The organism is Acidimangrovimonas sediminis (genome assembly GCF_002871005.1).
Lineage (GTDB): Bacteria > Pseudomonadota > Alphaproteobacteria > Rhodobacterales > Rhodobacteraceae > Acidimangrovimonas > Acidimangrovimonas sediminis.
In genome coordinates this window covers 1-56181 of the sequence record NZ_PHSN01000021.1, presented here as the reverse complement: position 1 = coordinate 56181, position 56181 = coordinate 1, and the positions used below count along the sequence as shown (strand labels likewise).

Annotated in this window: 56 protein-coding genes and 1 riboswitch (1 of these 57 only partly in view); of the genes, 33 read left to right on the top strand and 23 right to left on the bottom strand. The window is 68.0% G+C overall.

Annotation, left to right across the window (positions count from 1 at the left end):
• From CVV76_RS18485 to CVV76_RS18455, 7 genes are all read left to right on the top strand, one after another.
• Positions 1-370, top strand: the final stretch of a protein-coding gene (locus CVV76_RS18485; protein WP_102226169.1) for an SPFH domain-containing protein. The gene continues 776 nt to the left of window position 1, outside the view; 370 of the gene's 1146 nt are visible here — the last part of the coding sequence; its start codon lies off the left edge, out of view; its stop codon occupies positions 368-370.
• 141 nt (positions 371-511) lie between these two features.
• Positions 512-1678 (top strand): TFIIB-type zinc finger domain-containing protein, encoded by a 1167-nt coding sequence (locus CVV76_RS18480; protein WP_102226168.1) that lies wholly within the window; start codon positions 512-514, stop codon positions 1676-1678.
• Positions 1679-2926, top strand: coding sequence for an MFS transporter (locus tag CVV76_RS18475; RefSeq protein WP_102226167.1), 1248 nt, complete (start codon positions 1679-1681; stop codon positions 2924-2926).
• A 198-nt stretch (positions 2927-3124) separates the two neighbouring features.
• The gene (locus CVV76_RS18470) at positions 3125-4072 is read left to right on the top strand and encodes a phosphoribosylaminoimidazolesuccinocarboxamide synthase (RefSeq protein ID WP_102226166.1); all 948 of its coding nucleotides are present in this window, start codon (positions 3125-3127) and stop codon (positions 4070-4072) included.
• 188 nt (positions 4073-4260) lie between these two features.
• Positions 4261-5436, top strand: a complete 1176-nt coding sequence (doeA, locus tag CVV76_RS18465; protein WP_102226165.1) for an ectoine hydrolase DoeA — start codon at positions 4261-4263, stop codon at positions 5434-5436.
• Positions 5437-5668: 232 nt separating this feature from the next.
• Positions 5669-6160, top strand: a complete 492-nt coding sequence (locus CVV76_RS18460) for a YcgN family cysteine cluster protein (RefSeq protein ID WP_102226164.1) — start codon at positions 5669-5671, stop codon at positions 6158-6160.
• A complete protein-coding gene (locus CVV76_RS18455; protein WP_102226163.1) occupies positions 6160-7203 on the top strand; it encodes a threonine aldolase family protein in 1044 nt (347 codons plus the stop codon). Before CVV76_RS18460 ends, CVV76_RS18455 begins: the two co-directional genes overlap by 1 nt.
• A gap of 63 nt (positions 7204-7266) precedes the next feature.
• Here the strand turns inward: CVV76_RS18455 and CVV76_RS18450 are convergent, their stop codons facing one another.
• Both CVV76_RS18450 and CVV76_RS18445 read right to left on the bottom strand, forming a co-directional pair.
• Positions 7267-8136: an alpha/beta fold hydrolase gene (locus CVV76_RS18450; RefSeq protein WP_233193018.1), complete on the bottom strand. Its 870-nt coding sequence runs from the start codon at positions 8134-8136 to the stop codon at positions 7267-7269.
• Positions 8133-8744: a 2-hydroxychromene-2-carboxylate isomerase gene (locus CVV76_RS18445; protein WP_102226162.1), complete on the bottom strand. Its 612-nt coding sequence runs from the start codon at positions 8742-8744 to the stop codon at positions 8133-8135. Before CVV76_RS18445 ends, CVV76_RS18450 begins: the two co-directional genes overlap by 4 nt.
• A 165-nt stretch (positions 8745-8909) precedes the next feature.
• Between CVV76_RS18445 and CVV76_RS18440 the strand changes: the two genes are divergently transcribed.
• Complete coding sequence (locus CVV76_RS18440) at positions 8910-9926, top strand: ribose-phosphate pyrophosphokinase (protein ID WP_102226161.1); 1017 nt, start codon at positions 8910-8912, stop codon at positions 9924-9926.
• A gap of 57 nt (positions 9927-9983) precedes the next feature.
• Here CVV76_RS18440 and CVV76_RS18435 read toward each other — a convergent pair whose 3' ends face one another.
• The 7 genes from CVV76_RS18435 to CVV76_RS18400 all read right to left on the bottom strand — a co-directional run bounded on the left by CVV76_RS18435 (position 9984) and on the right by CVV76_RS18400 (position 16563).
• Complete coding sequence (locus tag CVV76_RS18435; protein ID WP_102226160.1) at positions 9984-10334, bottom strand: H-type lectin domain-containing protein; 351 nt, start codon at positions 10332-10334, stop codon at positions 9984-9986.
• Between the two features lie 226 nt (positions 10335-10560).
• Positions 10561-10953 (bottom strand): F0F1 ATP synthase subunit epsilon, encoded by a 393-nt coding sequence (locus CVV76_RS18430; RefSeq protein ID WP_102226159.1) that lies wholly within the window; start codon positions 10951-10953, stop codon positions 10561-10563.
• Positions 10954-10964: 11 nt separating this feature from the next.
• Positions 10965-12386, bottom strand: coding sequence for a F0F1 ATP synthase subunit beta (gene atpD / locus CVV76_RS18425; RefSeq protein ID WP_102226158.1), 1422 nt, complete (start codon positions 12384-12386; stop codon positions 10965-10967).
• 19 nt (positions 12387-12405) lie between these two features.
• Entirely contained in the window at positions 12406-13287 is an 882-nt protein-coding gene (locus tag CVV76_RS18420; RefSeq protein WP_102226157.1) for a F0F1 ATP synthase subunit gamma, read from the bottom strand.
• Between the two features lie 24 nt (positions 13288-13311).
• Positions 13312-14850: a F0F1 ATP synthase subunit alpha gene (gene atpA / locus CVV76_RS18415; RefSeq protein WP_102226156.1), complete on the bottom strand. Its 1539-nt coding sequence runs from the start codon at positions 14848-14850 to the stop codon at positions 13312-13314.
• Positions 14851-15417: a F0F1 ATP synthase subunit delta gene (locus tag CVV76_RS18410; protein WP_102226155.1), complete on the bottom strand. Its 567-nt coding sequence runs from the start codon at positions 15415-15417 to the stop codon at positions 14851-14853.
• A gap of 402 nt (positions 15418-15819) precedes the next feature.
• Positions 15820-16563, bottom strand: a complete 744-nt coding sequence (locus tag CVV76_RS18400; RefSeq protein WP_102226153.1) for a class I SAM-dependent methyltransferase — start codon at positions 16561-16563, stop codon at positions 15820-15822.
• Positions 16564-16713: 150 nt separating this feature from the next.
• Between CVV76_RS18400 and gloB the strand changes: the two genes are divergently transcribed.
• The 3 genes from gloB to CVV76_RS18385 all read left to right on the top strand — a co-directional run bounded on the left by gloB (position 16714) and on the right by CVV76_RS18385 (position 20607).
• A complete protein-coding gene (gene gloB / locus CVV76_RS18395; protein ID WP_102226152.1) occupies positions 16714-17475 on the top strand; it encodes a hydroxyacylglutathione hydrolase in 762 nt (253 codons plus the stop codon).
• 178 nt (positions 17476-17653) lie between these two features.
• Positions 17654-19978 carry an ATP-dependent Clp protease ATP-binding subunit ClpA gene (clpA, locus tag CVV76_RS18390; protein WP_102226151.1) on the top strand — a complete coding sequence of 775 codons (2325 nt, stop codon included), beginning with the start codon at positions 17654-17656 and terminating at the stop codon, positions 19976-19978.
• A 149-nt stretch (positions 19979-20127) separates the two neighbouring features.
• On the top strand, positions 20128-20607 hold the full coding sequence (locus CVV76_RS18385) for a GNAT family N-acetyltransferase (protein WP_102226150.1): 480 nt from the start codon (positions 20128-20130) through the stop codon (positions 20605-20607).
• On the opposite strand, the gene CVV76_RS18380 is transcribed toward CVV76_RS18385, so the two are convergent.
• The 3 genes from CVV76_RS18380 to CVV76_RS18370 form a co-directional block, all read right to left on the bottom strand.
• Complete coding sequence (locus CVV76_RS18380; RefSeq protein ID WP_102226149.1) at positions 20604-22355, bottom strand: peptidoglycan -binding protein; 1752 nt, start codon at positions 22353-22355, stop codon at positions 20604-20606. The two genes, CVV76_RS18385 and CVV76_RS18380, sit on opposite strands and share 4 nt — an antisense overlap.
• Positions 22356-22359: 4 nt before the next feature.
• Positions 22360-23568 carry a biopolymer transporter ExbB gene (locus CVV76_RS18375; RefSeq protein ID WP_102226148.1) on the bottom strand — a complete coding sequence of 403 codons (1209 nt, stop codon included), beginning with the start codon at positions 23566-23568 and terminating at the stop codon, positions 22360-22362.
• A gap of 195 nt (positions 23569-23763) precedes the next feature.
• The gene (locus tag CVV76_RS18370) at positions 23764-24306 is read right to left on the bottom strand and encodes a gamma-glutamylcyclotransferase (protein ID WP_102226147.1); all 543 of its coding nucleotides are present in this window, start codon (positions 24304-24306) and stop codon (positions 23764-23766) included.
• 71 nt (positions 24307-24377) lie between these two features.
• On the opposite strand from CVV76_RS18370, the gene CVV76_RS18365 reads away from it, so the two are divergent.
• Positions 24378-25385, top strand: coding sequence for a DUF2125 domain-containing protein (locus CVV76_RS18365; protein ID WP_102226146.1), 1008 nt, complete (start codon positions 24378-24380; stop codon positions 25383-25385).
• Between the two features lie 39 nt (positions 25386-25424).
• Here the strand turns inward: CVV76_RS18365 and CVV76_RS18360 are convergent, their stop codons facing one another.
• From CVV76_RS18360 to rpsD, 5 genes are all read right to left on the bottom strand, one after another.
• Positions 25425-26132 carry an extensin-like domain-containing protein gene (locus tag CVV76_RS18360; protein ID WP_158243193.1) on the bottom strand — a complete coding sequence of 236 codons (708 nt, stop codon included), beginning with the start codon at positions 26130-26132 and terminating at the stop codon, positions 25425-25427.
• 227 nt (positions 26133-26359) lie between these two features.
• Positions 26360-27277 (bottom strand): prephenate/arogenate dehydrogenase family protein, encoded by a 918-nt coding sequence (locus CVV76_RS18355; protein ID WP_102226144.1) that lies wholly within the window; start codon positions 27275-27277, stop codon positions 26360-26362.
• Positions 27277-28362, bottom strand: coding sequence for a histidinol-phosphate transaminase (gene hisC / locus CVV76_RS18350; RefSeq protein ID WP_102226143.1), 1086 nt, complete (start codon positions 28360-28362; stop codon positions 27277-27279). Before hisC ends, CVV76_RS18355 begins: the two co-directional genes overlap by 1 nt.
• A gap of 161 nt (positions 28363-28523) precedes the next feature.
• On the bottom strand, positions 28524-28907 hold the full coding sequence (locus CVV76_RS18345) for a rhodanese-like domain-containing protein (protein WP_102226142.1): 384 nt from the start codon (positions 28905-28907) through the stop codon (positions 28524-28526).
• A gap of 272 nt (positions 28908-29179) precedes the next feature.
• Positions 29180-29800: a 30S ribosomal protein S4 gene (rpsD, locus tag CVV76_RS18340; protein ID WP_102226141.1), complete on the bottom strand. Its 621-nt coding sequence runs from the start codon at positions 29798-29800 to the stop codon at positions 29180-29182.
• 390 nt (positions 29801-30190) lie between these two features.
• Here rpsD and CVV76_RS18335 point away from each other — a divergent pair, with 390 nt between their 5' ends.
• Positions 30191-30619, top strand: coding sequence for an FKBP-type peptidyl-prolyl cis-trans isomerase (locus CVV76_RS18335; RefSeq protein WP_102226140.1), 429 nt, complete (start codon positions 30191-30193; stop codon positions 30617-30619).
• 95 nt (positions 30620-30714) lie between these two features.
• Here the strand turns inward: CVV76_RS18335 and CVV76_RS18330 are convergent, their stop codons facing one another.
• The 3 genes from CVV76_RS18330 to fabA are packed head-to-tail and all read right to left on the bottom strand — an operon-like array spanning position 30715 to position 33285.
• Entirely contained in the window at positions 30715-31503 is a 789-nt protein-coding gene (locus CVV76_RS18330) for an enoyl-ACP reductase FabI (RefSeq protein ID WP_102226139.1), read from the bottom strand.
• 14 nt (positions 31504-31517) lie between these two features.
• On the bottom strand, positions 31518-32747 hold the full coding sequence (gene fabB, locus CVV76_RS18325) for a beta-ketoacyl-ACP synthase I (protein WP_102226138.1): 1230 nt from the start codon (positions 32745-32747) through the stop codon (positions 31518-31520).
• A 28-nt stretch (positions 32748-32775) separates the two neighbouring features.
• Positions 32776-33285, bottom strand: a complete 510-nt coding sequence (fabA, locus tag CVV76_RS18320) for a bifunctional 3-hydroxydecanoyl-ACP dehydratase/trans-2-decenoyl-ACP isomerase (RefSeq protein ID WP_102226137.1) — start codon at positions 33283-33285, stop codon at positions 32776-32778.
• 485 nt (positions 33286-33770) lie between these two features.
• Here fabA and irrA point away from each other — a divergent pair, with 485 nt between their 5' ends.
• Complete coding sequence (gene irrA / locus CVV76_RS18315; RefSeq protein WP_233193017.1) at positions 33771-34229, top strand: iron response transcriptional regulator IrrA; 459 nt, start codon at positions 33771-33773, stop codon at positions 34227-34229.
• Between the two features lie 101 nt (positions 34230-34330).
• On the opposite strand, the gene CVV76_RS18310 is transcribed toward irrA, so the two are convergent.
• The gene (locus CVV76_RS18310; protein WP_233193016.1) at positions 34331-34834 is read right to left on the bottom strand and encodes a GNAT family N-acetyltransferase; all 504 of its coding nucleotides are present in this window, start codon (positions 34832-34834) and stop codon (positions 34331-34333) included.
• Positions 34825-35694, bottom strand: a complete 870-nt coding sequence (locus CVV76_RS18305) for a hypothetical protein (protein WP_102226135.1) — start codon at positions 35692-35694, stop codon at positions 34825-34827. Before CVV76_RS18305 ends, CVV76_RS18310 begins: the two co-directional genes overlap by 10 nt.
• Before the next feature lie 302 nt (positions 35695-35996).
• Here CVV76_RS18305 and miaB point away from each other — a divergent pair, with 302 nt between their 5' ends.
• The 18 genes from miaB to CVV76_RS18215 all read left to right on the top strand — a co-directional run bounded on the left by miaB (position 35997) and on the right by CVV76_RS18215 (position 53111).
• A complete protein-coding gene (gene miaB, locus CVV76_RS18300) occupies positions 35997-37331 on the top strand; it encodes a tRNA (N6-isopentenyl adenosine(37)-C2)-methylthiotransferase MiaB (protein WP_102226134.1) in 1335 nt (444 codons plus the stop codon).
• Positions 37332-37562: 231 nt separating this feature from the next.
• Positions 37563-38213, top strand: a complete 651-nt coding sequence (locus tag CVV76_RS18295) for an OmpA family protein (RefSeq protein ID WP_408607892.1) — start codon at positions 37563-37565, stop codon at positions 38211-38213.
• A gap of 11 nt (positions 38214-38224) precedes the next feature.
• Entirely contained in the window at positions 38225-38569 is a 345-nt protein-coding gene (locus CVV76_RS18290) for a hypothetical protein (RefSeq protein ID WP_102226133.1), read from the top strand.
• 378 nt (positions 38570-38947) lie between these two features.
• Positions 38948-39964, top strand: coding sequence for a PhoH family protein (locus CVV76_RS18285; protein ID WP_102226132.1), 1017 nt, complete (start codon positions 38948-38950; stop codon positions 39962-39964).
• A 186-nt stretch (positions 39965-40150) separates the two neighbouring features.
• Entirely contained in the window at positions 40151-40687 is a 537-nt protein-coding gene (gene ybeY, locus CVV76_RS18280) for an rRNA maturation RNase YbeY (RefSeq protein ID WP_233193015.1), read from the top strand.
• 125 nt (positions 40688-40812) lie between these two features.
• Entirely contained in the window at positions 40813-41775 is a 963-nt protein-coding gene (locus tag CVV76_RS18275) for a transporter associated domain-containing protein (protein WP_102226131.1), read from the top strand.
• On the top strand, positions 41776-43308 hold the full coding sequence (lnt, locus tag CVV76_RS18270; protein WP_102226130.1) for an apolipoprotein N-acyltransferase: 1533 nt from the start codon (positions 41776-41778) through the stop codon (positions 43306-43308).
• Between the two features lie 191 nt (positions 43309-43499).
• Positions 43500-43548, top strand: a riboswitch (SAM-SAH riboswitch).
• 5 nt (positions 43549-43553) lie between these two features.
• Positions 43554-44720, top strand: coding sequence for a methionine adenosyltransferase (gene metK, locus CVV76_RS18265; protein WP_102226129.1), 1167 nt, complete (start codon positions 43554-43556; stop codon positions 44718-44720).
• 4 nt (positions 44721-44724) lie between these two features.
• Positions 44725-45189, top strand: a complete 465-nt coding sequence (gene queF, locus CVV76_RS18260) for a preQ(1) synthase (RefSeq protein WP_102226128.1) — start codon at positions 44725-44727, stop codon at positions 45187-45189.
• A gap of 48 nt (positions 45190-45237) precedes the next feature.
• The gene (locus CVV76_RS18255) at positions 45238-45663 is read left to right on the top strand and encodes a GFA family protein (RefSeq protein ID WP_102226127.1); all 426 of its coding nucleotides are present in this window, start codon (positions 45238-45240) and stop codon (positions 45661-45663) included.
• Positions 45664-45724: 61 nt separating this feature from the next.
• On the top strand, positions 45725-46447 hold the full coding sequence (trmB, locus tag CVV76_RS18250) for a tRNA (guanine(46)-N(7))-methyltransferase TrmB (protein WP_102226126.1): 723 nt from the start codon (positions 45725-45727) through the stop codon (positions 46445-46447).
• Positions 46448-46600: 153 nt separating this feature from the next.
• Positions 46601-47950 carry a 3-phosphoshikimate 1-carboxyvinyltransferase gene (gene aroA, locus CVV76_RS18245; RefSeq protein WP_102226125.1) on the top strand — a complete coding sequence of 450 codons (1350 nt, stop codon included), beginning with the start codon at positions 46601-46603 and terminating at the stop codon, positions 47948-47950.
• A gap of 117 nt (positions 47951-48067) precedes the next feature.
• Positions 48068-48667: a (d)CMP kinase gene (locus CVV76_RS18240; protein WP_102226124.1), complete on the top strand. Its 600-nt coding sequence runs from the start codon at positions 48068-48070 to the stop codon at positions 48665-48667.
• Between the two features lie 351 nt (positions 48668-49018).
• Entirely contained in the window at positions 49019-49252 is a 234-nt protein-coding gene (locus CVV76_RS18235) for a hypothetical protein (protein WP_102226123.1), read from the top strand.
• Between the two features lie 119 nt (positions 49253-49371).
• Positions 49372-49992 carry a hypothetical protein gene (locus CVV76_RS18230; RefSeq protein WP_102226122.1) on the top strand — a complete coding sequence of 207 codons (621 nt, stop codon included), beginning with the start codon at positions 49372-49374 and terminating at the stop codon, positions 49990-49992.
• A 290-nt stretch (positions 49993-50282) separates the two neighbouring features.
• Positions 50283-51962, top strand: coding sequence for a 30S ribosomal protein S1 (gene rpsA / locus CVV76_RS18225; protein WP_102226121.1), 1680 nt, complete (start codon positions 50283-50285; stop codon positions 51960-51962).
• Positions 51963-52465: 503 nt separating this feature from the next.
• A complete protein-coding gene (gene ihfB, locus CVV76_RS18220; protein ID WP_102226120.1) occupies positions 52466-52756 on the top strand; it encodes an integration host factor subunit beta in 291 nt (96 codons plus the stop codon).
• A 4-nt stretch (positions 52757-52760) separates the two neighbouring features.
• Complete coding sequence (locus CVV76_RS18215) at positions 52761-53111, top strand: LapA family protein (RefSeq protein ID WP_102226119.1); 351 nt, start codon at positions 52761-52763, stop codon at positions 53109-53111.
• A gap of 87 nt (positions 53112-53198) precedes the next feature.
• Here the strand turns inward: CVV76_RS18215 and CVV76_RS18210 are convergent, their stop codons facing one another.
• Positions 53199-53630 carry a DUF1489 family protein gene (locus CVV76_RS18210; protein ID WP_102226118.1) on the bottom strand — a complete coding sequence of 144 codons (432 nt, stop codon included), beginning with the start codon at positions 53628-53630 and terminating at the stop codon, positions 53199-53201.
• A gap of 261 nt (positions 53631-53891) precedes the next feature.
• On the opposite strand from CVV76_RS18210, the gene CVV76_RS18205 reads away from it, so the two are divergent.
• Positions 53892-56156, top strand: a complete 2265-nt coding sequence (locus CVV76_RS18205; RefSeq protein WP_102226117.1) for an adenosylcobalamin-dependent ribonucleoside-diphosphate reductase — start codon at positions 53892-53894, stop codon at positions 56154-56156.
• Positions 56157-56181: the final 25 nt, after the last annotated feature.

Below are 56181 nucleotides of genomic sequence, written 5' to 3'. Positions count from 1 at the left end.
CGGCTCGCAGATGGCCGCGGGCCTCGGTGCCGGGATGGGCATGGGCATGGCCGCGCAGATGGCGCACCAGGGCCCCTGGGGCGCCGCCCCCCAGCAGGCCCCCCAGCAAGCGCCGCAAACCGCCGCTCCGCCCCCGCCTCCTCCGCCGCCGGTCGAAAAGGTCTGGCACATCGCCGAAAACGGCGCGACCCATGGCCCTTACGGCCGCGGCCACCTCGGGCGCATGGTGCAGGATGGCGCGCTGACCCGCGACACGCTGGTCTGGACCCCGGGCCAGGACGGCTGGATCAAGGCCGGCGAGATCGCCGAACTGGGCCAGCTCTTCACCATCGCGCCCCCCCCGCCGCCTCCGCCGCCCCCCGCAGGCTGACAGCGCCCCCCCGCCGGCTGACGCCGCCCCATTTCTTCTGAGCGGAAATATCCTCGGGGGGCATGGGGGGCAGACGGCCCCCCATCGCATGAAAAGGCGCGCGCGCATCGCGCGCTCCGCAAATTCCCCGGACCTCCCCGCATGACCGACGCCCAGCACCACACCCCCTGCCCGCAATGCGGCGCCGAGCTTCGCTTCGACCCCGCGAGGGGCATGCTCCATTGCGATCATTGCGGCCACGAGGAACCCGCCGCCCCCGGGGGCCTCTCTGCGGGCGGGCCCAAGCCGCCGCAAAGCCTCACCCGTGTGCCCTCGACCCGCGCGGCCCACGAGGCGCGCCAGTCCGCATTGAACGAACAGGATTACCGCGCCGCGCTGGCCAATGCCCTGCCGCCCTCGCAGATGGAGGAGCGGCGCACCGTAACCTGCCCCTCCTGCGGCGCCTCGTTCGATTTCGACCCGGCGGTCCATGCCGCCGAATGCCCGTTCTGCGCCACCCCCATCGTCACCGACACCGGCGCGCATCGCCAGATCAAGCCGCAGGCGGTCGTGCCGTTCCAGCTCGACCAGACCCAGGCGCGCGAGGCGATGACCGCCTGGCTGGGGCGCCTGTGGTTCGCGCCGAACGGCCTGGTCGACTATGCCCGCAAGGGCCGCGCGATGAACGGCATCTACGTCCCCTACTGGACCTACGACGCCACCACCCGAACCGAGTATACCGGCCAGCGCGGAGAGGCCTATTACGAGACCGAAACCGTCGTCGTGAACGTGAACGGCCGCGACGAGATGCAGACCCGCCAGGTCCGCCGCATCGCCTGGTACCCGGCGGCGGGCACCGTGGGGCGGCGCTTCGACGATGTCCTCGTGATGGCCTCGACCGGCCTGCCCCGCGACTATGTCGACGCGCTGGAACCCTGGGATCTGGGCACCCTGACCGCCTACAGCCCCGATTACCTCGCGGGCTTCCGGGCCGAGGGCTACACCGTCGGCCTGCGCGACGGTTTCGGCATCGCGCAGCAGAAGATGCAACCGGTGATCGAGGGCGACGTGCGCGCCGACATCGGCGGTGACGAGCAGATGATCGCCTCGATGGACACCGAAACCTCGGACGAGACCTTCAAGCACGTGCTGCTGCCCATATGGATGGCGGCCTACAAGTACCGCGGCAAGACCTACCGCTTCGTCGTCAACGGCCAGACCGGGCGGGTGCGCGGCGAACGCCCCTGGTCGGCCTGGAAGATCGCCTTCGCGGTGCTGCTGGCGCTGATCGCGCTTGGCATCTTCGTGATCGTCACGCAAAACCGATAGATGACCGCCGCGCCGCCAACCCTCACGCCGCCAGCCCGCAACATCGCCCTCTATCCCTGGTTCAAGGCGCTGATGAGCCTGAACTTCTGGCAGGCGGTGTGGTTTCTCTACTTCCAGTCGCACCTCTCGGCGGCCGAGGCGGTGCTGCTCTACGCGATCTACGACGTGGCCACGACATTGCTCGAGGTGCCTTCGGGCTATGCCTCGGACCGGCTGGGGCGGCGGGTCACGCTGATCCTCTCGGCGGGCTGCGGCGCCCTGGGCGCGGCCTTCCTCTACCTCGGCGACGGTTTCGCGATGATCGCACTGGGGCAATGCCTGATCGGGGCAAGCGCCGCCTTCGCCTCCGGTACCGACTCGGCCCTGCTCTACGAATCCCTCGAGGCCGAGGGCCGCAGCGCCGAGGTGGAGCGCCAGGAGATCCGCGCCTGGCGCTTCTCCTTCGCGGCCTATGCGCTGGCGGCGCTCACGGGCGGCCTGATGGCGATGGTAGGCCCTGCGCTGCCCTTCGCGGGCGGCATCCTGACCTTCGGCGCGGCCACCCTCGTCGCCTGGCGCTTCGCCGAACCGCCCCGCCGCCACCCCGGCCTGCCCGAGGGCGCCGAGATCCTGCACCCCGGCGGCCTCCGCCAGGCCTTCCGCCAGCCGGTGGTACGTTGGCTCTTCGCGCTGGCCGTGGCGATGTATGCCTTCAGCCACGTGCCCTTTGTCTTCGGCCAGCCCTTCATCCTGTCGGCGCTGGACGGGCTGGGCCTCGGCGCGCAGGCGCCGGGCGTCTCGGGCGCGGTCTCGGCGGCGATGATGGCGGTGTCTCTGGGGGTGTCGGCCTTCGCCCCGGGGCTTCGGCGCGGCCTCGGCCTGCCCGGCATCCTGCTGCTGTCCTTCGGCCTTCAGATCGCACTCTGCGCGGTGATGGCGCTGACCAACGGCCCCTGGGCGATCTGCCTGCTGATGCTCAGGATGGTGCCCGTCGCCCTGTCCCGCCCGTTCCGGGTGGCCCGCCTCCAGCCGCTTCTCGACCGCGACAGCCGCGCCACCTATTTCTCGCTCGAAAGCTTTGCGGGCAGGATCGCCTTCGCCGCCTCGCTCTGGCTTGCCTCGACTTCGGCCAGCGGCGTGGGCGCCATGCCCTATACCGAGATCCGCCTCGTGCTGACCGGCTACGTGATCGCGGGCCTCGCGGTGATCGCGACGCTCGCCCTCACAGCCGCCCGCGCCCGGGTCGAGGCCACGGCCGCAATCCCCTGACGGCCCGCCCTGCTTTCATTGTTCGCCAAATACGCAGGCCCCGATCTCTCCACCCTGCCCCACCCCACGATCTGGCCGCCCCGCGATCAGCCCACTCCACGATCAGCCCGCCCCGCAGGCTGCGTTCGCCCCTTGCCAACCGCGCCTTGACTCCCTCCCGCGCGCATCCGATAGCGGAGGCAAAGGAAAGGGTCCCCCATGCGCATCCTCGAAAAGGCCGAGATCCCCGAGCTTCCGAACCCGTATTTCGGCAAGGTGCGCGACAATTACGATCTGCCGGACGGGACCCGGATCATCATCTCGTCGGACCGGATCAGCGCCTTCGACCGGATCCTCGCCTGCATCCCGTGGAAGGGTCAGGTGCTGACCCAGACCGCGCGCTACTGGTTCGAGGAAACCGCCGACATCTGCCCCAACCACGTGCTCGCCTATCCCGATCCGAACGTCGTGGTCGGCAAGCGGCTGGACATCCTGCCGGTCGAGGTGATCGTGCGCGGCTACCTTGCCGGCACCACCGGCACCTCGATCCTGCCGCGCTACAAGCGGGGCGAGCGCGAGATGTACGGCCATACCCTGCCCGAGGGCCTGCGCGACAACCAGGCGCTGCCGCACCCGATCATCACCCCCACGTCGAAGGCCTTCGACGGCGGCCATGACGAACCGCTGACCGCCCTGCAGATCGTCGAGGAGGGCCTCCTGACCCAGGCGCAGTGGGACGAGGTCTCGGCCCATGCGCTCGACCTCTTCGCGCGCGGCCAGCAGCTGGCCGCCGAACGCGGGCTGATCCTGTGCGATACGAAATACGAATTCGGCACCGATGCGGACGGAAAGATCCTGCTGGCGGACGAGATCCACACGCCCGACAGCAGCCGCTACTGGCTGGCCGACGGCTACCAGGAAGCGTTCGAGACCGGCAGCCGCCCGCCCAGCTTCGACAAGGATTTCATCCGCGCCTGGGTGGCCGAGCGCTGCGACCCCTACACCGACCCGATCCCCGAGATCCCGGCCGAGATGATCGAGAAGACCTCCCGCGTCTACATCGATGCCTACGAGGCGATCACCGGCCAGACCTTCACCCCGGACGAAAGCGGTGCGACGACGCTTGACCGCGTGCGCGCCAACCTCGCCCCCTACTTCCCGGGCTGAGGACGCGGCGGCGACCGCCGCCCCGTCTGCCGCTCCCGTGGGCTCCACTCCCTGTCCCGGCCACCGGCACCGATCAACCTGTGCACAGGAGACGCGAATGCATGCGCAGGCGTCGCTGACAGGACAGAACAGGGACACCGGCTGAGGCGAGGCTGGCCGGGTCCATTCCCTCCGTCTGGGTACCCCACATGTCTCTGCCTCCCTTCTCGCGCGCCGAGTACGACGCGCGCCTCGCCCGAACGCGTGCCGCCATGGAACGCGCCGGTATCGACCTCCTGATCGTCACCGATCCGTCGAACATGCACTGGCTGACCGGCTATGACGGCTGGTCCTTCTACGTCCACCAATGCGTCGTGGTCCCGCCCTCGGGCGACCCCCTGTGGTTCGGCCGCGCCATGGACGCCGAAGGGGCAAGGCTGACCGCCTGGCTGGCCGAGGAAAACCTGCTCCCCTACGACGACATCTACGTCCAGTCGACTGAGCGCCACCCGATGGACGTGCTTTCGGCCCGGCTGAAGGACCGCGGCTTCGGCACCGCGCGGATCGGCGTGGAGATGGACAATTACTGGTTCACCGCGGCCGCCTTCGCCAGTCTCTCGCGGCACTTGCCAGATGCCCCCTTCACCGATTGCACCGGCCTCGTGAACTGGCAGCGCGCGGTGAAATCCGAGGCCGAGATCGCCCATATGCGCCAGGCCGCGCGGATCGTCGAGGCGATGCATGCCCGGATCCGCGAGGTGGCGGTGCCGGGGCTGCGCAAATGCGACCTGGTGGCCGAGATCTACGATGCATCCCTGCGCGGCGTGCCGGGGATCGGCGGCGACTACCCGGCGATCGTGCCGATGCTGCCCTCGGGGCGCGAGGCGGCAGCGCCGCACCTGACCTGGGACGAACGCACGCTGCAGATGGGCGAAGGCACGTTCTTCGAGATCGCAGGGGTCTACCGGCGCTACCATTGCCCGCTGTCGCGCACGCTGTTCCTCGGCGATCCCACGCCCGCCTTCATCGCCGCCGAACGCGCGGTCGAGGAAGGCATGGAGGCCGGGCTTTCGGCGGCAAGGCCCGGCGGGACCTGCGAGGACATCGCGATCGCCTTCTTCGACACGCTGAACAAGCACGGCTTCGACAAGGACAGCCGGGCGGGCTATTCCATCGGCCTCTCCTACCCGCCCGATTGGGGCGAGCGCACCATGAGCCTGCGCCGCGGCGACCGGACCGAGCTCGTGCCCGGCATGACCTTCCACTTCATGACCAGCCTGTGGCTTGCCGACATGGGGTTCGAGATGACGGAAAGCATCCTGATCACCGAGACCGGGGCAGAATGCCTCGCCGACGTGCCGCGCGAGCTTGTCGTGAAGGGCTGAGGCGCGCCTCCTCAGGGCCTCCGGCCCCTCCTCGTCCTCCCCGGACGCGGGGGTTTCACACCCCCGCACCCACCGCATCCGCGGGGGTTTCACACCCCCGCACCCCCGTGGGATATTTCCACTCAGAAGAAAGCGAGCCCGCCTCTTCTTCTGAGTGAAAATATCCCGGGGGGTCGAAGGGGGGCAGCGCCCCCCTTTCCTTCCCTGCCATCCTGCGCCAATGTCCCGGCCCATGACGCGACGCCCCCATCCCCCGAAAGATCCGATTCCACGCGAGGGCCTGCGCCCCCGGTTCTGGGAGCGTGTGCCGCTGCGAAACATGGCGCCGAAGGAGTGGGAGGCGCTTTGTGACGGCTGCGGCAAGTGCTGTCTCAACAAGCTCGAGGATCCCGACACCGGCGAGGTGGTTTTCACCCGTATCGGCTGCCGGCTGCTCGACGACGAGACCTGCCGCTGCGGCAATTACGAGATCCGCAAGACCATCGTTCCCGAATGCGTCGTCCTCACCCCCGGCAACATCGGCGAGATCGCCTACTGGATGCCGCGCACCTGTGCCTATCGGCTCCTGCACGAAGGCAAGTCGCTCTATGACTGGCATCCGCTGATCTCGGGCGACCCCGACAGCGTGCACCGCGCAGGGGAATCGGTTCAGGGCTGGACCGTGCCCGAATTCGAGGTGCCGGAGGACGACTGGGAAGACTACATCGTCGAAGGAGACCTGTGATGTATTTCGCCTCTGACAACACCTCACCCGTGCCGCCCCAGGTGATGGCGGCCCTGGCGCGCGCGAACGAGGGCTACGCGTCTTCCTACGGCGCCGACCCGATCATGGACGAGGTGCGTGCGCAGATCCGCGAGCTGTTCGAGGCGCCTGAGGCCGCGGTCTACCTGGTCGCCACCGGCACCACGGCGAACGCGCTGTCGCTGGCCGCCTTCTGCCCGCCCTGGGGCGCCGTCTATTGCCAGCCCGAGGCGCATATCAACGTCGACGAATGCGGCGCCCCGGAATTCTTCACGAACGGCGCCAAGCTGGTTTGCGTCGACGGGCCGGACGGCAAGATCTCGCCCGAGGCCCTGGCCGCGGCGATCGGGCGGGCGACGCCGACGGGTGTGCACAACGTCCAGCCCGGCATGCTGAGCCTGACCAACCTGACCGAGGCCGGCACCGCCTACTCGGTGGCAGAGATCGCGGCGCTTGCCGGGGTTGCCCGGGAGGCCGGCCTGCCCGTGCATCTCGACGGGGCGCGCTTTGCCAACGCCCTGGTTGCCACCAATGCCACCCCGGCCGAGATGACCTGGCGCGCCGGGGTCGACGTGTTGTCTTTCGGCGGCACGAAGAACGGGCTGATGGGGGTCGAGGCGGTGGTGCTGTTCGATCCGTCCAGGGCCTGGGAATTCGAGCTTCGGCGCAAGCGCGGCGGGCATCTCTTTTCGAAGCACCGCTATCTTTCGGCGCAGATGCAGGCCTATCTCGAGGACGGCCTGTGGATGCGGCTGGCGCGGCAGGCCAATGCCGCGGGCCAGCGTCTGGCCGAGGGGCTGCGCACCGTGCAGGGGGCAAGCTTTACCCACGAACCGCCGGCGAACCTGATGTTCGCCTCTATGCCGCGTGCGGCCCACGCCCGGGCGCGGGCCGAGGGGGCGGCCTATTTCCTGAACGGTCCCGAAGACGGCCCGGCGGAGGAGGCGGTCGAGGCGCGGTTCGTCACGTCGTGGAGCACCACCGACGAAGAGGTCGACCGGTTCCTCGCCCTGGCGCGGGGCTGACCCGGCCGAGGGGAGCCTACGGGCGGGCGCGGGCCTCTCGGGCCCGCCCCGTTGGCCAGACCCTCAGAGCCCAAGGAACCCTGCCAGCGCGGCCGAGACTTCGGCCGGGTGGGTGACGGGAAGCATATGGCGCGCGCCGGGCACAGAGACGCGGCGCGTGTCGGGCACCAGGCGTTCCAGCGCGGTCAGGATCGCCCCGATGATGGGCGGCGAATCCGCCCCCTGCATCAGGAGCACCGGGCAGGTCACGGCGCCGATCCGCGGCAGGATCCGGCCGCTGTCGTGCCAGAGCACGGGTTCAGACTGCACGATCAGCCCGACCCTTTCGGTGATGTAGGCGCGCTGTGCCTCGGGCTGGGCGGACCAGTCCGGGCCGGTGCCCCATTGCCCGGTGAAGCGCCGCGCCGCGCCCTCGGCATCGCCCGCGGCGATCAGCGCCTCGAGCGGGCGCATCTCGTCCTCGTGCGAGGGGTCGTCGACCAGGCCGGCGGCGCGGGCGGCAGCGAACAGCGTGGGTTCGATCAGGGTGAGGCTGCGCACCTTCCCGGGCGCCTCGATCGCGAGGCGCAGGGCGATCGTGCCGCCGAAGGAATGGCCGATCAGGTCGACCTGGCCCTCGGCCGCCTCCAGAAGCGGCAGGCCCATCGCCACCGCCTCGTCGCCAATGTCGCGGGCCGGGTCGTGATCCGGGGCGCGACCGTGCCCCGGCAGGTCGAAGGCCGTGATCGCGAGACGGTCGCCCAGACGCTCGGCCACGCCGCGCCATTCGCCGGAATGCGCAAGCGAGCAATGCACCATCAGGGCCGCGCGCGCGTCCTGCCCCGCCGGCCGCCCCAGGCGGCGCACCCAGACCGGATCGGCGGGCGCCACGTCGGCGGGTTGGGCATCGGCGATCTGGTCGGTCGCGGGGGGCCGCCCACCAGCCACGGTCACAACGTGCCCGCGAGATGCGCATCGAGATCGTCGAGCCGGTCCTGTCCCCAGAACCGCTCGTCACCGTCGGTGATGTAGAACGGCGCGCCGAAGACACCGCGCTTCACCGCTTCCTCAAGGTTCCTCGGGTAGGTCTCGGCGCCCAGAAGCAGGCCCTTGTCGGCAAGCCCCGGATCGAAGCCCGCGCCCTTGAGCACGTCGCGGATCACCGCATCGTCCGAGACGTCGCGTTCCTCGGCCCAGACCGCGCGGGTAAAGCCGTGCACCAGCGCGCCAAGGTTGCCTGGCCCGCCCTTGGCCACCTCGGCCTGCGCTGCGATGCAGGCGTAGGATGAGGGCGCGGCATTCACCGGAAAGAACGCGGGCCGCAGGTTGATTGGCAGACCGGCCTTGCGGGCCTGGCGGCGAAGCTCTTGCGCGCGGTAGGCAAGGCGGCTTTCGTGCCGTTCCTTGGGCGCGACGCCGCCCGTGCGGGTAAACAGCGCCAGCACGTCGACCGGCATGTAGGTGATGGTCGCGCCGTGCCGTTTCGCGATCTCCTCGAGCCGTTGGCCCGCGAGGTATGTGAATGGTGACACGGTTGCAAAAAAGTAGTCGATATGGGCCATTTCGGCGCCCCTCCCTGTCCCCGATGCGGTTTGCAAGACGGTAGCCGGGTGGTAAGCGGTGTCAACGTCACGAATCCTTCAATTGACCAGTCCCCGCCTGCAATTGCGCCCCGTTTCGCGTCATACTTCCTGCGCCCTCCCTGCGCCCCTGACCAGGATCTGCCCATGCCCGCCATCACCGAGCCGAAACTGATTTCCGGCAACGCTAACCGTGTCCTCGCCACCGCCATCGCGCGGCGGATGTCGATGCACCGGGGCATGTCCGTCGGGCTGGTGAACGCGCGGGTCGAACGGTTCAACGATCAGGAGATCTTCGTCGAGGTCTACGAGAACGTCCGCGGCGAGGACATGTTCATCATCCAGCCGACCTCCAACCCGGCGAACGACAACCTGATGGAGCTGCTGATCATCGCCGACGCGCTGCGCCGCTCCTCCGCCGACCGCATCACCGCGGTGATCCCCTACTTCGGCTACGCCCGGCAGGACCGCCGCACCAAGGCCCGGACACCGATCAGCGCCAAGCTGATCGCCAACCTGCTGGTCGAGGCGGGGATCGAGCGGGTGCTGACGATGGATCTGCACGCGACGCAGATCCAGGGCTTCTTCGACATCCCGGTCGACAACCTGTATGCCGCGCCTATCTTTGCGCTGGACATCGAGCACCACTTCAAGGGCCGCATGGGAGAGCTGATGGTGGTCTCGCCCGACGTCGGCGGCGTCGGCCGCGCGCGGGAACTGGCCAAGCGGATCAACGCGCCGCTGGCGATCGTCGACAAGCGGCGCGAGAAGGCGGGCGAAGTGGCCGAGATGACGGTGATCGGCGACGTCACCGGCAAGACCTGCCTGATCATCGACGACATCTGCGACACGGCGGGCACGCTGTGCAAGGCGGCCGAACTGCTGATCGAGCATGGCGCGAGCGAGGTGCACGCCTACATCACGCACGGCGTTCTTTCGGGGCCGGCGGTGGAGCGGATCACCAACTCCGTGATGAAGAGCCTGGTGATAACCGACTCGATCGAACCGACGGAGCCGGTGAAGGGCGCGGCGAACATCCGCATCGTGCCGACCGCGCCGATGTTCGCCCAGGCGATCCTGAACACCTGGAACGGGACCTCGGTGTCGTCGCTGTTCGAGACCGAGACCCTGGTGCCGATCTACGAGGGCATGTATTCGCGCTGAGGCCCCTGCCACGGTGCTGAGCCCGCGACGAGCCGGGCACCCGGCGGACGACCGGGGTCAGTCGATCTCCCAGTCGTCCTCATCCCTGAGCGCGCCGATCGCCATCCACTCGGCGCGCACCCGGGCGACGCGGCTGTCGCCCCAGGTGCGGAAAACGATCTCGAACCCCTTGGCGGTGACATGTTCGGCGCTGATGTCGGCGCGCAGGTTGGCCTTGTGGTCCATGTCCCACATGCCGATGCCGACGGTGACCGCTGGCGGCGCGCGGAAGGTTTCGGAAAACTGCACCGGCTGGCGCGCCTCGCGCGGGCCCGTCCCGGTCCACATCGCCCCGTTGTCTTCGTAATCCGAGAACAGCAGCGACGCCCCCTGCTCGATCCCCACCACGTTGCTGCGCAGGCGCTTCATCCCTGCGGGTCCTCCCTCATTCGATGCGGGCCCCGCCGGTCCTGCGGTGCCGAACCGGCATGAAAGGCGCCGAGCCATGACATGCCGATGGAATCTATCCCCGACCGCGCCGCGCCGCGCAACCCCCCTGCGCCCGGGCGCGGGAACGGCGGTGTCCCCACGTCCAAATGCAAAGGGCCCCGCCATCGCGGAGCCCTTCGTCATTCTTCCATCTGCCGCGCCGGTATCAGACCCGGGCGCGCAGCATCTCGACGTCGTGCACCAGCTTCTGCGCGGCGTCCTTGTCTTCGGGCAGCGCCGCCTCGGCAAGGCTCCGGGCCTCTTCCAGAAGCTCGTCCATGATCGTGCCGGTCGCTTCCTCGATCGCCACCGCGCGCTCGGCCAGGACCGAGATAGAGGTGCCGTTGATCTGGGCGAAGCCGCCGGTCACGATGAAGGACTTGCGCCCCTCGGCCCCGTGCGCCCGAAGAACCCCCGGGCGCAGCGTGGTGATGACCGGTTCGTGGCCCGGCATCGCCTCGAGATCGCCCTCGGCGCCGGGCACCTCGACCGCGGTCGCCTCGAACGAGGCGAGCATGCGCTCGGGCGAGACGAGATCGAATTGCATCGTGGCCATCAGCTATGCCCTCCTCAGGCCGCGGCCGCTGCCAGACGCTCGGCCTTGGCGATCACTTCCTCGATGTCGCCGACCATGTAGAAGGCGGCCTCGGGCAGGTGATCGTATTCGCCGGCGACGACGGCCTTGAACGACGCGATCGTCTTTTCGAGCGGGACCTGAACCCCGTCCGAACCGGTGAAGACCTTCGCCACGTCGAACGGCTGCGACAGGAAACGCTGGATCTTCCGGGCGCGGGCCACGGTCTGCTTGTCCTCTTCGCTCAGCTCGTCCATCCCGAGGATGGCGATGATGTCCTGCAGCGACTTGTAGCGCTGGAGGATCCCCTGAACGTCGCGGGCGACCTGGTAGTGCTCTTCCCCGATGACCTGCGGATCCATCAGGCGCGAGGTCGAGTCGAGCGGGTCGACGGCCGGGTAGATCCCCAGCTCCGAGATCGCGCGGTTGAGAACGGTCGTCGCGTCGAGGTGGGCGAAGGTCGTGGCCGGAGCCGGGTCGGTGAGGTCGTCGGCCGGGACGTAGACGGCCTGGATCGAGGTGATCGAGCCCGCTTTGGTCGAGGTGATGCGTTCCTGCATCGCGCCCATGTCGGTGGCCAGCGTCGGCTGGTAGCCCACGGCCGAGGGGATGCGGCCCAGAAGCGCCGACATCTCCGAACCCGCCTGGGTGAAGCGGAAGATGTTGTCGACGAAGAACAGCACGTCGCTGCCGGTGGCGTCGCGGAACTGTTCGGCTATGGTCAGACCGGTCAGCGCGATGCGGGCACGGGCACCCGGCGGCTCGTTCATCTGACCGTAGACCAGCGCGATCTTGGAATCGGGCAGGTTGTCCGGGGTCAGAACGCCCGACTCGATCATCTCGTGGTAGAGGTCGTTGCCCTCACGCGTCCGCTCGCCCACGCCGGCAAAAACCGACAGGCCCGAGTGGACCTTGGCGATGTTGTTGATCAGTTCCTGGATCAGAACCGTCTTGCCCACGCCGGCGCCGCCGAACAGGCCGATCTTGCCGCCCTTGGCGTAGGGGGCCAGGAGGTCGATCACCTTGATGCCGGTGACGAGGATCTCGGCCTCGGTCGCCTGCTCCGAGAATTCGGGCGCGGGGGCGTGGATCGGGCGGAATTCCTCGGCCTCGACCGGGCCCTTTTCGTCCACCGGCTCGCCGACGACGTTGAGGATGCGGCCGAGCGTGGCGGTGCCGACGGGCACCGAGATCGGCGACCCGGTGTCGGTCACGGCCTGGCCGCGCACGAGGCCTTCGGTCGCGTCCATCGCGATGGCGCGGACGGTGCTTTCGCCCAGGTGCTGGGCCACTTCGAGGACCAGGCGCTTGCCGTTGTTGTCGGTCTCGAGGGCGTTGAGGATGGCCGGAAGCCCGTCTTCGAACTGCACGTCGACGACGGCGCCGATGACCTGGGTCACTTTACCTTTGCTTGCCATGTATCTCTCTCCGGTTCCGTCAGAGCGCCTCGGCGCCCGAGATGATTTCGATCAGTTCCTTGGTGATCGCGGCCTGACGGGTACGGTTGTACTCGATGGTCAGGCGGTCGATCATGTCGCCCGCGTTGCGGGTCGCGTTGTCCATGGCGGTCATCCGCGCGCCCTGCTCGGACGCCGCGTTTTCCAGCAGCGCGGTGAAGATCTGGGTCGCCACGCCGCGCGGCAGCAGGTCGGCCAGGATCTCCTCTTCCGAGGGCTCGTAGTCATAGACCGTGTTCTCGCCGGTTTCCGGCGCGTCGCTCTCGTCGTACTTGGCCGGGATCACCTGAAGCGCCGTCGGCACCTGAGAGATCACCGACTCGAAGCGGTTGTAGAAGATCGTCGCGACGTCGAACTCGCCCGCGTCGAACCGCTTGAGGATGCTGCGCGCGATGCCTTGGGCGTTGTCATAGCCGATGCGCCGGACCTCGCTCAGGTCGACATGGTCGATCAGCAGGTTGCCGAAGTCGCGGCGCAGTTGCTCGCGGCCCTTCTTGCCGACGGTCAGCACCTTGACGGTCTTGCCCTCGGCCTGAAGCGCGGCGATGCGCTGACGCGCAAGCCGCACGATGGACGAGTTGAAGCCGCCGCAGAGGCCGCGCTCGGCCGTCATCACGACCACAAGCTGCACCTTGTCCGACCCGGTCCCCGCCAGAAGGCGCGGCGCGTTGTCCGCCCCCTTCACCGAGGCGGCGAGGCCGGCCATGACCGCGTTCATCCGCTCGGCATAGGGCCGGGCGGCTTCGGCGGCCTCCTGGGCGCGGCGGAGCTTGGCCGCCGCGACCATCTGCATGGCCTTGGTGATCTTGCGGGTGTTTTTCACACTCGCGATCCGGTTTTTCAGATCCTTGAGGCTGGGCATCTGTCTACTCTCCCCGCCCCGCGCTTACGCGAAGTCTTTCGCGTACTCGTCCAGCGCGGCCTTGATCTTGTCCTCGAGCTCACCCTTCACCTTGCGGTCGTTCTGGGTGATGTCGTCGAGCAGGTCCTTGTGCGCGGTACGCAGGTGCTTCAGCAGGCCCTCTTCGTAGCGGCCGACTTCCTTCACCGGAACCTTGTCGAGATAGCCGTTGGTGCCGGCAAAGATCACGCACACGATTTCCGCGTTGCTGAGCGGCGCGTATTGCGGCTGCTTCATCAGCTCGGTCAGGCGCGCGCCGCGGTTCAGCAGCTTCTGCGTCGCGGCATCGAGGTCCGAGCCGAACTGCGCGAAGGCCGCCATCTCGCGGTACTGGGCCAGCGACAGCTTCACCGGGCCGGCCACCGAGGACATCGCCTTGGTCTGGGCCGAGGAGCCGACGCGCGACACCGACAGACCGGTGTTCACGGCCGGGCGGATGCCTTGGTAGAACAGTTCGGTCTCGAGGAAGATCTGACCATCGGTGATCGAGATCACGTTGGTCGGAATGAAGGCCGACACGTCGCCGCCCTGGGTCTCGATGATCGGCAGTGCGGTAAGCGAGCCCGAGCCGTTGTCCTCGTTCAGCTTGGCCGAACGCTCCAGCAGGCGGGAGTGCAGGTAGAAAACGTCGCCCGGGTAGGCTTCACGCCCCGGCGGACGGCGCAGCAGAAGCGACATCTGGCGGTAGGCGACAGCCTGTTTCGACAGGTCATCGTAGATGATCAGCGCGTGGCGGCCGTTGTCGCGGAAGAATTCCGCCATGGCAGTCGCCGAATAGGGCGCGAGGAACTGCATCGGCGCCGGGTCCGAGGCGGTCGCGGCCACGACGATCGAATAGTCGATAGCGCCGGTTTCCTCGAGCTTCTTCACCAGCTGGGCAACGGTCGAACGCTTCTGCCCCACCGCGACGTAGATGCAGTACAGCTTTTTCGATTCATCGTCGCCGGCGGCGTCGTTGTAGCTTTTCTGGTTCAGGATCGCATCGAGCGCAACGGCGGTCTTGCCGGTCTGGCGGTCGCCGATGATCAGCTCGCGCTGGCCGCGGCCGATCGGGATCATGGCGTCGACCGACTTGAGGCCGGTCGCCATCGGCTCGTGCACCGATTTCCGCGGGATGATGCCCGGCGCCTTCACGTCGGCCACCCGGCGCTCGGACGCCGCGATCGGGCCCTTGCCGTCGATCGGGTTGCCGAGACCGTCGACCACGCGGCCAAGCAGCGCCTCACCCGCCGGCACGTCGACGATCGACTTGGTGCGCTTGACGGTATCGCCTTCCTTGATGTCCTGGTCCGAGCCGAAGATCACGACACCGACGTTGTCCATCTCGAGGTTGAGCGCCATGCCGGTGATGCCGCCGGGGAATTCCACCAGCTCGCCCGCCTGCACGTTGTCGAGGCCGTGAACCCGCGCGATCCCGTCACCCACGGACAGCACGCGGCCGACTTCTGCGACTTCCGCCTCCTGGCCGAAGTTCTTGATCTGCTCCTTGAGGATCGCAGAAATCTCAGCTGCTTGGATACCCATTTATCCGACCTCTTTCATTGCATTCTGGAGGGAGGCAAGCTTCGAGCGGATCGAGGTGTCGATCATCTTCGAGCCCACTTTCACGACGAGGCCGCCGATCAGCCCCTCGTCCACAGTCGTTTTCAGTTTGATGTCCTTGCCGATCTGCGACTTCAGCGCCGCGATCAGCTTGTCGGACTGCGCCTTGCTCAGTTCGGTGGCCGAACGCACCTCGGCGGTCACCTCGCCCTTTTCCTCGGCGATCAGCGCGCGTAGCACGACGACCAGCTGCGGAAGGACGAAAAGCCGGCGCTTTCCTGCCATCACAGACAAGGTATTCCGCATCAGCGGCGTCAGACCCATCTTGTCCGCGATCGCAGTGATCGCGGCGCCCTGCTGGGCCCGGGTGTAGATCGGCGACGAAATGAGATCGCGCAGATCGGCGCTGCCTTTGAGCGCCTCGTCGATCGCGTCGACGTCACTTTCCAGTTTCGGCAGCGCCTTGTCCTCGCACGCCAGGTCGAAAACGGCCGTGGCGTAGCGGGCGGCGATGCCGGAAGAGGTCGAGGCTGGTTCGGACACGTTCACCCTTCCGCTGTCTTGGCCCCTGCACCGCGCAAACCCCTCCCGATCGGTCGCCGGGATCGATTCACGTTTTGCAAAGGCCTCCCGTGATACATACCGATGTATGTATCCTCAAATCCGGCGGTGGTGTAGCAGAGCAAACCCCGCCTAGCAACCACATTGCTCACGATCCGGTGAGGTTTGGGGACCCGCGTCGCATCGTCACCAGATGCGCGGCGCGACCTGCGACGGGAGGTCGCGATAAAGGTTGCGCTAACGCTCTTGCATTCCGCCCGCCGGCGCGCTGGGGCGCCCGCTTCCCCCACGGCAGGCTGCCGCGTCCCATATTGAGAGATTCGCGAGCGCGCGCGTCCATCATGGCGCCGGGACCGGCCAGACCGGGGACCGAACGGCCCCCGGGGCCCGTCAGATCGGCTTCACCCCCGGCGAGGGAATACCCTCCAGCGCCTTGAGCGGGCGGCGGACGACGGCGCCGAGGCCGGGGCGCGTCGGCGCGAAGGCCTGCTTGGACACCTCGAGCATGAGCACGCCCCCTGCCCGCCAGGGGATCTGCCGCCCGGTGCGCTCCCAGAAGGGTGCGGTGCGCAGCCAGAACCGCTTCTGCGACGGCGGCATGTAAAGCGCCGAAAGGTGCCGTTCCGCCTGGAACCCGTGCCGGCGCAGCTGCGCCTCGAGCTGGCTGGCCGAATAGGGCCGGCCATAGCCGAAGGGCGTCACGTCGCGCCGCGCCCAGAGACCCGCGCGGTTGGGCACGATCACCAGCGCCCGCCCGCCGGGGCCAAGCACCCGCGCGGCCTCTTCCAGCACGGCCGACTGGTTGTCCGAGGTCTCAAGCCCGTGCATCAGGATCAGGCGGTCGACCATCCCGGTCTGCAACGGCCAGTTGCCCTCGGCCGCCAGCGCCGAGACGTTGGGCTGGCCCGCGGGCCAGGGCATCACCCCCTGCGGCGCGGGCATCAGCGCCACAACGCGGCGCGCGTCGGCCAGATAAGGCCGCAGCAGCGGCACGGCGAATCCATAGCCCACAACAGTCTGGTTCGCGGCCCTCGGCCAGAGCGCGAGCACCTGGTCGCGCACCGCCTTCTGGGCCACCCGCCCGAGGCCCGTGCGGTAATAGAAGCTGCGCAGGTCGAGCACGTCGAGATGCACCGGCCATCGTCCTTTTCCATCGCGCCCCCGACACCGGCGGGCAGCCTCTTCCCCAGCCCGCGGGGGCCATCGCGTTCCGTCCCCGCCTTGCCGACGGGGGCGATCCGCTCCACATTCCGGGAAAGCATACAAAACCACTGGGGAAACGCCATGGCCCTCGAGATCGTCACAGTACCCTGTCTGAAGGACAACTACGCCTACATCGTGAAGGGCCCGGACGGCGTCATGCTGATCGACGCGCCCGAGGCCGCGCCGATCGCCGCCGAACTTCGCGCGCGCGGATGGTCCTTGGACACGCTGCTGATCACCCACCACCACCACGACCATGTCGGCGGCGTCGAGGAACTGCGCGCGGCGCACGGCTGCGTGGTCATGGGGCCGGCAGACGAGGCCGACAAGCTGCCGCCCCTCGACCGCGGGCTGACCGAGGGCGACACCGTGGGCGCCGGCGACCTTGCGGCCCATGTGATCGCGGTGCCGGGCCACACGCTGGGACACGTGGCCTTCCACTTCCCCGCCGGCCCCGCCGTCTTCACCGCCGACAGCCTGATGGCCGCGGGCTGCGGGCGCGTCTTCGAAGGCACGCCGGAAATGATGTGGGAAAGCCTGTCGAAGCTTGCCGCCCTGCCACCCGAGACCATGGTCTATTCCGGCCACGACTACACGCTCGCGAACCTGAAATTCGCCCGCACGATCGAGCCGGAGAACCCCGAGCTGGTGGCCCGCGTCGACCGCATCGTCTCGGCCAAGGTGCAGAAGCAGCCGACGGCACAGGCGCCGCTTTCGGAAGAACTGGCGACCAACCCTTTTCTTCGCGCGGGGGAACCCCATATGAGGCAGGCACTGGGACTGGCCGAGGCCACCCCGGCGCAAGTCTTCGCCGAAATCCGTTCCCGCAAGGATCGCTTCTGAGCGCCCCCTATACGTCTGAGGTGTGCCGGCCACATTTTGGGCGTTTGCGGAATATTACGGATATTCTGAGAGAAAAGCCTTGAAGCGGCGGAAATAAAGCCGAACTCTAAACCTATGAGGCAACGGTGAGTTCGGGCCTCGGCCCGGCCCTCACCCAGATTGGAGAGGAGCACGAAACGTGCCGTCATTCTCGACAACGCTTGAACAGGCCATCCACGGCGCCCTGGCCCTGGCGAATGCGCGCCGACATGAACTCGCGACGCTAGAACACCTGCTTCTGGCGCTGACCGACGAACCCGACGCCGCCAAGGTGATGCGGGCGTGTTCCGTCGATCTCGAGGTGCTGCGCAAGTCGCTCAACGACTTCATCGACGAGGAACTCTCGACGCTCGTGACAGACGTCGAAGGGTCCGAGGCGGTGCCGACCGCCGCGTTCCAGCGCGTGATCCAGCGCGCGGCGATTCACGTCCAGTCGTCGGGCCGGTCCGAAGTGACCGGTGCAAACGTGCTGGTCGCGATCTTCGCCGAACGGGAATCGAACGCCGCCTACTTCCTGCAGGAGCAGGACATGACGCGCTACGACGCGGTGAACTTCATCGCCCATGGCGTGGCCAAGGATCCGTCCTTTGGCGAGGCCCGCCCGATCACCGGCGCGGAACCCGCCGAAGAGGCGCAGAAATCCGAGGGCGGCAATGCCGAATCCAAGGAATCCGCGCTGGCGAAATACTGCGTCGACCTGAACGCCAAGTCGCGCAAGGGCGACGTCGATCCGCTGATCGGCCGCGAGCATGAGGTGGAGCGCTGCATTCAGGTGCTGTGCCGCCGCCGCAAGAACAACCCGCTTCTGGTGGGCGATCCCGGCGTGGGCAAGACCGCCATCGCCGAGGGCCTGGCCTGGAAAATCGTCCAGGACGAGGTGCCCGAGGTTCTGGCCGGGGCCACCATCTTCTCGCTCGACATGGGCGCGCTTCTGGCGGGCACCCGCTATCGCGGCGATTTCGAGGAACGGCTGAAGGCCGTGGTGAAGGAGCTGGAGGATCACCCCGATGCGATCCTCTTCATCGACGAGATCCACACAGTGATCGGTGCGGGCGCCACTTCCGGCGGCGCGATGGATGCCTCGAACCTGCTGAAGCCCGCGCTTCAGGGCGGCAAGCTGCGCTGCATGGGCTCCACCACCTACAAGGAGTTCCGCCAGCACTTCGAGAAGGACCGCGCGCTGAGCCGCCGGTTCCAGAAGATCGATGTGAACGAGCCCTCGATCGACGACGCGGTGAAGATCCTGATGGGGCTGAAGCCGTACTTCGAGAAGCACCACGACATCCGCTACACCCAAGATGCGATCCGCGCCGCGGTGGACCTGTCGTCGCGCTACATCCATGACCGCAAGCTGCCCGACAAGGCGATCGACGTGATCGACGAGGCCGGCGCGGCCCAGCATCTGGTCGCGGAATCGAAGCGCCGCAAGACGATCTCTCCCAAGGAGATCGAGGCGGTGGTGGCCAAGATCGCTCGGATCCCGCCAAAGAACGTCACCAAGGACGATGCCGAGGTCCTCAAGGATCTCGAAGGCTCGCTCAAGCGCGTGGTGTTTGGGCAGGACAAGGCGATCGAGGCGCTGGCCTCGGCGATCAAGCTGTCCCGCGCGGGCCTGCGCGAACCGGAAAAACCGATCGGCAACTACCTGTTCGCGGGTCCCACCGGTGTCGGCAAGACCGAGGTCGCGAACCAGCTGGCCAACACGCTGGGGGTGGAGCTTCTGCGCTTCGACATGTCGGAATACATGGAGAAGCACGCGGTTTCGCGCCTGATCGGCGCCCCGCCCGGCTATGTCGGCTTCGATCAGGGCGGCATGCTGACCGACGGGGTCGACCAGCACCCGCATTGCGTGCTGCTGCTGGACGAGATCGAAAAGGCGCACCCGGATGTCTACAACATCCTGCTGCAGGTGATGGACCACGGGAAGCTGACCGACCACAACGGCCGGACGGTGGATTTCCGCAACGTGATCCTGATCATGACCTCGAATGCGGGCGCGGCCGACATGGCCAAGGCCGCGATCGGCTTCGGGCGCGACCGTCGCGAGGGCGAGGATACCGCCGCGATCGAGCGGACCTTCACGCCCGAGTTCCGCAACCGTCTGGACGCGGTCATCTCCTTCGCGCCGCTGCCGCGCGAGGTGATCCTGCGGGTGGTCGAGAAGTTCGTGCTTCAGCTCGAGGCGCAGCTGTTCGACCGCGGCGTGAACATCGAGCTGTCTGACGAGGCGGCCGACTGGCTGGCCACGGAAGGCTACGACGACAAGATGGGCGCGCGTCCGCTGGGCCGTGTGATCCAGGAGCACATCAAGAAGCCGCTGGCCGAAGAGCTGCTGTTCGGCAAGCTGACCAAGGGCGGGCTGGTGAAGGTCGGCGTCAAGGACGACAAGATCGTGCTGGAGTTCGAAGAGCCCCAGAAAGGCCGGCTGTCGAATTCGAAGCCGCCGCTCCTGACCGCCGAGTAAGGCGCGACCGGAAAACGACGAAGGCCCCCGGAGACTACTCCGGGGGCCTTTTCACATCGCGCGGGCCAAGCCCAAATTTCTTCGAAGAAATTTGGCAAGAAAATTCGAATTTTCTTGGGCCCGCCGCTGCCGTTCGAAGGAAGTGCCGAATGCGGATCAGCCCCCTGCGCGAGGTGCCGGAGATGGCCGCGCTCGTCGCCCGGCGTGCCTGGGCCGCCTGGTGGCAAGGCACCGAGATGACGACAGACGCCTATCGCGCCGGGATCGCGGCCACCGCCGGAACGGACGGAATGCCGCGCACGCTGGTCGCCCATGATGCCGGGCGTTACTTCGGGTCCGTCTTGCTGATCGCCTCGGATCTGCCCTCGCGCCCGGCACTGACCCCCTGGATCGCCGCGCTCTGGGTCGAGCCGCAGGCACGCCGTCAGGGCCTTGCCGTCCGCCTGATGACTGCGGCCCGGGCCGAGGCCGGGCGCCTGGGGTACCCGATCTGCCATCTCTGCGCCGAGCCGCGGATCGCGCCCTACTACCTGGCGCGCGGCTTCACGCTGCGGGAAAGCGATATCGAGGGGCTGGAAGTGATGACAATCCCCGCCATCGCACCCTCCATCCCGTCGGCCCTGCCCTAGCGCTCGGTCAGCTTCATCTCGATGCGGCGGTTCTGCGCCCGGGCATCGGGCGTATCGCCGGTGGCCACGGGCTGGTACTCGCCAAAACCCGCCGCGGCCAGGTGATCGGGCGGGAACCCCAGCGTGTTGATCATGTAATGCACCACGGACAGAGCGCGGGCCTGGGATAGCTCCCAGTTGTCGGCGAACTGGCCGTTGCCGGTCAGCGGCGTCTTGTCGGTGAAACCGTCGACCTCGAGGATCCAGTTGATCGAGGACGGGATCTCTGCCGCGATGGTCTTGAGCGTCTGCGTGACGTTCGCGATCTGGTTCTTGCCCTCGGGCGAGAGCGTGGCCGAGCCCGGCTCGAACAGCACCTCGGAGGAGAACACGAACCGGTCGCCGACGATCCGCACCCCCGGCTGATCCTTCAGCACCTGCCGGAGCTTGCCGAAGAATTCCGACCGGTATTGTTCGAGGTTCTGCGCCTTCTCCTCGGCGGCCTTGCGGGCGGCCTCTTCGGCGGCGAGGCGCTTTTTGGTTTCCATTGCGACCTGCGCCAGCGCCGCGTTCAACTGGCTGCCAAGCGCCTGGATCTGAACCTTGTTCTTGGTATCCTTGGCCTGCGACGCGTCAAGCATCCCCTGCAGCGTCTGCAACTGGCTGCGCAGCGCCGAAAGCTGCTGGTTCAGAAGCGCCACCTTGCGCTGGCTGTCGGCCGATTTCGCCTTTTGCTGGGACAATTCCTTGTTCGCCACGGCCAGAAGGGCCGCCTGCTTCTGCGCCTCGGTGAGCTGGGCCTGCTGCTTGTCCTTGGCCTGTTTCTCGGCAGCCTGCGCCGCGGCCAACAAGGTCAGCGTATCCTCGGCCTTCTTGCGCTGCTCCTCGAGCGCCAGGGTCATCGCCGTCAATTCATCCTGCGATTTCTTGAGTTTGTCCTTCAGAAGCTTCGCCGCCGCCGCATCTGCCAGCCGCTGCTTGTCGGCATCGCTGAACTTGTCCTGCGCATCCTTCAGCTTTTCCTGAAGCGCCTTCGCCGCGGCTTCCTCGGCCAGCTTCGCCTTCTGCGCATCCGACAGGTCCGACTGCACCTTGGCCAGCTGGTCCGAGGCCGCCTGCGTCTTGTCCTTCTGGTCCGAAAGTTCCGCGGCCAGCGCGGCGAGAGAACTGTCCTTCTCCGCCGCCTGCGACTTCAGGCTCGCGATCAGCTGTTGCAGGGCGTCCGCACGGGCCGCGGCCAGGCGCGCGGCTTCGGCCTTGTCGTCGATCTCCTTGCGGGCCTTTGCCACGGCCAGCTGCAACGCATCACGCTGCGATTGCAGGTCGCTCACCTTGGCGTTCAGGTCGCTCGTGGTCTTCTCCGCCGCCGCCTTGTCTGCCAGAAGCCCCGCCACCTGCGCCTGGAACGAGGTGATCTTGTCCTGCGCCGCCTTCAGGTCGCTGGCCTTCTGCGCCAGCTGCCCGTTGAGCGAGGCGATCAGCGCGGTCTGCTGGTCCGCCTTCTGCCGCGCCACCTTCAGATCACCGGTCAGCGCCGCAGTCTTCTTCTTCTCCAGCCCCAGCGCTTTGGCCAGCCCCGACAGCTGGGTGTTCAGCTCGCTCAACTGGCTGTCCTGCGTGGTGATCGTCTCGCGCAGCACGAATTGCACGATCATGAAGATCGTCAGCACGAAGATCAGCACCATCAGGAGCGAGGTCATCGCGTCGACGAAGCCGGGCCAGATCGGGGCTTCGCCGCGGGACGAGGATCCTCGGCGCGACAATCCCATCGCGTCAGCCCCGCCCGCCGTCGGTACGACCGTCGATACGGCCGAGCGCGCGGATCGCCTTGGTAAGCTGCGCGATGTCACCGCGCAGCTCGCTCAGGCTTTCCTGCCGGCCCGCCGACAGCTCCTCGAGGATGCGCAGAAGCTGCACGTCGATGGAGCGCAGGCGCATCCGGCTCTCGGCATCGCCGCCGGCGCCGCCCCCGCCCTCGTCGTCGGACAGGATCTCGACCACCCGCTCCTGCCCCGTGACGAGGCGTTCCATCAGCGCGCGCTCGACCCCGTTGTCATGGCGGGTGGCCCGGTCCTCTGCCATGCCCTGGGTCAGCCGCTCCACCGCAACGGCGACATCGCCCAGCCGCTGCGTGGTCTCGGCCCGGCTCGCCTCGCTCTGCGCGACGAGGGCCTGGAGGTTCTCCATCTGCTCGGCCATCTGGTCGATCACCGCGGCCAGCACGCCATGCTCGCCGTCGCCGCCCCCGTCGGCCAGCCCCAGCCGCGTGATCGTCGAAAGCCAATCCTCGAGCTGGCGGTAGAAGCGGTTCTCGGCCTGGCTCGCGAACAGCTCCAGCAGCCCCACGACCAGCGACCCCGCCAGACCCAGCAGCGACGAGGAAAACGCCGTCCCCATCCCGCCCAGCTGCTTCTGCAGGCCGCCCATCAGGTTGCCGAACACCTCGACCGCGCTCTGCCCTTCCTTGGGGGCCAGCGACTGGATTGTCTGCACCACGGCGGGCACGGTGTTGGCCAGCCCCCAGAAGGTGCCCAGAAGGCCCAGGAACACCAGCAGGTTCACCAGGTAGCGCGTGATGTCGCGCGCCTCGTCGATGCGGGTCGCCACGGAATCGAGGATCGACGAGGCCGAGGTCGCCGAGATCTGCGACCGCGCGCCGCGCGACCGCAGCAGCTGCGCCAGCGCGGCCAGCAGGCGCGGCGCGCGCACGAACTGGTGCCCGGGCAGGTGCTTGGCGAAATCGCTGATCCAGCGCACCGATGAGAACAGCCGCGCCACCTGCCAGAAACAAGACAGCACACCGACCAGGAAAACGAGGAAGATCAACCCGTTGAGGTAGGGGTTCGACAGGAACACGCCAGAGACCCGCGGCCAGGCGAACCAGCCGCCGACGGCCACCAGCGCCACCACGATCAGCATCGTGGTCAGCTGCCGCACCGGTTGCTTGAAGAACCGTTCCGCGTCGCTTCCAGCCGTGTCCATGTACTACTTCCGCCCCAGTTTCGCGCCCACCCTAGCGGCGGCGCACGGGCGTCACAACCGGCCTCTCCCGACGCCTCCGCCGCTCCGGCCCGGCGTGGCCCCCAGGCAACTCACGCCCGGCCCGCGCCCTCCGCCTTTCATTGTTCCCCAAATACGCCGGGGGTGCAGGGGGCAGCGCCCCCGCCGGCCCGCCGCTCAGGCCCCGCGCAGCGCCCGGACCCGCGCGCTCAGCCAGCCAAGATCCGGATCCGCGATCCCCAGCTCGGCCAGATGTGCCTCGGTGTTGTAGAGATACTCGCAGTTCGGGCCCCGCCCACCCTCGGCATGGGCGATGATCCGCGCCTGCTCCTCCAGTGGCAGCCCGCCGCAATACTGCACGTGATCGGGGTCGATGACATAGGTCAGCGCGCGCACCGCCGGCCCGTCCGTCAGTTCCGCCGCCTGCCAGGTCTCCAGATAGGCCGAGGAGATCAGCTCTCGCTCGCGCAGATAAGCGATCGTGGCCTCCTCGGCGCCCGCCTCGACGGCAAAGCACACCCCGTCGCACACCGCCCCCTCGGCCGCGTCGAGCGCCAGCACGAGGCCCGGCTCTGCCTCGGTGCCGCGGTGGTGGATCGAGCGCATGCAGAACGACCGGTGCCAGCCCGGCAGCCGGGCGATCCGGCGTTCGGCCACCGGAAAACCCGGGTGCCAGATCAACGAGCCGTAACCAAAGACCCACAGGGTGTTGTCCGTCATTGCCTTTCCAATCGCTTTCCTCTCGCGCGCGGCCCCTGTAAACACCCTCGGCAAGCTAAGGGAAAGGCCGGATGCGCTGGATCATCGGGATCGTCATCGCGCTTGGCGCGCTCTGGGGCGGCTACTGGGTCGCGGGCAGCACGGCGCTGGAACGCGGCGTCGAGGCGGCGTTCCAGAAGGCGCGGGCCGATGGGCGGGTGGCCTCCTACACCGCGCTCCGGGTGCAGGGCTTTCCCAACCGCTTCGACCTGAGCCTGCATGACGTGACGCTTGGGGCCCCCGGAAACCGCCTTGTGTGGCACGCGCCGGGGGTGCAGCTCTTCGCGCTCAGCTACCGACCGAACCGGATGATCGCCTCGCTGGACGGCACGCAGACGCTGGACCTGCCGGGGCAGAAGCTGTCGGTCGACGGCCAGCAGATCGGCGCCAACTTCAACCTCGCCGCCGATACCGCACTCAGCTTCGACAGCCTCGCGCTGGTGGGCGACAAGCTTTCGGTCACCTCCTCTGCCGGCTGGGGTGCGACGCTGAAACAGGCGCGGCTCGCCGCGAACCGGCTGGCGGGCCCGGCCACCTATCGCTTCGGTGCCGAACTGGTCGACATCGTGCCGAACCCGACGCTCCGGGCCCGGATCGACCCCAAGGGCGCCCTGCCCGACCGGATCGGCCTCGTGCATCTCGAGGGGCAGGTGACGCTATCGGCCCCGCTCGACCGGCACGCGGGACAGACCCGGCCCCGCGCGACGGCGCTGGCGCTCACCGATACGCGGCTTGACTGGGGGCCGGTGAAGGCCACCGCGAACGGAAAGCTGACGGTCGGCGCCAACGGGGTGCCCGAGGGCCGTATCACGCTGTCGGTCACCCATTGGCAGCCGCTGATCGACATTGCCGAGGCGCAGGGCCTGATCAAGCCCGGGGTGGCCCCCACCTGGCGCAATGCGCTGGCCGCGCTGGCCAAGGGGTCGGGTGCGCCCGACACGGTCTCGCTGCCGCTCAGCTTCCACGACGGATGGATGAGCCTCGGGCCGCTGCCGCTGGGCCCGGCACCGCGACTGGCGCCCGCTGCGGCCCCTTCCTGAGTCCAATCCCGGGCGGCGTCCCACGCCTCACCCGATAGCCTAGCGACAGTAGGGCCCGCCCCGGTAATGGGCGGTATCGAAGTGGAAATGCGTCTTGTGATAGCCGTCGCTGCCCGGCCCAAGCGTGGTGCCGAAGATCCCGCAGGCCGCGCCATAGGCCGCATGCATCCAGCGGGTGGCGCGGTAATCCTTGGCGACGCTCCGCACCGTTCCGTCGCGCAGGGTGAATTCCGAGATATCGACGGCATGGCCCAGACCATGCTCCGAGATCCTCGCACCCTTGCGGTTGTTGCGGGGCCGGCAGACGTAGGACGCGGCGATGTGCAGCTTGACCACCCCGCCGCCGCGGCGCCCGACAGCGGGCTTCAGCCCCGAGCGGATCCACCTTTGCAACGTCCGCGCCGTGGTGCAGTCGATCACCGCCGGCGGATCGAGGGCAAGGCCCGCGACGCCGGTCACGCGCACCGGCGCGGGAATGCCGCAGCCCTCCACCGGGCTGGTGATCTCGGCGATGCGTGTGCCGTGGATGCCCCGGTCGCCGCAGATCCAGCCGTTGCCCTCCCGCTCGGCCTGCGGCACCCGGTGCTTGCCGAAGATCGCAGCCAGCCCAGACGGCTGCGGCACGACCTTGGCCGACCCGCCGGGCACCGCAGGCGGAGGAGAGACCTCGGGGCGCGCCCGCGGCAGGAGCGAGACGCGGGGGCCATGCCCCGCCCGATCTTCTTGCCCCGCCTGCTCTTCCTGCACCGCGATTGTCCCCGTTGGCGCGGCAGTGGCGCCCTTGCCCACCGGGACGGGACGCAAGGGCGGCCGGGTGGCAGGGCCGGAAGGCAGCGGCGCCGGCGTGGCCAAAGCGCCAGGGCGCGGCTTCGGCAGGGGAGAGACGCGGGGCGGTTCGGCGACGGCGGGTCCCGCCATCGCCAGAAGCGCCGTCAGTAGAACCGGCAGGAGCGCGGGCGCCCCGGCGCGGAGCGTCACCCCTCGGCCTTGGCGCGGCCGAAGTCGGGGGCGGCGGTGTCCTGCCCGGCCTCGATGATGCCACGGCGGATCGCGCGGGTATGGGTGAAGTAATCGAACAGGAGCTGGCCGTCGCCCGTCCGGATCGCGCGCTGGAGGGCAAAGAGTTCCTCGGTGAACCGGCCGAGGATCTCCAGCGTCGCCTCCTTGTTGGTCAGGAAGACGTCACGCCACATCGTCGGGTCCGAGGCCGCAATGCGGGTGAAATCGCGGAAACCGGCGGCGGAATAGCGCACCACCTCGCTGTCGGTGACACGGCTCAGGTCGTCGGCCACGCCCACCATCGTGTAGGCGATCAGGTGCGGCACGTGGCTGGTGACGGCCAGCACCAGATCATGGTGCGCGGCCTCCATCTCCCCGACATTGGCGCCCATCGCCTCGCAGAAGCCGCGCAGCCGGGCAACCGGCACCGGGTCCGCGCCGGGCAGCGGCGTGAGAAGCCACCAGCGATTGCGAAAGAGCGTGGCAAAGCCCGACCGGGGCCCCGAATGTTCCGTGCCCGCGATCGGGTGGCCGGGGATGAAATGCACGCCGTCGAGCATCTTCGGCCCGACCGCGTCGATCACCGCCTGCTTGACCGAGCCGACATCGGTGACCGTCGTGCCCGGGCGCAGATGCGGCCCGATCTCGGCGGCGATCGCGGCCATCGCCCCCACCGGGACGGCAAGAACGACGAGATCCGCGCCCATGACGGCCTCGGCCGCGGTGGCATGGATCGAATCGCACAGGCCGATCTCCTTGGCGATGACCCGGGTCTCGGGGCTTTTCGCATGGCCCGCGATGTGGTCGGCCAGCCCGAACTGGCGAATCGCGTGGGCCATGGACGAGGCGATCAGCCCAAGCCCGATCAGTGCCACTCGTTGGTAGATCGCCATCAGCGCTGTCCCTTGAATTGTGCGATGGCATGGGCCACCCGGCGGCACGAGGCCTCGTCGCCCACGGTGATGCGCAGGCAGTTCGGAAGGCCGTAGCCCGCGACCTTGCGCACGATCAACCCCTCGCGCTTGAGATGCGCGTCGCAGGCGTCGGCCTCGGCCGCATCGGCGAAGCGGGCGAGGATGAAATTGGTGGTAGAGGTGTCCGAGGGCACGCCGACCTCGGCCAGCGCCTCTGCCAGCCAGGCGCGCAGGCGGCTGTTTTCCTGACGGCAGCGCGACACCCATTCCTGATCGCGCATCGCCGCCTCGGCGGTCTCAAGCTGCGCCGACGACAGGTTGAACGGCGCGCGGATGCGGTTGAGAACGTCGATCACCTCGCGCGGGCCATAGCCCCAGCCGATCCGCAGACCGCCAAGGCCGTAAATCTTGGAGAAGGTGCGCGTCATCACCACGTTGCGGCGCGCCTCGACCAGCGCCTTGCCGCCGTCGAACCCCTCGACGAATTCGGCATAGGCGCCGTCGAGCACAAGCAGCGCCTGCTTGGGGATGTTCTCGGCCAGCCGCGCGACCTCTCCACCGCCGATCATGGTGGCGCTGGGGTTGCCCGGGTTGGTCAGGAAGACGATCTTCGTCTTGTCGCTGCAGGCCGCGAGGATCGCGTCGACATCCACCACCCGCTCGCGCTCGGGCGCGACCACCGGGGTGGCGCCAACCGCGTGGATCAGCACGTCGTAAAGCGAAAAGCCATGCTCGGTCCGCACGATCTCGTCCCCCGGGCCGGCATAGGCCTGGCACAGGAAGGTCAGCACCTCGTCCGAGCCCGCGCCGCAGATGATGCAATCGGGGTCGAGGCCGTGCACCTCGGCGATCGCGGTGCGCAGGCCGGCGTGGTCGGTGTTGGGATAGCGGTGGAGCTGGTGGACCGCGCGGGCAAAGGCCTCGCGCGACTTCTCCGAGGGGCCGAACGGGTTCTCGTTCGAGCTGAGCTTCACCACGTTCGAGACGCCCGCGATATGGGACTGCCCGCCGTGATAAAGCTCGATCTCCAGGATGCCGGGCTGGGGTACGGGTCGGTCGTTCATCGCGGTCCTCATGGTCACGGCCCCGTCATAGCGGCGGCCCCGGCGGCAGACCAGCCCCTTCGCGCCTGCGGCGAAGCTTGGGTGCGACCTGTGGCAGGGATGCGAAAGGCGGCCCGCAGCAGAGGGGGCCGAGGGGCCGCCCCGGGGTCGCCCCTCCGCCTTCACTCCGCCTTCATGCGCTCCGGTGCGCCGGTGGCCATGTTCGTCCCGAGGTAGGGCATCTTCGAGGCTTTCCAGTTGCCGAACCCGCCCTCGAGATGCGCGATCTTGTCGAATCCCTTCTGGCCGAGGCACATCTCGGCCGCCTTGCGCGAGCGCTTGGCCGACCCGCAATAAAGCACCACCGGCTTGTCGCCCCCCACCGGCATCGACACCGCGCCGAGGTTCGCCAGCGGGGCAAGAAGCGCGCCGGGGATACTCTCGAACATGTATTCCTGCGGCGTGCGCACGTCGATCAGAACGATCTCTCCGTCCATCATCGCCTCCTGCACCTCGTCGGGGGTCCAGGTCTCCAGCTGCTTGCCGTCGATATCCTCGGTCTTCATCTCGCATTCTCCTGATCGCAACGTTCGGGGCGCCGGTCGACCGGACCGGCCGACCGCCTCCAAGAACATATTCGGGAAACAGAATGCCGCAAGGGGTCATCACCCGACGGCCCGGGACTTGGCGCGGCGCCACCATGCCGATGTGTGCGGCGGCAGTACGGAAGGCCCAACGGCCGCGCGGCGCCCGCGCTCGCCCTGACAATTGTCGTGCAGATGCAGAAAGGCCCGCCACCAGGGCGGGCCTTCCATCGCGTTCCCCGAAAGAGGCGCGATCAGTTCTTGGCGTAGTATTCGACCACGAGGTTCGGTTCCATCTGCACCGCGTAGGGCACATCGCCCAGGGCCGGGGTGCGGACGAACGTCGCCGTCAGCTTCGAGTGGTCGGCCTCGATGTAGTCGGGCACTTCACGCTCGGGCAGTTGCACGGCCTCGAGGACAAGGGCCATCTGGCGCGACTTGTCGCGGACCGCGATGACGTCGCCTTCCTTGACCCGGTAGGACGGGATGTTGACGCGCTTGCCGTTCACGGTGACGTGGCCGTGGTTCACGAACTGGCGGGCCGCAAAGACGGTCGGCACGAACTTGGCGCGGTAGACGACGGCGTCGAGGCGACGCTCCAGCAGGCCGATGAGGTTTTCACCGGTGTCGCCCTTCACCCGCTCGGCTTCCGAGTAGATGCGGCGGAACTGCTTTTCGGTCAGGTCGCCGTAGTGGCCCTTGAGCTTTTGCTTGGCGCGCAGCTGGGTACCGAAGTCCGACAGCTTGTTCTTGCGGCGCTGGCCGTGCTGGCCCGGGCCGTATTCGCGCTTGTTCACCGGGGACTTCGGACGGCCCCAGATGTTTTCGCCCATGCGGCGGTCGATCTTGTACTTGGCAGAGGTGCGTTTGGTCACCGCTGATCTCCTTCATAAGGTCTCGAAGGGCGTTGTCCTTTCCCCGAAGGGCGACAGGCAATCCCTTGCGGGAGCCACCAACACCAATGAAAAGCCGGGCGCCTCGGCACCCGGATGGGCGGCTTATACAGGGGGTTTTCGGGGAGTCAACGCCCCCGGTCCGAAAAACCACGCGACGCTAGACCTGTCTGCGCCACGACCCGGCCCTCGACCGCAGCCCCTCCCCCCCGCAGCAACGGCGCGCCGAGAGGCCGCCAAATGCCCGGGGAGGTCTGCTCCGGGCACGGGGGTTTACATCCCCCTCCACGACTGAAAGGCTGTCTTGCGAACCCGAGCACCTGTGCCAACCGCGCGCAGCCTCGCAAATTCCCTTAAGAGAAGAGAGAAAACATGACCCAGGTACAAACTGGCGACAAGGTTCGCATTCATTACACCGGCACGCTCGCCGACGGTTCGGTCTTCGACTCGTCCGAGGGCCGCGATCCCCTCGAATTCACGGTAGGCTCCGGCCAGATCATCCAGGGCCTCGACAACGAGCTGCCCGGGATGGAGATCGGCGAAGCGAAGACCGTCACGATCCCGCCCGAGCAGGCCTATGGTCCGGTGCAGGACGGCGCCAAGCAATCGGTGCCGCGCAGCCAGGTGCCCGAGAACATCCCGCTGGAGCTGGGCACGATGCTCGAGCTGCGCACGCCCGAGGGTCAGACGATGCCGGTTCAGGTGGTCGAGGTCACCGACGAGCACGTCACCCTCGACGCCAACCACCCGCTTGCCGGCAAGGAACTGACCTTCGCCTTCTCGGTGGTCGAGGTCGTCTGAGAGGCGGACGTCGGCGCCGTCTTGTAGGGTGCGTTCAAACGCACCCTACCATGCCGGCCCCCTGCCCTTCGCGGCACCGGAATCCGTGGTCGGGATCAGAGGTATTCCGGCTGCGGCATGCCCAAGACGTGGTAACCGCCGTCGACGCGGACGATCTCTCCCGTCGTGCAGGCGCCGTAGTCCGAGGCCAGGTACACCGCAGTGCCACCCACCGCCTCGAGCGTGGCGTTGACGCGCAGGGGCGCGTTCGCTTCCGTCTGGCGAAAGGTCTTGCGCGCGCCACCGATCGCCGCACCGGCCAACGTCTTCATCGGGCCGGGCGAGATCGCGTTGACGCGGATGTTGTCGGGGCCGAGGTCGTTGGCCAGATACCGCACCGCCGATTCCAGCGCCGCCTTGGCCACACCCATCACGTTGTAATAGGGCGTCACCCGGTTCGACCCCTGGTAGGTCAGGGTCAGGATCGTGCCGCCGCTTGGCATCAGGTGCGACGCGCGGCGCGCCACGTCGATCAGCGAATAGCACGAAATCGTAAGCGAATTGCGGAAGTTCTCACGCGTGGTGTTGATGAACCGCCCGGTCAGCTCGTTCTTGTCCGAATAGGCGATCGCGTGCACCACGAAGTCGAGGCTGCCCCATTCCGATTTCAGGGTCTCGAACGCCCGGTCCATCGAGGCATCGTCCATCACGTCGGCATCGATCAGCACCTTCGCGCCCAGGCTTTCGGCCAGCGGTTGCACGCGCTTGCCGAAGGCCTCGCCCTGATAGGTGAACGCCAGTTCGGCCCCCTCGGCCGCCATCGCCTTGGCAATGCCCCAGGCGATCGAGCGGTCGTTCGCGACCCCCATGATCAGCCCGCGCTTGCCCTTCATCAGATCGGCCATGTGACCTTGTCCCTTCAATCCTTGAGCTTGCTGAACATCAGCGAAGCATTGGTGCCGCCGAAGCCGAAGCTGTTGGAAAGCACGGTATCCAGCGCCACCCCCTCACGCAGGGTGGTCACGATCTCTTCCGGTTTCAGCGCCGGGTCCAGCTCGGTCACATTGGCGGACGCCGCGATGAAATTGCCCTGCATCATCAGAAGCGAATAGATTGCCTCGTGCACGCCGGTGGCCCCCAGCGAATGGCCGGTCAACGACTTGGTGGAGCTGATCGGCGGCGTCGTCCCCTCGCCGAAGATGCGGCGCACTGCCTGCACCTCGCCGATGTCGCCCACCGGGGTCGAGGTGCCGTGCGCGTTGATGTAATCGACCTTGCGGCCCTCGCCCAGCGTCGACACGGCAAGGCGCATCGCGCGCTCGCCGCCCTCGCCCGAGGGCGCGACCATGTCGTAGCCGTCAGAGGTGGCGCCGTAGCCGGTGACCTCGGCATAGATCTTCGCGCCGCGGGCCTTGGCGTGCTCGTATTCCTCGAGCACCAGCACACCGCCGCCGCCGGCGATGACGAAGCCGTCGCGGGTGGCGTCATAGGGGCGCGAGGCGCTGCCGGGGGTGTCGTTGTATTTCGACGACATCGCGCCCATCGCGTCGAACAGGCAGCTGAGCGTCCAGTCCAGTTCCTCGCCGCCGCCGGCGAAGACGATGTCCTGCTTGCCCATCTGGATCAGCTCCACCCCGTTGCCGATGCAATGGGCCGAGGTCGAGCAGGCCGAGGTGATGGAATAGTTCACGCCCTTGATCTTGAACGGCGTGGCCAGGCAGGCCGAGTTCGTCGACGACATGCAGCGCGTGACCATGAACGGGCCCATCCGCTTGGGGCTGCCCTTCTCGATCACCGTCTGGTGCGCCTGGAAGAAGTTCGAGGTGGACGGACCGCCCGAGCCCATGATCAGGCCCGAACGCTCGTTCGAGACGTCGGTTTCCTCGAGCCCGGCATCGGCGATCGCCTGCTCCATCGCGATGAAGTTGTAGGCCGCCCCGTCGCCCATGAAGCGCAGGTTGCGCTTGTCGATGTGCTCGGACACGTCGATCTGGGGTTGGCCCTTCACGCGGCTGCGGAAGCCATGCTCGGCATAATCCTCGGCGAAGACGATCCCCGAGCGGCCGGCGCGGAGGCTGGCCTCCACTTCGGTTGCATTGTTTCCGATGGGCGAGACGATCCCCAGCCCGGTGACGACGACGCGGCGCATGTTCGGCCTCCTCATCTATACGTTGGGGTCAGCTCTCGGAGAGCGCGACCTTCATGTCCTTGACCTGGTAGATCACATCACCGTCGGCCTCGACGATCCCGTCGGCGACGCCCATGGTCAGGCGCCGCGTCTGTACGGCCTTGGTGAAGTCGACCTTGTAGGTCAGCATCTTGCGGTCGGGGCGGACCATGCCTGTCAGCTTGACCTCGCCCACGCCGAGGGCATAGCCGCGGCCCTGCCAGCCGCGCCACCCCAGGTTGAATCCGGTAAGTTGCCACAGCCCGTCGAGGCCGAGGCAGCCGGGCATGATAGGGTTGCCCGGGAAGTGACAGCCGAAGAACCACAGGTCCGGGTGGATGTCGAATTCGGCGACCACATGGCCCTTGCCATGCGCCCCCCCGTCCGACGAGATATCGGTGATCCGGTCCATCATCAGCATCGGCGGCTCGGGCAGCTGTGCATTGCCCGGGCCGAAAAGCTCCCCCCGCGCGCAGGCGAGAAGCGCTTCGCGGTCGAAGCTGGTCGGATAGTTCGGCATACGGCCCTGCCCCCTCTGGTGCCCCTGTCGGAGCCGATGCCGGCCTGCGGATGTGCGGCGCGGTTCTCGGTCCTTCCGACCCCTCTACCACCCGTTTCCGAAGTCATGCAAGGGCGCGGCGCCGTGGAGACGCAGGTTCCGCGGCAGCTTCAGGCCGCCAGACGCGCCCCTCCCGGCCCTACCACAGCGGCCGCGAGCGCGGCACGGCACCCCCCCGGGGAGATCGGCGGAGAGCGGCAGGCATGGCCGCGTCATGGCCGCGTCATGGCGCGACCGCCGCCGGATCTCGGGCGCGCCGCCGGCGGGCCCACGCCGGGTTTTCGCGCCGCCGCCGGGCGGGCACCGGGGCGCGCAACCGCCCGGCTCCCGGAGGCGGCGGGAGAGGCGCGTGGTGGAGCCACCGGCGGAGCATCACGACGTTTTCGTTTGAATCCCTGCCGGTCCGCCCCCTATAGTACGGGGTCATGAAGGAAAGGCGAGACGTCATGGTCGAGACCGTCACCCGGGCCGCAGGCGCCGCGACGGAGGCTGCACACCGGGCACATGAGCGCGGGGCCGACTGGCTGTCCGGGGCGGGATTGCGCCCGACGCGGCAGCGTCTGTCGCTGGCCGCGCTGCTCATCGGAGACGGCAAGAACCGCCATGTGACCGCGGAAAGCCTGTACGACGCCGCCCGCGCTGCGGGCGAGAAAGTGTCGCTGGCCACGGTCTACAACACGCTGCGCGCCTTCTGCCGCGCGGGGCTGATGAACGAGATCACGGTCGACGGCACCAAGAGCCATTTCGACACCCGGACCGACGACCATCCGCATTTCTACTGGGAAGACGAGAACCGCCTGAGCGACGCCCCGGCCGACAACCTGCGCATCGAGGGCCTGCCCGAGGCGCCGGACGGCACCGTGGTCAGCCATGTCGACGTGGTGATCCGGCTGCGCAAGGCCTGAGCACGGCGCGTTCGGCTGACGTGGTGCCCGCAAGGGGGGCACACGCCCGCGCCCCTGTGGAGTATTTTCGCCAAGATGAAGGGCGGGCTTGGCGGCGCGCGTCACAGTGTCAGGCGCTTGTGGATCCTGTCGACCCTCGTTCCATCGCCGAGCGGGGCGGCGGGGGTGATGTCGAAGTCCGCGAACCCCATGCGGCTGTAATAGGCAAGGCCCCCCACGTTGTCGGCGCGGATCGTGGCGTTGAGACCTATGAGCCCCTCGGCCACGGCCCGGGCGCGGGTGGCAGCGAAAAGTGCGCCGCCGATGCCGCGCCGGGTGCTGCCGCGGCGCGCGAAGGTCGCCATGTCGCCCCAGCCTTCGGGCAGGTCGTGGCCGCGGCCGACCGACTGGAACCCCGCCAGCGTGCCCTCGGCGGCAAGGGCCACGTGGCAGAACAGCGCCTCGGGCGGGTGCAGGAACCACCGGCCCAGCGCCTCGGGCGTCAGTTCGTCGGTGATAGCCGTGGTGCCGCCGGCGCGGACGATCGCGTTCAGCAGGGCCGCCATGTCGCCCAGGTCGGCGGGCGCAGCGGGGCGGATCGTCAGGTCCTGCGGGTCTAGAACCACTGGCCCGGCTCCATCAGCCCAAGGTCCATCAGCTGCTTGGAATGCCACTGGAACGGGATCGAGTTGTGCCACCGGAAGGTGGGGATGTCGAAGGTCGACCCCGGGTTGGTCTTGAGCGCCTTGGCGGTGCGGAACGAGGCGATCGCCGCGGTGATGTTGTGGTGCCAGGGGCAGGCGTAGGTATTGTATTCCTCGTCGTCGAAGGTGTGGTCGGGGCGCAGGTGCAACCCCTTCTTCGCCCGGAACAGCGCGATCCGGTCGATCTTGCGCCGCGCCTTGGGAATGTGTTCCTCGAACCGCCAGCGCAGGCCGCCGAAGAAGTCGAGCTGGCGTTCCTTCGGCTCTCCGCGCCGCCCCGGGTCGCGGCGCGCGAGCGCGTAATAGCCGGTCCTGTCCATCATCGCCTCCTCGAGAGAGACGGCGTTGTGATGGCGCCCGAGGTCGCCGGCGTAGAGGTCGACGACATAGGTCAGCACCGCGTCACGCCGCTCCTCGGTGTGGAAGGCCAGCATCTCGCGGATGTTACGGGTCTCGCAGAACGGGTGGAACAGGTACTCGGCGTTGTAGCAATAGTACAGCCAGATGCCCGGCGCCTGCTCGATCACCCGGTTCACCGCCGCGACCAGCGCCCCCTCGCCGTAGACGTCGTAGGGGATGCGGTGCACCTTGCCCGAGATCTTCAGCGCGAAGTCGACGCCTTCGGGGCAGAATACCAGCACCTCCTCGAAGCCCGCGTCGAGGTTGTGGCGGACACAGGAGTTCACCTCGATCCGGTCCTCGGCGAAGACCAGCGCGACCGGGCCGGCGGACAGCGCGTCCCTGCCCTTGAGAAAGAAATCGTCCAGCCCCGCGTAATCCACGCCGCCGCTCCTGCCCTGCCCGTTTTCCGTTGTCGGGCAGGGTCGGTGAAGGCGGAGTGTATTGCAAGGGGCGTAGAGGTCGTTTCGGCGCCTACCTCCCCCCCGACGAGCGCCGGTCGCAGCCTCCCTGCCCGGGGTTGCCCCTGCGCCACGGCGCCTGTGCCACGCTCCCGTCCGGCAGCCCCCGCTGCCCCGCAGTTCCCGCCCCAATTCCTGCCGAAGATTGCACCGGGGCGCCCGTTGCGCTACGACGCCGGCTGCAATTCCATGTGACGGCCCGGCGCGGCCCCAGGAGCGGTGCGATGACCGATCAGCCCCAGACCGACAGCAAGCCCAAGAAGCTGTTCATCAAGACCTACGGTTGCCAGATGAACGTCTACGACAGCGAGCGCATGGCCGAAGCCATGGGGGCGGAGGGCTATGTCACGACCGAAGTGGCGGAAGAGGCCGACATGGTGCTCCTCAACACCTGTCACATCCGCGAGAAGGCGGCCGAGAAGGTCTATTCCGACCTGGGCCGCCTGCGCCCGCTGAAGGCCGCCAAACCCGACCTGAAGATCGGCGTCGCCGGCTGCGTGGCGCAGGCCGAGGGGGCGGAGATCCTCGAGCGGATGCCGCTCGTCGACCTGGTCGTCGGACCGCAGAGCTATCACCGCCTGCCGGCGATGGCGAAGGCCGCAGGCGAAGGGCGGAAATCCGTCGACACCGATTTCCCGGCCGAGGACAAGTTCGACCACCTGCCGACCCGGGACCTGCCCAAGCGCGGTCCCACGGCCTTTCTGACGGTGCAGGAGGGCTGCGACAAGTTCTGCGCCTTCTGCGTCGTCCCCTACACCCGGGGCGCCGAGGTCTCGCGCCCGGCGGAGCGGATCCTGACCGAAGCGCGCGCGCTGGTCGACCGCGGCGTGCGCGAGATCACGCTGCTGGGCCAGAACGTCAACGCCTATCACGGCCACGACGGCGGCCTCGGCGGGCTGGTGCGGGACCTCGCGCGGATCGAGGGGCTGGCGCGGATCCGCTACACCACCTCACATCCGAACGACATGGACGAGGCCCTGATCGCCGCCCATGGCGAGGAGCCCAAGCTGATGCCCTACCTGCACCTGCCGGTGCAATCGGGCAGCGACCGGATCCTCAAGGCGATGAACCGCAAGCACACGGCCGAGGCCTACCTGCGGCTGGTCGAGAAGATCCGCGCGGCGCGGCCCGACATCCTGCTGACCTCGGATTTCATCGTGGGGTTCCCGGGCGAGACGGATGAGGATTTCGAGGCCACGATGGATCTGATCCGGGCGGTGGGCTACGGCGCCGCATTCTCGTTCAAGTATTCCTCGCGGCCGGGCACGCCCGCGGCGGAACGCGCCCCGGTGGCAGCCGAGGTGGCCGATGAGCGGCTGCAGCGGCTGCAGGCCCTTCTGACCGAGCAGCAGCGCGCCGCGCAGACCGCGATGGTCGGGCGCGAGGTCGAGGTGCTGATCGAGAAACCGGGCCGCCTGCCGGGCCAGATGGTGGGCAAGTCGGGCCACCTGCATGCGGTCGCGCTCAGCCACCCCGATGCCCGCCCCGGAGCTCTCGGTCGCGTGAGAATCACCGCCTCGAATCCGAATTCCCTTGCCGGCGAATGGCTTGGCGCCTGATCCTCGCGTAAAGCGTGGCAATTCACCCCAGAGGCGAGTTCTTCCGCCCAGCCTCGACAATCGCCGCGCGAGCCGACCAGTGTCCCGCGTGGAGACACAATATTTGGTGAATCTTCTTCCGAGATACCCCTAATTTTGCTAGACTTGAGTATATTGAGTGTGTGACGATTTCGCCGGCCAACATATCAGGGTGAGTGTGTGTGGCTGATGAGTGTAGGGGGCGTGGCAGCTATGATTACCAGAAGACTTCGTTTCGGCCTGGCCGGGCTCGCGACGGCTGCGGCATGCGCCGCCGTCGCCTTGGCCGTTTCCGGCGGTGCGGCGGTGGCCGGCGGCACGCCGGGTCCGTTCAACCCCTCCGGCAAGGGCATGCCGGCACCGGGCGCGCGCAGCACCGTTGCCGCCAAGCCCGAGACCCGGACCGGGGAGATCTACATCCCGACGATCTGGATCGATCCCGACGGGTGCGAGCACTGGGCGATGGACGACGGCGCCGAGGGCTACATGGACATCCGGCTGACCCGCGACGGCAAGCCGGTCTGCCACCGCACCAACACCTGCGCGGTGATCAACAGCGACCAGCTGTTCGCCACCGACAGCTCGCGCATCTCGGCCGAGGGTCGGCGCAAGTTGCAGCAGTTCTTCACCCAGGCCAATGCCTTCTCCTACAATATCAACGGCCACACCGACAGCCGTGCCTCGGATGCCTACAACATGGGCCTGTCCAAGCGCCGGGCCGAGGCGGTGGCGACGGTCGCCCGCTCGGTCGGTGCGCGGATCGCGACGGTGCGCTGGTACGGTGAGCGTGAGCCCCTGGTGCCCAACACCTCGGCACACAACATGCAGCTGAACCGCCGCGTCGAAATTCAATGCATCCGCTGAGGGGACAGGACATGAAGAACGCGATCAAACTTCTCGCCCTGCTTGCCGTCCCCGCCGTGCTGTCGGCCTGCGACGAAACCGTCGCCATGCCGCAGGACAAGGGCGTCGACCGCGGCTGGATCGGCCACAAGCACCTGAGCCAGCTGAAAGCCGGGATCTGGGTCGACCCGACCGGCTGCGATCACTGGATCATCGACGATGGCGTCGAGGGCTACCTCTCGGCGCGGCTCGACAAGTACGGCAAGCCGGTCTGTTCGGGCATTGCGCCGCCGAACGTCGCCACCGGCCCGTTCAAGGCGGGCGAGGACATCTCGGACCCGACCCGCGCGAACGAGCGGGTGACCTACACGCGCTGAGCCGGCGCTCAGAGCGCCCCTCCCCAACGGGGCCGTCAGCACCAGACCATCACGACGCCCGGGCCCCGCGCCCGGGCGTTCGCATTGGAGCGCCAAAACTCTTCCAAGAGTTTTGCAAATTCCTTCGAAGGAATTTGGCGCGCGCGGCGGCGGGCGACTCGCCCCGGGCGACGGGCGCGCTATCTCGGGCCGGAGAGAGGCGGTGCCGGTCCGTCTTCGGCCCCCCTCTTGGGCGGAAAAATCCCGTCGTTGCGCAATCCTGCGCCGGATGTGTTACAGCCTCGTCAATTTTGCCAACTACCACTTGCGTCATCACCCCGTCGGCCCCACCATACCTGTACGGGCCGGACGCCCCGGCCCGAGCGAGAGGAGACCTTGTTGGGCATCAGCGCGCTGCACCCCCCGACCGTTCCGGAAGACGTTCAGGAAACGCTTCTGGAGTTCCCCGACAATCGCCTGCTGATCGGCCTGTGCGGTGAGTTCGACCGCAATCTGGCGCAGATCGAGCATCGCCTCGCCATCCAGATCGTTCGGCGGGGCAACCAGCTCGCCGTGATCGGCCCCGGCGCCGCCCGCACGCAGGCCTCGGTGGTGCTGCGCGCGCTTTACGCGCGGCTCGAGGCCGGGCGCACGGTGGAGGCGGGCGATATCGACGCCGAGATCCGCATGGGCGATTCGATGTTCGACGCCCCGAAGGCCGAAGGCGGCGACAGCCAGCTGGAGATGTTCCAGGGTGGCCGGGTCGAGATCCGGACCCGCAAGAAGATCGTCGAGCCCCGGACCGAGGCGCAGAAGGCCTATGTCAAGGCGCTCTACGCCAACGAGCTGGGCTTCGGCATCGGGCCTGCTGGCACGGGCAAGACCTATCTCGCCGTCGCGGTAGGCGTCTCGATGCTGATCGGCGGGCATGTCGACAAGATCCTTCTGTCGCGCCCGGCCGTCGAGGCGGGCGAGCGTCTGGGCTTTCTGCCCGGCGACATGAAGGAGAAGGTCGATCCCTACATGCAGCCGCTCTACGACGCGCTGAACGACTTCCTGCCCGCCAAGCAGGTGCAGAAGATGCTCGAGGAAAAGCAGATCGAGATCGCGCCGCTGGCCTTCATGCGGGGGCGGACGCTGTCGAACGCCTTCGTCGTGCTGGACGAGGCGCAGAACGCCACCTCGATGCAGATGAAGATGTTCCTCACGCGTCTGGGCGAAGGCAGCCGCATGGTGATCACCGGCGACCGCACCCAGGTCGACCTCCCGCGCGGCATGGCCTCGGGGCTGGCCGAGGCGGAGCGGATCCTGAACGGCGTGAAGGGCGTGACCTTCAACTATTTCACCTCGAAGGACGTGGTGCGCCACCCGCTGGTCGCCCGCATCATCGAGGCCTATGAGAAAGCCGAGGCCTGACCCGTGTCCCCGCCCCGCGGCAGCATGCCCCGGGGCGGGCCGGAAGATCGGGGCGGGTCGAACAGGTTGGACGGTCGGCGCCGGGCCGCCGATCCCGCCGCCTCCGGGCCTGCTCGGACGCGGATTTCCCTCGCGACCGGGCGGTCGGCGGTGTATCGCGGCGCCCATGACGCAGGATAGCCGGGCATGATGGACCAGATCGCAGAGTATTCCGGGCAGGCGATGCTCGACATCGCGTTCGAGGATTCCCGCTGGGAAGACTTCGGCCTTGCGGCGCTTGCGGGTCCGGCGGTCGCGGCGACCCTTGCCGCGGTCGGCCTCGACGCCGAGGAGGCGGAGGCCACCCTGCTCGCCTGCGATGACGCGCGAATTGCTGGCCTGAACGCCGAATTCCGGGACAAGCCCACGCCTACGAACGTGCTGTCCTGGCCCGCGGAGGAGCGCGCGGCCGAGGCCCCGGGCACCGTCCCCGCCCTGCCCGCGCCCGACGTCTTCGGCACGCTGGAGCTGGGGGACATGGCGATCGCCTGGGAGACCTGCGCGCGCGAGGCGCTTGAGCAGGGAAAGCCGATGGCCGATCACGTCACCCATCTCGTCGTTCACGCAACCTTGCATCTTCTGGGGTACGATCACGTCGACGACGAAGATGCGGCGTTGATGGAAGGTCGTGAAGTCGCGATACTTGCAACCCTGGGCATCGCGGACCCATATGGGACCGGCTAGGGTCACGCGGCGGCGCGCGCCCAGGCAGGAGCCGCCTTCGCCGGCGCCATCTTCGCGGGCACCATGCCCGGCAGGGCGCGCGGCGGGACGGATCGAGACGGACAGAGACCAGTTGGAAAGGAACGATGGACAGTAGCAGCGAGGGATCTAGGGCAGCGCAACGCGCGCAGGACCTGGACCAGACCGAACAGCCGGGCTTTTTCAGCCGCCTGTTCTCCGTCCTCTCCCCGAGTGATACGAGTACCGAGCCGGAGGCCGATCACGGCCCCGCGCAGGGCACCACGTCCCAGCCGGTGACCTTCGGCATTTCGAACCTGCGCCGGATGCGGGTCGACGACGTCGCCATCCCCAAGGCCGAGATCGCGGCCGTTCCCGTCGAGATCGGCAAGGAAGAGCTGGTCGAGGTGTTCCGCGAACACGGCTATTCCCGCCTTCCGGTCTACAAGGGCACGCTCGACAAGCCGCTGGGCCTCGTGCTGCTCAAGGACCTCGCGCTGACCTACGGTTTCGGCAATGGCGGCGGGCGGTTCAGCCTGCGCAAGCTGCTTCGCCCCGTGCTTTATGCGCCGCCCTCGATGCCCGTGGGCGTTCTGCTGCAGAAGATGCAGAAGGAGCGGGTGCACATGGCTCTCGTGATCGACGAATACGGCGGCGTCGACGGTCTGGTAACGATCGAGGACCTGATCGAGACGGTGATCGGCGAGATCGAGGATGAACACGACGAGGCGTCCGACGCCTTCTGGCAGGCCGAGAAACCGGGTGTCTACATCGCCCAGGCCCGCGCCCCGCTCGCCGATTTCGAGGCCGAGACCGGCGTCGACCTCGGCGTCGAGGGCGAGGAGGAGGAAGAGGTCGACACGCTGGGCGGCCTCGTCTTCCTGATGTGCGGCCGCGTGCCTGCCCGGGGCGAGGTGATCCGCCACGAGAGCGGGGTGGAATTCGAGGTGGTCGATGCCGACCCGCGCCGTATCAAGCGGCTTCGGATCCGTCTGCCCGGCACCTCGCGCGCGCCGGTGCCGCATCCCGCGGCCGGGGCCGGAGCCGCCGAGACGTCGGAACCCGAGAAGATGGCGGCGAAGGGCGGCTGAATGCGTCTACCCGAGGTGTTGAAGGCGCCGGCGCGCCCCGCGGGCCGCGCCCTTCTCGGCGCGGCTGCGCTTGGCGCGCTGGCCGCGCTGGGGCAGGCCCCGCTGGGGTTCTGGTGGGCCACCCTCGCTGCGCTTGCGCTGCTGACGGCGTGGGTCGCGCGGGCCCCGTCGGTCGCTCGGGCAGTATGGATCGGTTGGTTCGCCGGTGCCGGCATGTTCGGCACCGCGATGTACTGGATCGTCGATCCGTTCCTGGTGGACCCCGCGCGCGACCTCTGGATGGCGCCCTTCGCCTGGCTGTTCCTGAGCTTCGGCATGGCGCTTTTCTGGGCGCTGGCGGCGGGTGTCGGGCGCTGGCTGGGGCGCGGTGCGGCGGGCCGGGCGATCGGCTTCGCACTTGCGCTGGCGGGAACGGACCTGCTGCGCACCTACCTTTTCACCGGCTTGCCCTGGGCATTGGTCGGGCATGTCTGGGTGGGCACCTGGCTTGCGCAGGCGGATATCTTCCTCGGGCCGGTGGGCCTGTCGCTGATGACCACGCTGGCCGCCGCGCTGCCCGCCGCGCTGGGGCGGGTGCGCGGTACGGCGGTTTCCGCGGTGGGGCTGGTGGCGGTCGCGGGCTTCGGCGCCTGGCGGGTAAGCCAGCCGATCCCCCCGCGCGCGACACCGATCGAGGTGCGGCTGATCCAGCCCAACGCCACCCAGTCGCAGAAATGGAACCCGAAGATGCAATACGTCTTCTGGGAGCGCCTTCTGAAGGCCACCGCCGCGCCCGTCGCCAAGGGCCGGCCACCGCTGGACCTGATCGTCTGGCCCGAGACCTCGGCGCCGTTCCTTCTGAACGACCCCGGCGCCGGCCTCGACATGATCGCCGAGGCCGCGCAGGGCGTGCCGGTGGCCTTCGGCGTGCAGCGCGGCGCGGGGCAACGGTATTACAACAGCCTCGCCGTGATGGACCACAAGGGCGATATCGAGGCGATCTACGACAAGCATCACCTCGTCCCCTTCGGCGAATACGTCCCCTACGGCGACCTGCTAGCGAAGGTGGGCGTGAGCGCCTTCGCCGCGCAGGAGGGCAACGGCTACACCCCGGGATCCGGCCCCGCGGTGCTCGACCTCGGGCCGAAGATCGGCAAGGTGCTGCCGCTGATCTGCTACGAGGCGATCTTTCCCGCCGACCTGCTGAACGCGCCGGGACGGGCCGACTGGATCCTGCAGGTGACGAACGATGCCTGGTTCGGCAACTTCGCGGGCCCCTACCAGCACCTCGCCCAGACCCGCCTGCGCGCGATCGAGGAGGGTCTGCCCTTCCTGCGCGCCGCCAACACCGGGGTCACGGCGGTGATCGACCCCTACGGCCGCGTGCTGAAATCGCTGCCGCTGAACACTCAGGGCATGATCGAGGCATCGGTGCCCGGCGCGCTCGCCCCGCCGCCCTATACCCGCTGGGGCGACTGGCCGGTGCTCTGGCTGATCCTTGCCGGTCTCGCGGGGGTCGCGCTGATCGGGCGGCGCGGGCAACGGGCCACTTGAAACGATCCTGGCGCGGTCCGTGAGAGGCGCGGCCCGTCGGAAGCTGGCCGATCCCCTGGCGGATCCCGGCGCGCCGCGCCCGACCTGCTGCCGGGTTTCCGGGCAGTCGACGTGGCACATCGGCCCACCCGTTGCGAACAGAACACGAATGTCGTTGACCCTGCCCGATCAGGGGTCTAGCCATGCTCCACTGACCGTCACAACGGCTTCCTGGCGTGGCGGCGAAACCCCAATGGAGCACTTTAATGTCCAGACTCGACTATATCTTCACCTCGGAATCCGTTTCCGAGGGGCACCCTGACAAGGTCTGCGACCGCATTTCGGATGCCGTTCTCGACGCCTTCCTGGCCGAGGATCCCCATTCGCGCGTCGCCTGCGAGACCTTCGCCACCACCGACCGCGTGGTGATCGGCGGCGAGGTGCGCGGCCCCGGCAGCGTCATCGAACGCGTCGAGGACATCGCCCGCGACTGCGTCAAGGACATCGGATACGAGCAGGACGGATTTCACTGGGCCAACCTCAAGGTCGACAGCTACCTGCACGCCCAATCGGCCGACATCGCCCAGGGCGTCGACGCGGCCGACAACAAGGATGAAGGTGCCGGCGACCAGGGCATCATGTTCGGCTATGCCACCGACGAGACCGAGGCGCTGATGCCGGCGCCGATCCAGTATGCCCACAAGATCCTGCGCCGCCTGACGGACGCGCGCAAATCCGGCGAGGCGCCGCAGCTTGGCCCCGACGCCAAGTCGCAGCTGTCGATCCGCTACGAGGGCGGCGTGCCGAAGGAGATCACCTCGCTCGTGCTCTCGACCCAGCACCTCGACGCCTCGATGACCTCGGACGACGTGCGCCAGCTGGTGAACCCCTTCATCCTCGAGGTTCTGCCCGAGGGCTGGATCACCGACGCGACCGAATGGCACGTGAACCCCACGGGCAAGTTCGTGATCGGCGGGCCGGACGGTGACGCGGGCCTGACCGGCCGCAAGATCATCGTCGACACCTACGGCGGGGCCGCGCCCCACGGCGGCGGCGCCTTCTCGGGCAAGGATCCGACCAAGGTGGACCGCTCGGCCGCCTATGCGGCGCGCTACCTTGCCAAGAACGTCGTCGCGGCGGGCCTGGCCAAGCGCTGCACGCTGCAGCTGTCCTATGCCATCGGCGTGGCCAAGCCGCTGTCGGTCTATGTCGACACCTACGGCACCGGCACGGTGGACGAAGGCAAGATCGAGACCGCGCTGCGTCAGGTGATGGACCTCAGCCCGCGCGGCATCCGCACGCATCTGGAGCTGAACAAGCCGATCTACTCGCGCACCTCGGCCTATGGCCACTTCGGCCGCGTGCCCGATGCCGACGGCGGTTTCTCGTGGGAGAAGACCGACCTCGTCGACGCGCTGAAAGCGGCGGTGTAAGCCGATGGCCGGGACGGATGTATCCGGCCTGACCCAGCTCGGGGCCTCGGTCGAGGCCCCGGCAACCCCCGAGGAGGCCGTGCTCGAGCGCGTGCCTTCAGGTCATTCGGGGCAGGATTACGTGGTACGCTTCACCGCGCCGGAATTCACCTCGCTCTGCCCGATGACGGGGCAGCCGGACTTTGCCCATATCGTGATCGACTACGTGCCGGGCGAGTGGCTGGTGGAATCCAAATCGCTCAAGCTGTTCCTGACCTCGTTCCGCAACCACGGCTCGTTCCACGAGGATTGCACGATGCAGATCGCGACCCGGCTGGTCGATCTGCTGGCGCCCCGCTGGCTGCGCATCGGCGCCTATTGGTACCCGCGCGGCGGCATCCCGATCGACGTCTTCTGGCAAACCGGCACCCCGCCCGAGGGCGTCTGGATCCCCGACCAGGGCGTGCCGGGCTATCGCGGCCGGGGGTGAAATCGCGGGGTGCGTTGAAGCGCGCCCGACCTCCAGGGAGACACACCGATGACCACCGAGACCCCGCACCATGACGTGTCGTGCCATTGCGGCACGGTGAAACTGCGGGTCCGGCTGGCCGACGGCTTCAACACGATCCGCCGCTGCACCTGCTCTTACTGCCGGATGCGCGGCGCGATCGCAGTCTCGGCGAAGCTCGCCGATCTGGAGATCGTGCAGGGGGAGGAGAACCTCACCCTCTACCAGTTCGGCAGCAAGACGGCGAAGCATTACTTCTGCAAGACCTGCGGGATCTATACCCACCACCAGCGCCGCTCGGACCCGACGCAATTCGGGATCAACGTGGCCTGCATCGAGGGCGTCAGCCCCTTCGACTTCCCCGAGGTCGAGGTGACGGACGGTGTCTCGCATCCCTCTGATACCGGGGCGGGCACGCGGATCGCGGGCGTTCTGCGGTATATCCCCAACGACTGACGTCCCTCCCCCGACGCCAATCCCTTGACGGCGCGCCCGTGGCCGGTCCATACGCCGCGCCATGACCGACACACCGCCCGAAAGCCCCGCTTCCGAGGCCACGCCTGAACGGCCGTGGCGCAACTTCTATGGCCGCCGCCATGGCAAGACCCTGCGCGACAGCCAGCGGGGGTATCTCGACGAGGACCTGCGCGCCCTGTCGCCCGGCGCGGTGGAGTTCGACGAGAACCCCGAGCGCAGGCCGCTCGACCTCGGCAAGCTGTTCGGCGGCAAGCCGGTCTGGCTGGAGGTGGGCTTTGGCGGGGGCGAGCACATGGTGCACATGGCCGCCGCCTACCCCGACATAGGCATCCTGGGGTGTGAGCCCTTCATCAACGGCGTGGCGATGCTTCTGGGCAAGATCCGCCGCGCCGGGGTGGAGAACGTCTCGGTCCATCCGGGCGACGTGCGCGATCTGTTCGACGTGCTGCCGGACGGGTCGATCGCCAAGGCTTTCCTGAACTACCCCGACCCCTGGCCCAAGGCGCGCCACCACCGGCGCCGGTTCGTGACGCCCGAGCACCTCGAGCCGCTGCACCGCGTGCTTGCGCCCGGCGCGGAATTCCGCGTGGCCACCGACATCCCCGACTACGTCCGCCAGACGCTGGAAGAGGTGCCGCCTGCCGGGTTCGAACTGGTCGAGGAGGGCGGCGTGGCCTGGGGGGACTGGATCTCCACCCGCTATGAGCAGAAGGCGCTGCGCGAAGGCCGGGTGCCGCATTACCTGACGTTCCGCAGGGTCTGAGGACGGGCCGGGGGCCAGCCCCCGGACCCCCGGGATATTTTCGCTCAGAAGAAGAGGCAGGGGCGCGCCATCGCGGGCGGGGCATCTGCGAGAGGCGAATGGACGGCCCGGCTGCCCTGCGCTATCACGCCAGCGAACGAGGAAGGAGCGCCCATGTCCGGTCACGATACCCCGATCCCGATGAGTTCCCGCCGATCCGGCCCGCTGTCGGGCGTGGCCGAGGTGCCGGGCGACAAGTCGATCAGCCATCGCGCCCTGATCCTCGGCGCGATGGCGGTGGGCGAGACCCGCGTCTCTGGCCTGCTGGAAGGCGAGGACGTGCTCGATACCGCCAAGGCGATGCGCGCCTTCGGGGCCGAGGTCACGCGCACTGGGGCGGGTGCGTGGTCGGTGCATGGCGTGGGGGTCGGCGGTTTCGCCGAGCCTGCGGCGGTGATCGACTGCGGCAATTCGGGCACCGGCGTGCGGCTGATCATGGGGGCGATGGCGACGACGCCGATCACCGCCACCTTCACCGGCGACGCGAGCCTGTCGAAGCGGCCGATGGGGCGGGTGACGGATCCGCTGGCGCTGTTCGGCGCGCGGGCCTACGGGCGCGCGGGCGGGCGGTTGCCGATGACCATCGTCGGCGCGGAAAGCCCGGTGCCGGTGCGCTATGCGACGCCGGTTCCCAGCGCGCAGGTGAAATCGGCGGTGCTTCTGGCGGGGTTGAATGCGCCGGGCCGGACCGTCGTGATCGAGCGCGAAGCGACGCGGGACCATTCCGAGCGGATGCTGCGCGGCTTCGGCGCCGAGATCGCGGTCGAGGACGCGCCCGAAGGCCGGATCATCACCCTGACCGGCCAGCCCGAGCTGCGGCCCCAGACCGTGGCCGTGCCGCGCGACCCCTCCTCGGCCGCCTTCCCGGTCTGCGCCGCGCTGATCGTCGAGGGCAGCGAGATCCTGGTGCCCGGGGTCAGCCAGAACCCCACGCGCAACGGTCTTTATACCACGCTGGTGGAGATGGGCGCCGACATCACCTTCGAGGACCCGCGCGAGGAAGGCGGCGAGCCGGTGGCCGACCTCCGGGTGCGCTTCTCGGCGCTGAAGGGCGTCGAGGTGCCGCCCGAACGCGCCGCCTCGATGATCGACGAATTCCCGGTACTCTCGGTCGTGGCCGCCTGCGCCGAGGGCACCACGGTGATGCGCGGGGTCAAGGAGCTGCGCGTGAAGGAAAGCGACCGGATCGACGCCATGGCGCGTGGCCTTGAGGCCTGCGGCGTGCGCATCGAGGAGGACGAGGACACACTGATCGTCCATGGGTTGGGCGCCGGCGGCGTGCCGGGCGGGGCCACCTGCGCCAGCCACCTCGACCACCGCATCGCGATGAGCTTCCTCGTTCTCGGGCTGGCCGCGCGGAACCCGGTGAGCGTGGATGACGGTGCGCCGATCGCCACCTCCTTCCCGGTGTTCGAGGGGTTGATGACCGGGCTCGGCGCCCCCATCGTCCGGACGAACGGATAGGGCGGACGCGCGCCGCGCGGGAGTATTGGAGCCAAGATGAAGACGGAAGCGCCCCTTCATCCCGGTCAAGATACTTCCGCCGGAGGCGACCGCGCGACAGCCAGAGGGAACAGGCGGATGATCTTCACGGTGGCGATCGACGGGCCGGCGGCGGCGGGCAAGGGCACGATCAGCCGGGCGGTGGCCGAGCGCTTCGGCCTGGCCCATCTCGATACCGGCTTGCTCTACCGTGCGGTGGGGGCGATGGGGGGTGATCCGGTGGCGGCGGCGCGCGCGCTTTGCCCCGCTGACCTCGACCGAGAGGGCCTCAGGTCGCTGGAGGCGGGCCAGGCGGCGAGCCGGGTGGCGGCGATCCCCGAGGTGCGCAAGGCGCTGGTGGCGTTCCAGCGCGACTTTGCCCGCCGCGAGGGCGGCGCCGTCCTGGACGGGCGCGACATCGGTACGGTGATCTGCCCTGGCGCCGACGTGAAGCTGTTCGTCACCGCCTCGGCCGAGGTCAGGGCGCGGCGGCGATGGCTGGAGCTGGGCGGGGAGGATGCGCCGAAGCCCTATGACGCCGTGCTGGCCGAGGTGCAAGAGCGCGACGAGCGCGACATGAACCGCGCGGACGCGCCGCTGAGGCCGGCCGCGGATGCGCATCTGCTGGATACCTCCGAGCTGAGCGTCGAGGACGCGGTCAGGGCCGCCTGCGCCGAGGTGGCACGGGCGCTCGGCTGAGCGCTGCCCTGCAGGGCAATGTGGCGCAACTGTCACAATAGTTGATCCATGACATGGGCGCTCTGGGCGACTCGCCCGGAACATGCTTAGTGCACTTACTGGCAACGCATGAGATGGAGGCGTCATATGATTTCGACTTATAACGCCTTTACCGGCATGCGCCGATCGGACGATGGCAAGCGCCTGGGCGCCCACCGGTAAGTTCCGATCCGTCAGGGGCCTGACGGGCCCTCCCCTTCTACATCTCAACCACCACCGATCCTGCGTGCCAAGGCGGGGGTATTCCCTTGCCCGCGTGCGGCGGATCCCCTTCCAGAGGAGTCGGCCGCCATCGGCGCCGGTCTGCATGAAATGATCGTCAGCTTTCCGAATTCTCCCCGTGAACCGATCCCCCAACGGCCGGTGCCGCTCGACCTCGTCATCGCGCAACACGGCGCCGGCAAGGTGCTGCGTGCGGCGCTGGTCGCGCTGATCCGGCGGCGGCAACACGCGCCCCCCGTCCTGAGCGAGCACTTGCGGCGGGATATGGGGCTGCCCTACGAGCCGCCGCCACCGCCGCCGCCGAACTATCCGCTGTTGCGTTGATCCCGCAGGGGGGCCGAGGCCCCCCTCACCCCGTGGCCTCTTCCCCGTGGACCCTTCCCCGCGGCCGGGCCCGGCTGGACATTGCGCCGGGCGGGCCCATCTTCAGTCTCATGTCGCGTATGCTCTCGGTCCTTCTTTTGCTGGCGCTGCCGGCACTCGTCGCGCCTTCCACCGCGCGGGCAGAGGTACCGGTGCGCCCTCTGCCGGGCGTCTTGTGGAACCATGCTGGCCTGCCGGCGGTCTTTCCGCTGGTGGTGAAGACCAGCCCGGGGCGCGACCTTTACCTCACCCTCACCGACCGAGAGGGCAAGGCGGTGATGGGCGCCTACCTCCGGGCCGGAAAGATGTTCCGCATCCTCGTGCCGAAGGGCGATCTGACCCTGTCCTTCGCGTCGGGGCCCGGCAGCTGGCTTGGCAGGGAAAAGCTCTTCGGTCCGGGCACGACGTGGCGGCGCCTGCCCGCACCGCTGTTCTTCGGGGTCACGGGGTTCGGGCGGAAATCCGGCCAGATCGTCGACCTGCGCGGCGCTGCCACAATGACCGAGGCTGCGGCAGGCGCGCGGGCGCAGGTGATCTGCCAGGACTACCGCCTCGAGCCGAACTCGTTGCTGCACAGCCCCCCTGCCCGGCCCGGCGCACCTGTGCCGCGCGCCCTGCCCCCGGTCGCGGGCGATCCCGACGATCCGGGCGCGCCCGGCCCGGTGCCACGCTATCACACCAACACCCGGGTCTGCGGCTAGCCCGCCGGCGCCCGCTTCGCTCCCGCGCGGTGGCGTGGTGGGGTCCGACGTGGCCCTGATGCGGGTTCCGGAACGGCCATGGCCCCTTCTCCCCTTGCTTCGCGGGCGGAATCTGCGTATAGACGCCCCCGTCAAGAAGGCGAGAACGCCACGAAGGACATGCGGGCAGGGTCGGAACCACACTCCGGCCCTTTGTCGTTTGTCCGGTCCTCCCGCCCCAAGGGCATTCACAAGAGACCGGCGGAGCCAACCGCCCGGCCAGCAACAACGCAAAAGGAAACTGAACACTGATGAGCGCCAAAGCGTCCATGGAGGAATTCGAAGCCCTCCTGCAAGAAAGCTTCGAGATCGACACGCCGGACGAAGGTTCGGTTGTCAAAGGCCGGGTCATCGCCATCGAGGCGGGTCAGGCCATCATCGACGTCGGCTACAAGATGGAAGGCCGCGTCGACCTCAAGGAATTCGCGAACCCGGGCGAAGCGCCCGAGATCGAAGTCGGCGATGAAGTCGAGGTCTACCTCGACCGCGTCGAGAACGCCCGTGGCGAGGCTGTCATCAGCCGTGACAAGGCCCGCCGCGAAGAAGCCTGGGATCGCCTGGAAAAAGCCTACGCCAACGAGGACCGCGTCGAAGGCGCCATCTTCGGCCGCGTCAAGGGCGGCTTCACCGTCGATCTCGGCGGCGCCGTGGCCTTCCTTCCCGGGTCGCAGGTCGATGTCCGCCCCGTGCGCGACGCCGGCCCGCTCATGGGCATGAAGCAGCCGTTCCAGATCCTCAAGATGGACCGTCGCCGCGGCAACATCGTTGTCTCGCGCCGCGCCATCCTGGAAGAAAGCCGCGCCGAACAGCGCGCCGAGGTCATCGCGAACCTCAGCGAAGGCCAGACCGTCGAAGGCGTCGTCAAGAACATCACCGAATACGGTGCGTTCGTCGACCTGGGCGGCGTTGACGGCCTGCTGCACGTCACCGACATGGCGTGGCGCCGCGTGAACCACCCGTCCGAGATCCTGTCGATCGGCGAGACCGTGAAGGTCCAGGTCATCAAGATCAACAAGGAAACCCACCGCATCTCGCTTGGCATGAAGCAGCTGCAGGCGGATCCGTGGGACGCGGTCGAGGGCAACTACCCGATCGGCACCGTGCACAAGGGCCGGGTCACCAACATCACCGACTACGGCGCATTCGTCGAGCTGGAGCCGGGTGTCGAGGGCCTCGTCCACGTGTCCGAGATGTCCTGGACCAAGAAGAACGTCCACCCCGGCAAGATCGTTTCGACGAGCCAGGAAGTCGACGTCATGGTCCTGGAAATCGACAGCGCCAAGCGCCGCGTTTCGCTGGGTCTCAAGCAGACCATGCGCAACCCGTGGGAGCTGTTCGCGGAATCGCATCCGTCGGGCACGCAGATCGAGGGCGAGGTCAAGAACATCACCGAATTCGGTCTGTTCGTGGGTCTCGACAACGACATCGACGGCATGGTGCACCTCTCCGACCTGAGCTGGGATCAGCGCGGCGAAGAGGCGATCCAGAACTACCGCAAGGGCGACATCGTCAAGGCGGTCGTTACCGAAGTCGACACCGACAAGGAGCGTATCTCGCTCTCGATCAAGGCGCTCGGCGACGACACGTTCACCGATGCGGTCGACGGCGTGAAGCGCGGCTCGATCATCACCGTCACCGTGACGGCGATCGAGGATGGCGGGATCGAGGTGGAATACAACGGCATGAAGTCGTTCATCCGCCGCTCGGACCTGTCGCGCGACCGTTCGGAGCAGCGCCCCGAGCGCTTCCAGGTCGGCGATCACGTCGATGTGCGCGTGACCAACGTGGACTCGAAGACCCGCCGCCTCGGCCTCTCGATCAAGGCGCGCGAGATCGCCGAAGAGAAGGAAGCCGTGGAACAGTACGGCTCGTCCGACTCGGGCGCCTCGCTGGGCGACATCCTTGGCGCCGCGCTCAAAGGCGATCGCTGAGACCGGGCAATTTTCCGGCACGACACAGGACGGCCCCGCGCATCCCGCGCGGGGCCGTTCCCGTTTCAGGAAACGCCCCACCTCTCCGCCCACCGTACCGCGGGGGTTTCACACCCCCGCACCCCCGTGGGATATTTCCGCTCAGAAGAAGGCACATCCTTCTCTTCTTCTGAGCGGAAATATCCCGGGGGTCCGGGGGCAGCGCCCCCGGCGACCGCCAGGGCGCGCGCCGCAGGCGCCCTTCGGCCAGGCAATCGGTGACAGGCGAATCATCCTCTGCGCGATGTTCGTGGCGTGGCGGGGCAGCGCGGGCGGGTGGGCGAAACCGGGGCGGCGGGCGCCCGGGCGGCGCGGAATGACATCATCGTGCCCGCTCCCACTGTGGAAAACCGCGCCATTCCAAGGGCTTTTCGGTTTGTCCCCGTGCAATTTCTGCCTATAGTCAGGGCACAACAAGTGGCGTGAAGAGCCTGAGCCCGGAGAGGCCCACAGGGGGATATAGAATGATCCGTTCTGAACTGATTCAGAAGATCGCCGACGACAATCAGCATCTCTACCAGCGCGACGTCGAAAAGATCGTGAACACGATCTTCGAGGAGATCATCTCGGCGCTCGCCCGGGGCGACCGGGTCGAGCTTCGCGGGTTCGGCGCGTTTTCGGTCAAGGAACGCGGTGCGCGGACCGGCCGCAACCCGCGCACCGGAGAGGCCGTCGACGTGGATGAGAAGTCGGTACCTTTCTTCAAGACCGGCAAGCTGCTACGCGACAGGCTGAACGGCAAGGAAACCGACTGAACCCATGCGCTATGTCCGCTATCTCGTCCTCGTCCTGATCGGGCTGTGCCTGCTGCTGATCGCCTCGGCGAACCGCGGCATGGTAAGCCTGCAGCTGCTGCCCGGAGAGTTCGTCCCCTACGTCGGGCGCAACTGGCAGGTCGGGGTTCCGCTCTACCTCGTGATCTTCGCGGCGGTGGCGGTGGGAGTGTTCCTCGGCTTCGTCTGGGAATGGCTGCGCGAGCACAAGCACCGCAAGGTCGCCGCGCGCTCGACCAGGCAGGCGAAGCAGCTCAGCCGCGAGGTCGAGAAGCTGAAGCCGACCGAGAAGGACGAGGTTCTCGCGCTGATCGAGAAGGACAAGCCGGCCGCCTGAGGCGCCCCTGACGGAGGCGACCTGACGGATCACGGCGCAGATGGCTGCGTCGGATTTCGCGTATTTGAAGAACAATGAAGGGGCGATTCAGCGCAGGCCGAGTTCGGCCAGCGCTGCGGCGAGTTCGGGGGGCAGGTCGTCGTCGGCGGCGCGCATCGCGGGCAGGTCGCGCGGGGCATCCGCCGGATCGAGGTAGCGCCAGCCCTGGAACGGGCGCCGCGGTGCCGGGGCGGTGCGGATCACCTGCGGGTCGAGCACGAGGGCGCAGCGGCGGATGCCGTCGGCGCCGATGCGTTCCTCGAGCCCCGTGATGCGCTGCCGCGCGCCAATCGTGCCCTTGAACACCCAGTAGAGCGATCCGCCCGCCAACACCTCGGCCTCGCGCTTGGGCCACATTCGGGTGACATGTGCGAGCGGCTGGCCCGGGTTCTCGGCCATGCGCCGTGCCTGCCAGTCGAGCAGGTCCTCGACCGCCTCGGCGCCAACGCAGAGTTTCAGAAGATTGACGTATTCGGCCATTACCACACCCCTCGGCCTTCGATATAGCGCGCCGCGGGCAAGGGCAATGCGTGGACCGCGCTGGCATCGGGGGCGCCGAGGCGCGGCGGCGCCGTGTCGCCGGCCCCGGAAAGGGAACGCCGGGAGGATGCGCAAAACTGCCCCAGACACCTACACCTTGCGTTGACCCCGGCGGATACCGGGCTTATCTTGAATGTCCTTGCGCCGGAGACGGCGCCGGAACCAGCCCCCTCCCCGACCTGTCAGCCCAAGGATGCCCCGATGACCCGTTTCTCCGCCCCCATTGCCGAGCAGATCTGGGACATGAAATACCGTTTCAAGGACGAGGCCGGGCAGCCGATCGACGCGACGGTCGAGGATAGCTGGCGCCGCATCGCCCGCTCTCTCGCCTCGGTGGAGGCGGATCCGGCAACCTGGGAGGAGCGGTTCTACCACGCGCTCGAAGACTTCAAGTACCTGCCCGCGGGCCGCATCACCGCGGGCGCCGGCACCGGCCGGGCGGTTACGTTGTTCAACTGCTTCGTCATGGGAACCATCCCCGACACCATGGCCGGCATCTTCGACATGCTGAAGGAGGCCGCGCTGACCATGCAGCAGGGCGGCGGCATCGGATATGACTTCTCGACCATCCGGCCGCGCGGGGCCGAGGTGAAGGGCGTGGCGGCCGATGCCTCCGGCCCGCTCAGCTTCATGGATGTCTGGGATGCGATGTGCCGCACCATCATGTCCGCCGGCTCGCGCCGCGGCGCGATGATGGCGACGATGCGCTGCGACCACCCCGATATCGAGGCCTTCATCGAGGCCAAGCGCGACCCCGCGCGCCTGCGGATGTTCAACCTGTCGGTGCTGGTGACCGACGCCTTCATGGAGGCGGTGAAGGCCGACGGCCCGTGGGAGCTGACCTTCGGCGACAAGGTCTACCACACGGTCGAGGCCCGAGACCTGTGGAACAAGATCATGCGCTCGACCTACGATTATGCCGAGCCGGGCGTGATCTTCATCGACCGCATCAACAAGATGAACAACCTGTCCTATGCCGAGACGATCGCCGCCACCAACCCCTGCGGCGAGCAGCCTCTGCCGCCCTATGGCGCCTGCCTGCTGGGCTCGATCAACCTTGCGCGGCTGGTGACGCAGCCGTTCGAGGACGGCGCCGGGATCGACGACAAGGTGCTGGACGATCTGGTGACCATGGCGATCCGGATGATGGACAACGTGGTCGATGCGTCCAACTTCCCCCTGCCCCAGCAGGCCGAGGAAGCCGCCAACAAGCGCCGCATCGGCCTTGGCGTCACCGGCCTTGCCGATGCCCTGCTGATGGTCGGCCTGCGCTATGGCTCCCCCGAGGCGGCCGCCAAGACCGAGGAGTGGATGAAGCGCATCGCGCGCGCCTCGTACCTCGCCTCGGTCGAGTTGGCGAAGGAGAAGGGCGCCTTTGCGCTGTTCGATGCCGACAAGTACCTAGCCACCGGCAACATGCTGCAGATGGATGACGACGTGCGCGCGGCGATCGCCGAGCACGGCATCCGCAACGCCCTGCTGACCTCGATCGCGCCGACGGGGACGATCTCGCTCTACGCCGGCAACGTGTCGTCGGGGATCGAGCCGGTCTTTGCCTATGCCTACACCCGCAAGGTGCTGCAGAAGGACGGCAGCCGGACCGAGGAAGAGGTGGTCGATTACGCCGTGCAGATGTGGCGCGACCTGAAGGGCGACGCCCCCCTGCCCGAGCATTTCGTCAACGCCCAGACGCTGGCGCCGATGGATCACGTCCGCATGCAGGCCGCGGCGCAGAAGTGGATCGATTCCTCGATCTCGAAGACGATCAACTGCCCCGAGGATATCTCCTTCGAGGCGTTCAAGGAGGTCTACCTCGAGGCCTACGAGACCGGCTGCAAGGGCTGCACGACCTACCGCCCGAACGACGTGACCGGGTCGGTCCTGTCGGTGTCGGAGAAGACCGAGGCCGCCCCCGAGGCCGACGAGGGCGCCGATGTGGTCTACCTGTCCGATCCGCTCGACCGTCCGCATTCGCTGGAGGGCAACACCTACAAGCTCAAGTGGCCGGGGTCGGAGCACGCGATCTACATCACGATCAACGACATCATCATCGCCGGCCACCGGCGGCCCTTCGAGGTGTTCATCAACTCGAAGAACATGGAGCATTATGCCTGGACCGTCGCGCTGACGCGGATGATCTCGGCGGTGTTCCGGCGCGGCGGCGACGTGAGTTTCGTGGTCGAGGAGCTGAAGGCGGTCTTCGACCCCCGTGGCGGCGCCTGGATGACGGGCAAGTACATCCCGTCGATCCTGGCGGCGATCGGCGGTGTGATCGAGGGTCACCTGATCTCGATCGGCTTCATTGAGGGCGAAGGGATGGGCCTCAAGTCCGACCCGCAGGCCGAGGTCATGGCCGTCGGCGACCGCCCACGCGGCCCGGCCTGCTCCTCCTGCGGCAGCTACGACATGCGGATGGTGGAAGGCTGCATGACCTGCGCGAGCTGCGGGTATTCGAAGTGCGGGTGATGAGGGTTGAGCTGGGCGTTTTGTT

Bases quoted from the DNA above. Each gene is read 5' to 3' on its own strand.
- CVV76_RS18480 (WP_102226168.1), top strand. From the start codon at position 512: ATGACCGACGCCCAGCACCACACCCCCTGCCCGCAATGCGGCGCCGAG.
- CVV76_RS18475 (WP_102226167.1), top strand. From the start codon at position 1,679: ATGACCGCCGCGCCGCCAACCCTCACGCCGCCAGCCCGCAACATCGCC.
- CVV76_RS18470 (WP_102226166.1), top strand. From the start codon at position 3,125: ATGCGCATCCTCGAAAAGGCCGAGATCCCCGAGCTTCCGAACCCGTAT.
- doeA (WP_102226165.1), top strand. From the start codon at position 4,261: ATGTCTCTGCCTCCCTTCTCGCGCGCCGAGTACGACGCGCGCCTCGCC.
- CVV76_RS18460 (WP_102226164.1), top strand. From the start codon at position 5,669: ATGACGCGACGCCCCCATCCCCCGAAAGATCCGATTCCACGCGAGGGC.
- CVV76_RS18455 (WP_102226163.1), top strand. From the start codon at position 6,160: ATGTATTTCGCCTCTGACAACACCTCACCCGTGCCGCCCCAGGTGATG.
- CVV76_RS18445 (WP_102226162.1), bottom strand. From the start codon at position 8,744: ATGGCCCATATCGACTACTTTTTTGCAACCGTGTCACCATTCACATAC.
- CVV76_RS18440 (WP_102226161.1), top strand. From the start codon at position 8,910: ATGCCCGCCATCACCGAGCCGAAACTGATTTCCGGCAACGCTAACCGT.
- CVV76_RS18435 (WP_102226160.1), bottom strand. From the start codon at position 10,334: ATGAAGCGCCTGCGCAGCAACGTGGTGGGGATCGAGCAGGGGGCGTCG.
- atpD (WP_102226158.1), bottom strand. From the start codon at position 12,386: ATGGCAAGCAAAGGTAAAGTGACCCAGGTCATCGGCGCCGTCGTCGAC.
- CVV76_RS18420 (WP_102226157.1), bottom strand. From the start codon at position 13,287: ATGCCCAGCCTCAAGGATCTGAAAAACCGGATCGCGAGTGTGAAAAAC.
- atpA (WP_102226156.1), bottom strand. From the start codon at position 14,850: ATGGGTATCCAAGCAGCTGAGATTTCTGCGATCCTCAAGGAGCAGATC.
- gloB (WP_102226152.1), top strand. From the start codon at position 16,714: ATGGCCCTCGAGATCGTCACAGTACCCTGTCTGAAGGACAACTACGCC.
- CVV76_RS18385 (WP_102226150.1), top strand. From the start codon at position 20,128: ATGCGGATCAGCCCCCTGCGCGAGGTGCCGGAGATGGCCGCGCTCGTC.
- CVV76_RS18380 (WP_102226149.1), bottom strand. From the start codon at position 22,355: ATGGGATTGTCGCGCCGAGGATCCTCGTCCCGCGGCGAAGCCCCGATC.
- CVV76_RS18375 (WP_102226148.1), bottom strand. From the start codon at position 23,568: ATGGACACGGCTGGAAGCGACGCGGAACGGTTCTTCAAGCAACCGGTG.
- CVV76_RS18370 (WP_102226147.1), bottom strand. From the start codon at position 24,306: ATGACGGACAACACCCTGTGGGTCTTTGGTTACGGCTCGTTGATCTGG.
- CVV76_RS18365 (WP_102226146.1), top strand. From the start codon at position 24,378: ATGCGCTGGATCATCGGGATCGTCATCGCGCTTGGCGCGCTCTGGGGC.
- CVV76_RS18355 (WP_102226144.1), bottom strand. From the start codon at position 27,277: ATGGCGATCTACCAACGAGTGGCACTGATCGGGCTTGGGCTGATCGCC.
- hisC (WP_102226143.1), bottom strand. From the start codon at position 28,362: ATGAACGACCGACCCGTACCCCAGCCCGGCATCCTGGAGATCGAGCTT.
- CVV76_RS18345 (WP_102226142.1), bottom strand. From the start codon at position 28,907: ATGAAGACCGAGGATATCGACGGCAAGCAGCTGGAGACCTGGACCCCC.
- CVV76_RS18335 (WP_102226140.1), top strand. From the start codon at position 30,191: ATGACCCAGGTACAAACTGGCGACAAGGTTCGCATTCATTACACCGGC.
- CVV76_RS18330 (WP_102226139.1), bottom strand. From the start codon at position 31,503: ATGGCCGATCTGATGAAGGGCAAGCGCGGGCTGATCATGGGGGTCGCG.
- fabB (WP_102226138.1), bottom strand. From the start codon at position 32,747: ATGCGCCGCGTCGTCGTCACCGGGCTGGGGATCGTCTCGCCCATCGGA.
- fabA (WP_102226137.1), bottom strand. From the start codon at position 33,285: ATGCCGAACTATCCGACCAGCTTCGACCGCGAAGCGCTTCTCGCCTGC.
- irrA (WP_233193017.1), top strand. From the start codon at position 33,771: ATGGTCGAGACCGTCACCCGGGCCGCAGGCGCCGCGACGGAGGCTGCA.
- miaB (WP_102226134.1), top strand. From the start codon at position 35,997: ATGACCGATCAGCCCCAGACCGACAGCAAGCCCAAGAAGCTGTTCATC.
- CVV76_RS18295 (WP_408607892.1), top strand. From the start codon at position 37,563: ATGATTACCAGAAGACTTCGTTTCGGCCTGGCCGGGCTCGCGACGGCT.
- CVV76_RS18290 (WP_102226133.1), top strand. From the start codon at position 38,225: ATGAAGAACGCGATCAAACTTCTCGCCCTGCTTGCCGTCCCCGCCGTG.
- ybeY (WP_233193015.1), top strand. From the start codon at position 40,151: ATGATGGACCAGATCGCAGAGTATTCCGGGCAGGCGATGCTCGACATC.
- CVV76_RS18275 (WP_102226131.1), top strand. From the start codon at position 40,813: ATGGACAGTAGCAGCGAGGGATCTAGGGCAGCGCAACGCGCGCAGGAC.
- lnt (WP_102226130.1), top strand. From the start codon at position 41,776: ATGCGTCTACCCGAGGTGTTGAAGGCGCCGGCGCGCCCCGCGGGCCGC.
- metK (WP_102226129.1), top strand. From the start codon at position 43,554: ATGTCCAGACTCGACTATATCTTCACCTCGGAATCCGTTTCCGAGGGG.
- queF (WP_102226128.1), top strand. From the start codon at position 44,725: ATGGCCGGGACGGATGTATCCGGCCTGACCCAGCTCGGGGCCTCGGTC.
- CVV76_RS18255 (WP_102226127.1), top strand. From the start codon at position 45,238: ATGACCACCGAGACCCCGCACCATGACGTGTCGTGCCATTGCGGCACG.
- trmB (WP_102226126.1), top strand. From the start codon at position 45,725: ATGACCGACACACCGCCCGAAAGCCCCGCTTCCGAGGCCACGCCTGAA.
- aroA (WP_102226125.1), top strand. From the start codon at position 46,601: ATGTCCGGTCACGATACCCCGATCCCGATGAGTTCCCGCCGATCCGGC.
- CVV76_RS18240 (WP_102226124.1), top strand. From the start codon at position 48,068: ATGATCTTCACGGTGGCGATCGACGGGCCGGCGGCGGCGGGCAAGGGC.
- CVV76_RS18235 (WP_102226123.1), top strand. From the start codon at position 49,019: ATGATCGTCAGCTTTCCGAATTCTCCCCGTGAACCGATCCCCCAACGG.
- CVV76_RS18230 (WP_102226122.1), top strand. From the start codon at position 49,372: ATGCTCTCGGTCCTTCTTTTGCTGGCGCTGCCGGCACTCGTCGCGCCT.
- rpsA (WP_102226121.1), top strand. From the start codon at position 50,283: ATGAGCGCCAAAGCGTCCATGGAGGAATTCGAAGCCCTCCTGCAAGAA.
- ihfB (WP_102226120.1), top strand. From the start codon at position 52,466: ATGATCCGTTCTGAACTGATTCAGAAGATCGCCGACGACAATCAGCAT.
- CVV76_RS18215 (WP_102226119.1), top strand. From the start codon at position 52,761: ATGCGCTATGTCCGCTATCTCGTCCTCGTCCTGATCGGGCTGTGCCTG.
- CVV76_RS18210 (WP_102226118.1), bottom strand. From the start codon at position 53,630: ATGGCCGAATACGTCAATCTTCTGAAACTCTGCGTTGGCGCCGAGGCG.
- CVV76_RS18205 (WP_102226117.1), top strand. From the start codon at position 53,892: ATGACCCGTTTCTCCGCCCCCATTGCCGAGCAGATCTGGGACATGAAA.